56 protein-coding genes and 2 tRNA genes (1 of these 58 running past the window's edge) are annotated in these 57,671 nt (G+C 34.2%); 33 read left to right on the forward strand and 25 right to left on the reverse strand.

Features of this window, described 5'->3' with window-relative positions:
- Positions 1 to 81: the end of an amidohydrolase gene (locus tag QWY90_RS14785; RefSeq protein ID WP_290286841.1), read on the forward strand. The gene continues 684 nt to the left of window position 1, outside the view; only the last 81 of its 765 coding nucleotides appear in the window; its start codon lies off the left edge, out of view; it ends in the stop codon at positions 79 to 81.
- Positions 82 to 89: 8 nt separating this feature from the next.
- Here the strand turns inward: QWY90_RS14785 and QWY90_RS14790 are convergent, their stop codons facing one another.
- On the reverse strand, positions 90 to 1,682 hold the full coding sequence (locus QWY90_RS14790) for an Ig-like domain-containing domain (protein WP_290286842.1): 1,593 nt from the start codon (positions 1,680 to 1,682) through the stop codon (positions 90 to 92).
- A gap of 74 nt (positions 1,683 to 1,756) precedes the next feature.
- Positions 1,757 to 2,440, reverse strand: coding sequence for a ComF family protein (locus QWY90_RS14795; RefSeq protein WP_290286843.1), 684 nt, complete (start codon positions 2,438 to 2,440; stop codon positions 1,757 to 1,759).
- A gap of 97 nt (positions 2,441 to 2,537) precedes the next feature.
- Between QWY90_RS14795 and QWY90_RS14800 the strand changes: the two genes are divergently transcribed.
- From QWY90_RS14800 to QWY90_RS14855, 12 genes are all read left to right on the forward strand, one after another.
- The gene (locus tag QWY90_RS14800; RefSeq protein ID WP_290286844.1) at positions 2,538 to 4,079 is read left to right on the forward strand and encodes a glycine--tRNA ligase; all 1,542 of its coding nucleotides are present in this window, start codon (positions 2,538 to 2,540) and stop codon (positions 4,077 to 4,079) included.
- Between the two features lie 318 nt (positions 4,080 to 4,397).
- On the forward strand, positions 4,398 to 5,300 hold the full coding sequence (locus tag QWY90_RS14805) for a LytR/AlgR family response regulator transcription factor (protein ID WP_290286845.1): 903 nt from the start codon (positions 4,398 to 4,400) through the stop codon (positions 5,298 to 5,300).
- A 31-nt stretch (positions 5,301 to 5,331) separates the two neighbouring features.
- Positions 5,332 to 5,988 (forward strand): response regulator, encoded by a 657-nt coding sequence (locus QWY90_RS14810; protein WP_290286846.1) that lies wholly within the window; start codon positions 5,332 to 5,334, stop codon positions 5,986 to 5,988.
- A 360-nt stretch (positions 5,989 to 6,348) separates the two neighbouring features.
- Positions 6,349 to 6,885 carry a hypothetical protein gene (locus QWY90_RS14815; protein WP_290286847.1) on the forward strand — a complete coding sequence of 179 codons (537 nt, stop codon included), beginning with the start codon at positions 6,349 to 6,351 and terminating at the stop codon, positions 6,883 to 6,885.
- 73 nt (positions 6,886 to 6,958) lie between these two features.
- Positions 6,959 to 7,684, forward strand: a complete 726-nt coding sequence (locus tag QWY90_RS14820) for a hypothetical protein (RefSeq protein ID WP_290286848.1) — start codon at positions 6,959 to 6,961, stop codon at positions 7,682 to 7,684.
- 117 nt (positions 7,685 to 7,801) lie between these two features.
- Complete coding sequence (locus QWY90_RS14825; protein WP_290286849.1) at positions 7,802 to 8,185, forward strand: hypothetical protein; 384 nt, start codon at positions 7,802 to 7,804, stop codon at positions 8,183 to 8,185.
- Between the two features lie 13 nt (positions 8,186 to 8,198).
- Positions 8,199 to 8,597, forward strand: a complete 399-nt coding sequence (locus QWY90_RS14830; RefSeq protein WP_290286850.1) for a hypothetical protein — start codon at positions 8,199 to 8,201, stop codon at positions 8,595 to 8,597.
- A 227-nt stretch (positions 8,598 to 8,824) separates the two neighbouring features.
- Positions 8,825 to 10,855 carry a tetratricopeptide repeat-containing sensor histidine kinase gene (locus QWY90_RS14835; RefSeq protein ID WP_290286851.1) on the forward strand — a complete coding sequence of 677 codons (2,031 nt, stop codon included), beginning with the start codon at positions 8,825 to 8,827 and terminating at the stop codon, positions 10,853 to 10,855.
- Positions 10,856 to 11,157: 302 nt separating this feature from the next.
- Positions 11,158 to 11,859, forward strand: coding sequence for a hypothetical protein (locus QWY90_RS14840; RefSeq protein WP_290286852.1), 702 nt, complete (start codon positions 11,158 to 11,160; stop codon positions 11,857 to 11,859).
- A gap of 389 nt (positions 11,860 to 12,248) precedes the next feature.
- Positions 12,249 to 12,518, forward strand: coding sequence for a hypothetical protein (locus QWY90_RS14845; RefSeq protein ID WP_290286853.1), 270 nt, complete (start codon positions 12,249 to 12,251; stop codon positions 12,516 to 12,518).
- Positions 12,519 to 12,777: 259 nt separating this feature from the next.
- A complete protein-coding gene (locus QWY90_RS14850; RefSeq protein ID WP_290286854.1) occupies positions 12,778 to 14,712 on the forward strand; it encodes a tetratricopeptide repeat-containing sensor histidine kinase in 1,935 nt (644 codons plus the stop codon).
- A gap of 8 nt (positions 14,713 to 14,720) precedes the next feature.
- Positions 14,721 to 15,374, forward strand: a complete 654-nt coding sequence (locus QWY90_RS14855) for a response regulator (RefSeq protein ID WP_290286856.1) — start codon at positions 14,721 to 14,723, stop codon at positions 15,372 to 15,374.
- 159 nt (positions 15,375 to 15,533) lie between these two features.
- Here the strand turns inward: QWY90_RS14855 and thiL are convergent, their stop codons facing one another.
- Positions 15,534 to 16,583 carry a thiamine-phosphate kinase gene (thiL, locus tag QWY90_RS14860; RefSeq protein WP_290286858.1) on the reverse strand — a complete coding sequence of 350 codons (1,050 nt, stop codon included), beginning with the start codon at positions 16,581 to 16,583 and terminating at the stop codon, positions 15,534 to 15,536.
- A gap of 113 nt (positions 16,584 to 16,696) precedes the next feature.
- On the reverse strand, positions 16,697 to 18,493 hold the full coding sequence (lepA, locus tag QWY90_RS14865) for a translation elongation factor 4 (protein ID WP_290286859.1): 1,797 nt from the start codon (positions 18,491 to 18,493) through the stop codon (positions 16,697 to 16,699).
- 145 nt (positions 18,494 to 18,638) lie between these two features.
- Here lepA and dusB point away from each other — a divergent pair, with 145 nt between their 5' ends.
- Positions 18,639 to 19,631, forward strand: coding sequence for a tRNA dihydrouridine synthase DusB (dusB, locus tag QWY90_RS14870; RefSeq protein ID WP_290286860.1), 993 nt, complete (start codon positions 18,639 to 18,641; stop codon positions 19,629 to 19,631).
- On the opposite strand, the gene QWY90_RS14875 is transcribed toward dusB, so the two are convergent.
- Together QWY90_RS14875 and rbfA are read right to left on the reverse strand one after the other, a co-directional pair.
- Positions 19,628 to 20,827 carry an ABC transporter permease gene (locus QWY90_RS14875; protein ID WP_290286861.1) on the reverse strand — a complete coding sequence of 400 codons (1,200 nt, stop codon included), beginning with the start codon at positions 20,825 to 20,827 and terminating at the stop codon, positions 19,628 to 19,630. The two genes, dusB and QWY90_RS14875, sit on opposite strands and share 4 nt — an antisense overlap.
- A 1-nt stretch (position 20,828) precedes the next feature.
- Positions 20,829 to 21,221 carry a 30S ribosome-binding factor RbfA gene (rbfA, locus tag QWY90_RS14880; protein ID WP_290286863.1) on the reverse strand — a complete coding sequence of 131 codons (393 nt, stop codon included), beginning with the start codon at positions 21,219 to 21,221 and terminating at the stop codon, positions 20,829 to 20,831.
- A gap of 226 nt (positions 21,222 to 21,447) precedes the next feature.
- On the opposite strand from rbfA, the gene mce reads away from it, so the two are divergent.
- The 3 genes from mce (at position 21,448) to QWY90_RS16250 (ending at position 22,354) form a co-directional block, all read left to right on the forward strand.
- Positions 21,448 to 21,849, forward strand: a complete 402-nt coding sequence (gene mce, locus QWY90_RS14885; protein WP_290286864.1) for a methylmalonyl-CoA epimerase — start codon at positions 21,448 to 21,450, stop codon at positions 21,847 to 21,849.
- A 52-nt stretch (positions 21,850 to 21,901) separates the two neighbouring features.
- Positions 21,902 to 21,975, forward strand: a tRNA-Ile gene (locus QWY90_RS14890).
- Positions 21,976 to 22,267: 292 nt separating this feature from the next.
- Positions 22,268 to 22,354 carry a hypothetical protein gene (locus QWY90_RS16250; RefSeq protein WP_369281105.1) on the forward strand — a complete coding sequence of 29 codons (87 nt, stop codon included), beginning with the start codon at positions 22,268 to 22,270 and terminating at the stop codon, positions 22,352 to 22,354.
- Positions 22,355 to 22,389: 35 nt separating this feature from the next.
- On the opposite strand, the gene QWY90_RS14895 is transcribed toward QWY90_RS16250, so the two are convergent.
- The gene (locus QWY90_RS14895; protein ID WP_290286865.1) at positions 22,390 to 22,980 is read right to left on the reverse strand and encodes a riboflavin synthase; all 591 of its coding nucleotides are present in this window, start codon (positions 22,978 to 22,980) and stop codon (positions 22,390 to 22,392) included.
- A 60-nt stretch (positions 22,981 to 23,040) separates the two neighbouring features.
- Here QWY90_RS14895 and pdxA point away from each other — a divergent pair, with 60 nt between their 5' ends.
- The 6 genes from pdxA (at position 23,041) to accC (ending at position 28,066) form a co-directional block, all read left to right on the forward strand.
- Complete coding sequence (gene pdxA, locus QWY90_RS14900; protein WP_290286867.1) at positions 23,041 to 24,087, forward strand: 4-hydroxythreonine-4-phosphate dehydrogenase PdxA; 1,047 nt, start codon at positions 23,041 to 23,043, stop codon at positions 24,085 to 24,087.
- An 84-nt stretch (positions 24,088 to 24,171) separates the two neighbouring features.
- Entirely contained in the window at positions 24,172 to 24,711 is a 540-nt protein-coding gene (locus tag QWY90_RS14905) for a YceD family protein (protein WP_290286868.1), read from the forward strand.
- A 9-nt stretch (positions 24,712 to 24,720) separates the two neighbouring features.
- Positions 24,721 to 24,915 (forward strand): 50S ribosomal protein L32, encoded by a 195-nt coding sequence (rpmF, locus tag QWY90_RS14910; protein WP_007137315.1) that lies wholly within the window; start codon positions 24,721 to 24,723, stop codon positions 24,913 to 24,915.
- A gap of 156 nt (positions 24,916 to 25,071) precedes the next feature.
- The gene (locus QWY90_RS14915; RefSeq protein ID WP_290286869.1) at positions 25,072 to 26,070 is read left to right on the forward strand and encodes a beta-ketoacyl-ACP synthase III; all 999 of its coding nucleotides are present in this window, start codon (positions 25,072 to 25,074) and stop codon (positions 26,068 to 26,070) included.
- A gap of 28 nt (positions 26,071 to 26,098) precedes the next feature.
- A complete protein-coding gene (gene accB, locus QWY90_RS14920; RefSeq protein ID WP_290286870.1) occupies positions 26,099 to 26,581 on the forward strand; it encodes an acetyl-CoA carboxylase biotin carboxyl carrier protein in 483 nt (160 codons plus the stop codon).
- Positions 26,582 to 26,719: 138 nt separating this feature from the next.
- The gene (accC, locus tag QWY90_RS14925; RefSeq protein ID WP_290286871.1) at positions 26,720 to 28,066 is read left to right on the forward strand and encodes an acetyl-CoA carboxylase biotin carboxylase subunit; all 1,347 of its coding nucleotides are present in this window, start codon (positions 26,720 to 26,722) and stop codon (positions 28,064 to 28,066) included.
- A gap of 53 nt (positions 28,067 to 28,119) precedes the next feature.
- Here the strand turns inward: accC and QWY90_RS14930 are convergent, their stop codons facing one another.
- Positions 28,120 to 30,030 carry a S9 family peptidase gene (locus tag QWY90_RS14930; RefSeq protein ID WP_290286872.1) on the reverse strand — a complete coding sequence of 637 codons (1,911 nt, stop codon included), beginning with the start codon at positions 30,028 to 30,030 and terminating at the stop codon, positions 28,120 to 28,122.
- A 94-nt stretch (positions 30,031 to 30,124) separates the two neighbouring features.
- A complete protein-coding gene (locus tag QWY90_RS14935) occupies positions 30,125 to 33,586 on the reverse strand; it encodes a reprolysin-like metallopeptidase (protein WP_290286873.1) in 3,462 nt (1,153 codons plus the stop codon).
- A 214-nt stretch (positions 33,587 to 33,800) separates the two neighbouring features.
- On the opposite strand from QWY90_RS14935, the gene QWY90_RS14940 reads away from it, so the two are divergent.
- Together QWY90_RS14940 and mtgA are read left to right on the forward strand one after the other, a co-directional pair.
- Positions 33,801 to 34,916, forward strand: a complete 1,116-nt coding sequence (locus QWY90_RS14940; RefSeq protein WP_290286874.1) for an NAD(P)/FAD-dependent oxidoreductase — start codon at positions 33,801 to 33,803, stop codon at positions 34,914 to 34,916.
- 3 nt (positions 34,917 to 34,919) lie between these two features.
- The gene (gene mtgA / locus QWY90_RS14945; RefSeq protein ID WP_290286875.1) at positions 34,920 to 35,600 is read left to right on the forward strand and encodes a monofunctional biosynthetic peptidoglycan transglycosylase; all 681 of its coding nucleotides are present in this window, start codon (positions 34,920 to 34,922) and stop codon (positions 35,598 to 35,600) included.
- Positions 35,601 to 35,637: 37 nt separating this feature from the next.
- Here the strand turns inward: mtgA and QWY90_RS14950 are convergent, their stop codons facing one another.
- From QWY90_RS14950 to QWY90_RS14975, 6 genes are all read right to left on the reverse strand, one after another.
- The gene (locus QWY90_RS14950; RefSeq protein WP_290286876.1) at positions 35,638 to 37,845 is read right to left on the reverse strand and encodes a TonB-dependent receptor; all 2,208 of its coding nucleotides are present in this window, start codon (positions 37,843 to 37,845) and stop codon (positions 35,638 to 35,640) included.
- Positions 37,846 to 37,904: 59 nt separating this feature from the next.
- Positions 37,905 to 38,258, reverse strand: coding sequence for a hypothetical protein (locus QWY90_RS14955; RefSeq protein WP_290286877.1), 354 nt, complete (start codon positions 38,256 to 38,258; stop codon positions 37,905 to 37,907).
- A 110-nt stretch (positions 38,259 to 38,368) separates the two neighbouring features.
- Complete coding sequence (locus QWY90_RS14960) at positions 38,369 to 39,358, reverse strand: aspartate-semialdehyde dehydrogenase (protein ID WP_290286878.1); 990 nt, start codon at positions 39,356 to 39,358, stop codon at positions 38,369 to 38,371.
- A 270-nt stretch (positions 39,359 to 39,628) separates the two neighbouring features.
- Entirely contained in the window at positions 39,629 to 40,045 is a 417-nt protein-coding gene (mscL, locus tag QWY90_RS14965) for a large conductance mechanosensitive channel protein MscL (RefSeq protein WP_290286880.1), read from the reverse strand.
- Positions 40,046 to 40,118: 73 nt separating this feature from the next.
- Entirely contained in the window at positions 40,119 to 42,563 is a 2,445-nt protein-coding gene (locus tag QWY90_RS14970; RefSeq protein WP_290286882.1) for a bifunctional UDP-N-acetylmuramoyl-tripeptide:D-alanyl-D-alanine ligase/alanine racemase, read from the reverse strand.
- A gap of 9 nt (positions 42,564 to 42,572) precedes the next feature.
- Positions 42,573 to 43,196, reverse strand: a complete 624-nt coding sequence (locus QWY90_RS14975; RefSeq protein WP_290286883.1) for a thymidine kinase — start codon at positions 43,194 to 43,196, stop codon at positions 42,573 to 42,575.
- Between the two features lie 188 nt (positions 43,197 to 43,384).
- On the opposite strand from QWY90_RS14975, the gene QWY90_RS14980 reads away from it, so the two are divergent.
- Both QWY90_RS14980 and rsmI read left to right on the forward strand, forming a co-directional pair.
- Positions 43,385 to 44,302, forward strand: a complete 918-nt coding sequence (locus QWY90_RS14980) for a DUF8457 domain-containing protein (RefSeq protein ID WP_290286884.1) — start codon at positions 43,385 to 43,387, stop codon at positions 44,300 to 44,302.
- Entirely contained in the window at positions 44,303 to 45,013 is a 711-nt protein-coding gene (rsmI, locus tag QWY90_RS14985) for a 16S rRNA (cytidine(1402)-2'-O)-methyltransferase (RefSeq protein ID WP_290286885.1), read from the forward strand.
- Between the two features lie 36 nt (positions 45,014 to 45,049).
- Here the strand turns inward: rsmI and ade are convergent, their stop codons facing one another.
- Positions 45,050 to 46,672, reverse strand: a complete 1,623-nt coding sequence (gene ade / locus QWY90_RS14990; protein WP_290286886.1) for an adenine deaminase — start codon at positions 46,670 to 46,672, stop codon at positions 45,050 to 45,052.
- A gap of 132 nt (positions 46,673 to 46,804) precedes the next feature.
- On the opposite strand from ade, the gene recJ reads away from it, so the two are divergent.
- A complete protein-coding gene (recJ, locus tag QWY90_RS14995) occupies positions 46,805 to 48,493 on the forward strand; it encodes a single-stranded-DNA-specific exonuclease RecJ (RefSeq protein ID WP_290286887.1) in 1,689 nt (562 codons plus the stop codon).
- 59 nt (positions 48,494 to 48,552) lie between these two features.
- On the opposite strand, the gene QWY90_RS15000 is transcribed toward recJ, so the two are convergent.
- From QWY90_RS15000 to QWY90_RS15015, 4 genes are read right to left on the reverse strand one after another with little or no spacing between them, the layout of a single operon-like run.
- The gene (locus QWY90_RS15000; protein WP_290286888.1) at positions 48,553 to 49,308 is read right to left on the reverse strand and encodes a UDP-2,3-diacylglucosamine diphosphatase; all 756 of its coding nucleotides are present in this window, start codon (positions 49,306 to 49,308) and stop codon (positions 48,553 to 48,555) included.
- Positions 49,309 to 49,320: 12 nt separating this feature from the next.
- A complete protein-coding gene (locus QWY90_RS15005) occupies positions 49,321 to 49,773 on the reverse strand; it encodes a 6-pyruvoyl trahydropterin synthase family protein (protein ID WP_290286889.1) in 453 nt (150 codons plus the stop codon).
- Between the two features lie 39 nt (positions 49,774 to 49,812).
- Positions 49,813 to 49,983, reverse strand: a complete 171-nt coding sequence (locus QWY90_RS15010; protein WP_290286890.1) for a hypothetical protein — start codon at positions 49,981 to 49,983, stop codon at positions 49,813 to 49,815.
- Positions 49,984 to 49,989: 6 nt separating this feature from the next.
- Positions 49,990 to 50,754, reverse strand: coding sequence for an enoyl-CoA hydratase/isomerase family protein (locus QWY90_RS15015; protein ID WP_290286891.1), 765 nt, complete (start codon positions 50,752 to 50,754; stop codon positions 49,990 to 49,992).
- Between the two features lie 96 nt (positions 50,755 to 50,850).
- On the opposite strand from QWY90_RS15015, the gene QWY90_RS15020 reads away from it, so the two are divergent.
- Positions 50,851 to 50,924: transfer RNA gene (locus QWY90_RS15020), tRNA-Ala, on the forward strand.
- A 146-nt stretch (positions 50,925 to 51,070) separates the two neighbouring features.
- Here QWY90_RS15020 and QWY90_RS15025 read toward each other — a convergent pair.
- Positions 51,071 to 51,643 carry a DUF3109 family protein gene (locus QWY90_RS15025; RefSeq protein ID WP_290286892.1) on the reverse strand — a complete coding sequence of 191 codons (573 nt, stop codon included), beginning with the start codon at positions 51,641 to 51,643 and terminating at the stop codon, positions 51,071 to 51,073.
- Between the two features lie 86 nt (positions 51,644 to 51,729).
- Here QWY90_RS15025 and QWY90_RS15030 point away from each other — a divergent pair, with 86 nt between their 5' ends.
- From QWY90_RS15030 to QWY90_RS15040, 3 genes are read left to right on the forward strand one after another with little or no spacing between them, the layout of a single operon-like run.
- Positions 51,730 to 52,305, forward strand: coding sequence for a MarC family protein (locus tag QWY90_RS15030; RefSeq protein WP_290286893.1), 576 nt, complete (start codon positions 51,730 to 51,732; stop codon positions 52,303 to 52,305).
- Between the two features lie 38 nt (positions 52,306 to 52,343).
- On the forward strand, positions 52,344 to 52,541 hold the full coding sequence (locus QWY90_RS15035; RefSeq protein WP_290286894.1) for a hypothetical protein: 198 nt from the start codon (positions 52,344 to 52,346) through the stop codon (positions 52,539 to 52,541).
- Positions 52,542 to 52,545: 4 nt separating this feature from the next.
- Positions 52,546 to 53,154: an FAD-dependent oxidoreductase gene (locus QWY90_RS15040; protein WP_290286896.1), complete on the forward strand. Its 609-nt coding sequence runs from the start codon at positions 52,546 to 52,548 to the stop codon at positions 53,152 to 53,154.
- A 1-nt stretch (position 53,155) separates the two neighbouring features.
- Here the strand turns inward: QWY90_RS15040 and QWY90_RS15045 are convergent, their stop codons facing one another.
- From QWY90_RS15045 to QWY90_RS15055, 3 genes are all read right to left on the reverse strand, one after another.
- Positions 53,156 to 54,724 (reverse strand): S41 family peptidase, encoded by a 1,569-nt coding sequence (locus QWY90_RS15045; protein ID WP_290286897.1) that lies wholly within the window; start codon positions 54,722 to 54,724, stop codon positions 53,156 to 53,158.
- A complete protein-coding gene (locus QWY90_RS15050; RefSeq protein WP_290286898.1) occupies positions 54,725 to 55,153 on the reverse strand; it encodes a deoxycytidylate deaminase in 429 nt (142 codons plus the stop codon).
- 147 nt (positions 55,154 to 55,300) lie between these two features.
- Positions 55,301 to 55,894, reverse strand: coding sequence for a HupE/UreJ family protein (locus QWY90_RS15055; RefSeq protein ID WP_290286900.1), 594 nt, complete (start codon positions 55,892 to 55,894; stop codon positions 55,301 to 55,303).
- Between the two features lie 146 nt (positions 55,895 to 56,040).
- On the opposite strand from QWY90_RS15055, the gene QWY90_RS15060 reads away from it, so the two are divergent.
- Positions 56,041 to 56,472, forward strand: coding sequence for a tellurite resistance TerB family protein (locus QWY90_RS15060; RefSeq protein ID WP_290286902.1), 432 nt, complete (start codon positions 56,041 to 56,043; stop codon positions 56,470 to 56,472).
- Positions 56,473 to 56,606: 134 nt separating this feature from the next.
- Here QWY90_RS15060 and fbp read toward each other — a convergent pair whose 3' ends face one another.
- Entirely contained in the window at positions 56,607 to 57,614 is a 1,008-nt protein-coding gene (gene fbp, locus QWY90_RS15065; RefSeq protein ID WP_290286903.1) for a class 1 fructose-bisphosphatase, read from the reverse strand.
- Between the last annotated feature and the right edge of the window lie 57 nt (positions 57,615 to 57,671).

Consider the following 57,671-nt stretch of genomic DNA (forward strand, 5'->3'; position numbering starts at 1 on the left):
GAATTGAATAAAGCAAATCTGTTGGAAGCACGAAACAAATTGGCTTTTCTGGATGATAAAGATAATTTTGAATTACTTTAATTTGAATACTATTTTAAAATAAACGTCTCAATAACATCCCAATTGGCGTTCACATTAAGTATTTCTGGATAATAAATTACTTCTTCGGATTGTCGTTTTTCTGTAAAATTTCCGGAATCCCAAACGCCATTTTTATTTTCATCATAAATAATACGAAGGGTATATTTATTTGGCTCTAAAGCTAAAAACTCAACAACAGGATTGTTTTCTGTATAAGCAGTTGCCAATATTTTACCATCTTTATCGGTTAATTCTAAAATAACAGGAAATGATTTTGCATTTTGTAAAGTGATTTTTAAATTTCCATATTCGGAACTGTTTTTAGTTGCTACCGAATACTTTAATGTGTCATTCTGCTTTTCATAATAATCGGTTAAAGCGCCGGGCAATAGTTGGATTTTATATTTTTCTAGTTCTTCCTTTTTGAAATTTAAATAGAACTTTTGCTCAAATTCATCATAATCTGTAGTGAAATCTACTGCAACGGAATCTTTATTAAAAACTGAAATTTTTGATTTGTCAAACTTCACCAATGGAATGTTGCTATTTAAAGCAAAACGCTCACGTAAAGGAAGTGTGCTGTTGAAATCAGAACTTATATTCAGCGTATCTGTTTTTTGTTTTTTTAACTTTATCATAAAGTCTTTTTTTAAGTTGTCTTTTTCAACTAAAACTTGTAAAGAATCAGTTTTTAAGGGCTTAAACCATACTTGTACCGAATCCTTCTTCTGAAATTTTGTTACTAGATTTGGTATAATTTCAGAACCCTTTTTTAGAGTTACTCTTATATTTTTAGGATTGCCTTCATATCCCATTAGCAATCTTTTTGCAGATACTTGAGTAGGCTTTAAGGCTTTAAAAGGAAGTTTTTCTTTGAATAATTTAAGTTCAAAAATGGTGTCATTAGGGATAGTAATGTATTGTTTTTGAAAACCAATTTTATCCAATTTAGGATTGAATTTATTATTTCCATTGTCTTTCAACGCAACCAAAAGGTATTTTCCGGCTTTAATGTTTTCAATTGAAACTATTTTCAAACTGTCTAAAGTGTTCGTGATGTATGTCGGCGATTCTTTATAAATGGTCGAATCATTGAATTTTTCATTGATTTCATAAAGCATAACCGAAACGAAATTATCCACTTTGTTCTCCAAAGCATCTTTTACTTTGACATTTATTTTCAACGAATCAATGTAAGCTCCGGTCGAGAAAACATATTTGAATTGTGAATACGGATTTCCTTCGTTATTGTCTTCAATACTCTGCCCAAAATTAAGACTATAGGTTGTGTTGGGTTGCAGCGTGTCTTTTATTTTAATAGTCAATATTTTACTCGCTAGCTGAGGTAAGATATCGGGCTGGTTTTTCAAAGGCGGAGAAATGATCAACTGCTTGTTTATGTTTTTCAGCTTGACATATTCATCAAAAACCAATTTGATTTCCTTGCCATTAAAATTAGTTGAGAAATTTTTTGGGAAACTTGCTTTTAAAACAGGTGCAATAGTGTCTTTAGTTCCTCCGGTTATATTACCACGCTTCGCACAACTTGCCATCACGATGATAAAAAGCAAACAAATTAACTTCAGAATAGATTTTGGCATACCACTGTTTTTTCAAAGCACAAAATAACAATTATATTTAGTGTGAAAGAAATGTTTTTGAGGAAACTTAACATTTAACTGTGTGACATTGCCATACAAACAATACTAATTTTTGCGTTCGGAATTTTTAACAAAGCTCGACTACAAGATTCGAGTGTAGAACCCGTTGTAATCACATCGTCAATTAACAAAAAATGTTTATCGATATGATTTTCAGAATAGGAAACTTCAAATACATTATCAATTACATCAATTCTGCCTAAAAGATTCTTTTTGGTTTGCGTTTTGGTGTATAATTTTCGTTGTAAAACATCCGGTTCGTATCGTATTTTTAAATTTTCAGCTAGTGCTTTTCCAAAACCTTCCACCTGATTATAACCGCGTTCGCGTAATCGTTTTTTATGCAACGGAACCGGAATTATAAAATCGATTGCCGCCATTTGATGCAACTCTTTTAATTCTTCAACATACCAATCACCAATGGTCTGGCTGATTTCTTCGTGCCCTTTATATTTTAATTTATGAATCATTTCCTGAACAATTCCTTTTTTATGGAAATAAAATAAAGCCGAGCCATATTCTAACGGAATTCTTCCATAAAACTTTTGAATCACTTCGTTTTCCTGAATTTTATGATGATTTGTCAACGGAATCTCATGTCGGCATTGCGTACAGATCACTTTTTCGTCACTCAATAAAAACGAATGACAACCAGCGCAAGACTTTGGAAAAAATAGATTTACAAGATGTTTCCACATAAAAAGATAATTTTCTTACATAAAAGTATAAAAAATTTGTATTCTAATTGATTTTTAAGTCTTTTTTTATAATCGCTTTTTATATTTTTGCAGCATTATGGCAAAACAAGAAGATTTATTTAAGAACGTAGTTTCGCATGCAAAAGAGTACGGATTTATTTTTCCGTCAAGCGAAATTTACGATGGTTTGAGTGCGGTCTATGATTATGCTCAAAACGGAGTTGAGTTAAAAAAGAATATTAGAGAATATTGGTGGAAAGCCATGGTGCAAATGCATGATAATATTGTTGGTTTAGATGCCGCAATTTTGATGCATCCAACCACATGGAAAGCTTCCGGCCACGTTGATGCGTTTAACGACCCATTGATTGACAACAAAGACTCAAAAAAAAGATACCGTGCCGATGTTTTAATTGAGGATTATGCCGAAAAATTAAACCTGAAAGCCAAAAAAGAAATCGAAAAAGCACGCGAGCGTTTTGGGGATTCTTTTGATGAAGAACAATACAAAACTACCAATCCAAGAGTGATGGAGTACCTTTCGAAAGAAAGAGAAATCCTAGAAAGAATGGGACGTTCGCTTGGCGCTGGTGATTTAGAAGATGTAAAAGCCTTAATCGAAGAATTGGAAATAGCCGACCCAGAAACCGGTTCAAGAAACTGGACAGAAGTGCGTCAATTTAACTTAATGTTCGGAACAAAATTAGGAGCTTCCGCCGAAAATGCGATGGATTTATACTTGCGTCCGGAAACGGCACAAGGAATTTTCGTGAACTTCTTGAATGTACAAAAAACCGGAAGAATGAAGATTCCGTTTGGAATTGCACAAACCGGAAAAGCGTTTAGAAATGAGATTGTTGCCAGACAATTTATTTTCCGTATGCGAGAATTTGAACAAATGGAAATGCAGTTTTTTGTAAAACCAGGTGAAGAAATGAAATGGTACGAATACTGGAAAACAACTCGTTTAAACTGGCATTTATCACTCGGTTTAGGAAAAGAAAATTACCGTTTCCACGACCACGAAAAATTAGCACATTATGCTAATGCAGCGGCTGATATCGAGTTTAATTTCCCTTTTGGGTTCAAAGAACTAGAAGGAATTCACTCAAGAACCGACTTCGATTTAAAAGCACATGAACAATATTCAGGTAAAAAATTGCAATATTTTGATACTGAAACTAATTCGAGTTACGTTCCTTATGTCGTAGAAACTTCTGTTGGTTTGGATAGAATGTTCTTGTCAGTTTTTGCGACATCATTACAAGAAGAAACATTAGAAGATGGTTCAACACGTACAGTTTTACGTTTACCTTCTGTGTTAGCACCAACAAAAGCAGCCGTTTTACCATTAGTAAAAAAAGATGGTTTACCAGAAGTTGCCCAAAAAATCATCGAAGATTTGAAATGGGATTTCAATGTGGCCTATGACGAAAAAGATGCCGTTGGAAGACGTTACCGAAGACAAGATGCATTAGGAACGCCTTTTTGTATTACGGTTGACCACCAAACGCTAGAAGACCAAACGGTAACCATTCGTCACAGAGATTCAATGAAACAAGACAGGGTTAAAATTTCTGAATTACGCGGAATAATTAATGAAGAAGTTTCGGTTAGAAATTGGCTTATGAAAATGTAGCAACAAACGTGTCATTCCCGCGCAGGCTGGAGTCCAAATAAAATTAAAATCCCAAATGCTCAAAAGTGTTTGGGATTTTTATTTTTGTAAGTTTTTATCTTGTTAAAAACTCACATATTAACAGTTTTAGCGTTTCTGTCAACATTTTACACTACTCGAAACCTGAAATCTTATTTTCGTTATAACGAAAAACACATACATTTAGCATAATTTATTTTGTTGTTAAATAGTATTCATTAGCAAATAGTTTCCCCAAAACTACCTGTTATTTTACCGAATCTAATGCTTTCCCTAAATCCAAATAACGGAAAAGCATAGATGAGTCACACATTTATCATTATTGATGACACTCAAGACGATGTCACGAAAACTCAGGCCATTGCTGAGCGTTTTCGCAATTTGTCTTTTCTGGCCTCTGCTAATACCTATGATGATGGTGTAAATTTAATTTTAGAGCACCAACCCCACCTTGTTTTTTTAGAAATAGACCCATCTGATAAAAAAAGTAACCTTTCGCTAAGTTTAATCAATGAGTTGTATCGCTATTTAACGGTTGTTCCCAAAATTATTGTCACCACAAGTAAAAAAGACCTGGCTTATGATGCCTTGCAATATGAAGTGATTGACTATTTATTAAAACCATTGAATATTAACGATTTCAGAAAGGCAATTTTAAAATTTGATCGTGCCATAAAATCGGATTTGCCGCATATGGAAGTCAAAAATCCGGTGGCAACCTATGAAGTTTTAGATGAAGCCGAAGTGGAAACGCTTAAAGAAGATAAGGTAGATGAAAATGTAAACGATATTGAAGTTAAGGCAACTCCGGTTACTATTGAAAAACCAACGGTGGTTCAACAACCAGACCAGTCATTGGTAATTTGTGTAAAATCGTATGGCGATTATCGTTATATTGATTCAAATGATGTGCTTTATTTTGAAGCCGATAACAACTCAACCGACATTCATTTAAACAACGGCGAAATGATTACAGCCTTTAAAACTTTAAAGCATTTTGAAACCGTTTTGCCGCCAACACAATTCCTGCGCATTCATAACAGTTACATTATAAATGTAAACCAAGTATCTAGAATTCATACCGGAAATACCGTTTGTTACATCAAGAATTCGACGACCAAACTTCCTTTCTCAAAATCCTATAAAGAGAATGTTGATTTGATTATCAGCAGAATAGCTGGAGGAAATTATTTGGAGATTTAGAAGAAAATTCATAGGTTTACGAAAAATTCATATGGAAATTCAGGTTTTAATGGTTGATGATCATCCTCCAATTATTGAAGGATATAGATCTATTCTGGCTTATAATTCCTTCGGTTATATATTAAACACAACGGCTGCTCATTCATGTGAAGCGGCTTATAACGAAATTTTTCAGGCAAATCATCCTTTTGATATTGTTTTTTTAGATTTGACTTTGCCTCCTTATTTTGAAAAAAATATAAACACAGGAGATGATTTAATTCCGGTTGTGAGAAAGCAGCATCCCAATGCTAAAATTATCATTCTGACATCTCACAGTGAGTCTATAGTTCTTTTTAAAATTATAAATGAGTATAAACTTGAAGGAGTTTTAGTAAAAAGTGATTTTCAGGCGCAACAATTAATCGATGCATTTGATACTGTTATAAAAGGAGGAACCTATTTTAGTGAAACGGTTATGAATCACCAAAAATCATGGGGAGAAAAGAATAAAGTTATGGACAGTTATAACCGACAAATCCTTTCTTTACTATCACAAGGCGTAAAAACCAAGAGCATTCCCAATTTACTTCATCTTTCGAAAAGTGCTATTGACAAGCGAAAATCTCTTATAAAACAACTTTTAGGAATAGACAAAGGAAATGATGAAGACATACTAAAAGAAGCAAGAAAACAAGGATTGATTTAGTATGCAGTGTGCAAACTTCAAGAAGCACGGATTTATTTTTAAATTTTTTAAAATGTACACTTTTAGTGTACCAAAATGTAAGAATAACAGTTTACTTTTACGATATCAAAATCAAACAATACTAATTTAACTTGATTATTAGGTAGTTAAAAGTGGCTTACCACCATGATTGTGACACAATACAAAGAATGCTTTTCTAGTTTTTTGTAGAGAAAATAAACATAGAAAAAACACTGTTTATTTTAGAGGTTTGTTATTAAACAGCAGAATGACTAAACCAACCAAAAAAAGCAGCCCAACCTTTATAATGTTTTGACGACACAAAGCTGGACTGCAATAATTAAAATTATATACAAATTTATGAAAAATTTATTATTTGGCTTAATCGCCACCGTTTTATTTGCATTCAATGGAAATGCACAAAAAATAACTCAAGAAAGTGTAAGGTTACAATTGGCACAAGGAATGTATGATTTCTCAAGTTCATTAAAACCAGCATTTGAGAAAACAACTAATGTTGAAGATTTTAAGAAAATAATTACCGGAAGTTGGTATACAAAAATAACAAAGGAAGGTAATGATTTATTAAACAAGTCATACAAATTACTAGCTACTAAAGCTACACAAGCAGAAATATTAAAGAGTTACAATGGAAAAGAAATGGCCGCAGCGGCACTATACATAGACAATCTTTCGAATAAAGGAGTAAAAACGGATGGCAGCGAATTATTTGGAGGAACAACCGGAGATGTAAATTCTTATGCGAATACAGTTACTGCTAAATGTAGATGGTATCAGTTGAGTTGCATTCTTAAGGATATTTTTGGAGATGTCGGTGGAGAACTAATTTTAGGTGCCATTATAAAAGCCATTCTTTTAGTAATAGCAACTCTTTAATTATCAAATTTTAATAATATGGTATCAATGGTGTGTATTAAAATATGCACCATTGATTTAATTCGAAACAGTTATGAAGAGAATCAAAATTTTAATTTATTTAACCTTATTTAGTTTATTAAGTTGCACTAGTTTTAAAGTTAATTTAGCATTTAAAATGTTGGGATTATATGATGATAATGTAGAACTATCTAAATTTACTAATGGAGAAAAAGAGGTTGTTTTTTTTCCAATGCATCATTTAGGAACGAAACTTTTTTATGATGATGTTAAAACTAAAATAGATTCTCTTAAAAAGATTGGTTATTTTTTTTATACTGAAGAAGTTAAAGGAATTAAAAATGATTCTACAACTTTAAGGAAATCAATTAAACTTACTGGAATACCATTTAGCAGAAATAATGCTGGTTACAGGCATTACTTTGACTCGATTTATAAGGGGAAAGTGAAGTTTAAAAAGGAAATTTTTGACCAGCCTTCTCCAGGTAAATTAGCGTTAGATGGATCAAACACTAAAACTGTTGATGTTACTTTAAAAGAAATGATTGATTATTATGAAAGTAAGTATGGTGAAATAAAATTAGAACCTTGTGATTTTGAAAAAAGTTTATACGAAAAAACAAACTGTAAATATAAACCAATGGAAAAAAAAGTTAGAGAAGATTTATATATAGGTTTTAGAAATAAAAACATTTTAAAAACCTTTTTTAATGATAGTCATAAAAAGATAGCTTTCATTTATGGTGCTGATCACTTGATAGGAATCCGCGAAGAATTGTTAAAACAAGGATTTAAATAAATCACTATTTGATTAGCCATTAATCAAAAGAAAACTCACTCTTTAAAAAAGCATCCCAACCTTTATAATGTTTTGACGACACAAAGTTGGATTGCAATAATTAAAATTATATACAACATGAAAAATCTAGTATTTGGCTTAATCGCCATTGTCTTCTTTGTATTTAATGGAATTGCACAAGAAAAAAGCGATTTAAATCAAAAAGCGGAATTCAGAAGTGCTTCATTAATAACTACATATGAAAAAGAGGTTACAGAATATAAGTTTCTGTCTCTAGCCGAACTCAATGAAGAAGCGGATCAAATCATTCAAGAATTTGATTTTGACAACTCTCAAAACACCAAGCAAAACACCTGTGAAATAACAATTGAAATCAAAGTTGAAGTAACTATTGGAATTTCAAAAGCATTCGTGTCAGGATTAATAACAAGCTGTTGTAACGACGCTGCATCCTCTGCAAAAAGGCTAAAAGCAATGTTGCTTATGGCAGCAATGGGTTAAAAAAAGAGAAATCATGAAACATAAAATTTTATTTTCGTTACTGTTTACATGTCAATTTTTATTTTCACAAGCCGATCTTAACACCGTTATTAAGGGAGGAGAACTGCTCCTGAGTGGCCTTTCGGTATTTAAAACTAGCAAATCCGAAGTAAAAAAAGACAGTAAATCAATCGAAAGCGTATGCGTAAAAAACAAACTCAATGATAGAATTACTTTTAGGCTTTTAGGTAAAACCGAGGAAGGCGATGATGTTAAAAAAGAACTCGTCATCCCTAAAGAAGGTAAGGAATGTCTATTTGTTTTACCAAAAGGTATTTATACTTATGAAATTGTATTGTCAAATAAAGAAATTTATAAAAAGGGGGAATACAAATTTGAAGATGATGTAGTAATAACTGTCAAAGAGGACTAATTTTTAGTAGTATTTTAAAACTTTCTAAAAATGTACACTTTTAGTGTACCAAAATGTAAAAACAACAATTTATTTTTACAATGTCAAAATCAAGAACGTATTTTTCTTATTGAAAGAAATTTGCAATAACTAACAATACAAGTTTGATGAAGATAAATTAAATTGTGGTAGAATTGGGTTCCGGTTTTTTAAATCGGGACTCAATTCGTTTTTAGTATATTGGCTTTATGAATAAAAGACTCATTTATTGGATAATAGTTTTGCTGGTGTCTTTATACAGTTGTACCCCTAAAACTGTTGATAAAGAAGTTCAAGCGAAGAATGATTCTATAAAGATGTATTTGGATTTGGCGGGGAATGACACTTTAGATTTAAAACTTAGGAATAAGTATAATAGCAAAGCGTTTTCACTAGTAAATTTAAATAAGAATGATACGTTAACTAGGTTTTATATAAACAGTGTTTCTTACAATTATTTAGACACAAATGATTGGGTTGATTTTAAAAAAACAGAAAAAATTCATTTTGAAAAAAGCATAGCAGTAAAAGACACTCTCAATTTAGCAAGATATTACAGGTATAAAGGTGGCTATTTTAGGAAAAACACAATCTATGATAGTGCATATTATTATTACATTAAATCTGAAAAATTTTATAAAAAAACAAGTGATAAATATGGTTTAGCAAAGGTTTATCAATACAAAAGCATTGTCCAGTTCAATAAAGATGATTATTTGGGAGCTGATTTATCTGCAGAAAAAGCTTATGATTATTTTAAAAGAACAAATTCTATAGAAGATCAATTCCAACTTTTAATATGCATCGGTAATTCAGCACACAATCTAAAAAATTACAAAAAGGCAATCAAAACCTTTAATTTAGCAATATTAATAGCAAAAAAGTATAAACTAAAAAAAAGTGGAATTGATCGAATAGCAACTTGTCTAAATAACATAGGGAATGTTTACAGGGAGCAAAAAAAATATAGTAAGGCAATGCAATATTTTAATTTAGCACTTAAAGAAAAGAAATTAATAAAAAAGGATCCGGTTATATATGGTTTTTTACTAAATAATCTATCTTATTGTAAATTGCAGTTAAAAGATTATTCTGGATTTCCTGATTTGTTGTTTAAATCTATTGAATTACTTAATAGTAGAGATGAAGGAATTAGAGAATCCACGGTAAGCTATGTTTATCTATCTAATTATTATTATGCAATTAATAACACTTTGAAAGCACAATTATATGCAGAAAAAGCATTAAAAATTGCCAAAAAGTTTAAATCTCCCTATTACTATCTAACTGCTTTGAGCAATGCTGGGAGTGTTAATGTTAAAAAAGCACCACAGTATATTAAAGAATATCACGAAAAAAATGATAGCTTACTATTTATTGAGCGTAATGCCAGAAATCAGTATTATAAAATACAACTTGAAACCGACGAAATCTCCCAAGAGAAAGAAACAGCAATTAAACAAAAATGGATTATCGGAACTATAGCGGGTGTACTTGTAATCATCATCGCATTACTACTGATAATTAACAAACAACGTGCTAAACAAAAAGAGTTGCAATTCCAACAATCGCAGCAAAAAGCCAATGAAGAAATCTATCATTTAATGTTAACCCAAAAATCAAAAGAAGATAAAGCCAAACAAACCGAAAAGAAACGTATTGCAAGAGAACTTCATGACGGTATTATGAATAGATTATCTAGTACACGACTTAATCTATCCATATTATCAAATAAAACAGATAAAGAGACTATCCAAAAATGTTTAACCTATATAAATGAGATCAACCAAATTGAAACCGAAATCCGAACCATATCGCATGATTTAAACCAAGATGTATTTCAAAAAGAAGATAGTTACATAAAAATGGTAAAAGATTTTGTAAGCGAACAAAATAAAACAAGTAAGACACATTATGAATTAGAAATAGACAATCATATTGATTGGAATTCGGTTTCTAGTGAAATAAAAATGCATTTATACCGAATAATACAGGAAGCTAGCTATAATATTTATAAATATGCTCAAGCAAAAAAAGCAACAATCAGTCTTGTCCTTGATGCTCCAAATATTTGTATGGCAATTACGGATAATGGAATTGGTTTTGACACGACAATTATTTCAAAAGGTATTGGTATACAAAATATGCAAGCTAGGGTTAAATCACTAAATGGGAAATTTAGTATTAGTTCAAAAAAGCTAACCAATACTTCTATAAATATTGCAATTCCAATAAAATAAAACCAACTTTTCAGCATTTACAAGCTCTCCCAGCCCTCAAACGAGCTTCCGTGTCCCTCAAACGTGCTTCCGCATCCCAAAAATTATCCTCCGTAGGTCTCGAAAGGTTTTCTGTATTACTCAAATTATCTTCTGTCTCCCAATTCTTTGCTTCCGCAGGTTTCAGGGATGCTTCCATTACCCTTAAACTGGCTTCCGGCAACTAATATTGTAAATCTTAATACAATCTTAAGAATTTGTAAGTTTTATTGGCACAAAACTTGGTTTTCTCGTGCATTATTAATCATTTAAAAAAATAAATCATGAGAAAACAAGACGTAATTAGAATTTACAAACATTCTGATGGAACCCTAGTAACGAAAGGGTTAGAAAAAGTGGCTTACATGCAAAGAGACAAAACCGAGTTCGGGGAGTATGGGATAACCTCGAATTTGGTAAACGATTTGAAAACACTTATTACTGAATTTTCAGAGCGACTTACCGATGTGGAAGCGCTGGGTGATCAAACCGGAGTTACAGAAAACAAAGATGCCAAAGCAGAAGAAATTCGTACTGTAATTAGAGGTATTATGGGTAGAGTAGTTTTGGTATATCCTTTCGGTTCTCCAAAGTATAAAAAGTTTGGAACAGAGGAATTGGCACGTCAAACCGATGCGGATTTGTTAATCACAGCTAAAAGAGTGGTACGCGTTGGAAATGAATTTATGGGAGAACTAACAGCAAATGGTTTAACACCTGCCATACTCGATTCACTTACTGCGTTAACAGAGGAATTTACCACCTTGATTGTCGATATGAAAATGGAAATCGGTAGACGTGACATTGAACAAGAGGACCGAGTAGAAGCAGGGAATGCCATCTACACTACCTTGGTAAAATACACCAACACGGGGCAGACCATATGGGAGACAACTGACTTGGCTAAGTTTAATGACTATGTATTATATAATACAATTAGCGGCGAAGATGAAACACCTCCGCCACCAGCAACTCCAGAATTATAATATAAATTTTACCAGGAGACTTAAACTCTTTCTAACAACTCATCGTTAGAAAGAGTTTTTTATTTACAATAATTACACAATATAAAAGTTAATGATAAAGTTATCATTTACCCGGATTTTACTTCTACCTGATAAAATCACTTTGCAGCAAAGTCAATAAAGACAAGCTTTTTGGTCAAAATCACAAATTTCACACAAACCATCCACCACGATTTGGCTATCATTCACTATCAAACGGCACCATTCTACCATAAAGGCCACTATTCATAGGCATTAACAAAGACATCCTTTTTAGTTTTACATCGTGAAAGTGTCCCATTGCCTCAAATCAATTAAAAGGCACACACATTAAAACGAGTTAAATAAATAACACATAAAAGTCTCAAATTATGAAAAAATTAGCAACAACATTCGGATTATTAGCTCTAATGCTTATTGTCACGTCATTTACAACTCCTTCTGAAATTGGTGGTAAAAACACACCGGGTGATTTAGGAACAGGAACTGGAGGTTTTAACATTGGAGGTAAAAACACACCTGGCGATTTAGGAACAGGAACTGGAGGTTTTAACATTGGAGGTAAAAACACACCTGGCGATTTAGGAACAGGAACTGGAGGTTTTAATATTGGAGGTAAAAATACAGGAGGGAGTTTATAATAAAGAAGTAAAAAACAAATAAATTTAAAATAAAAGATATTTATTTAAGTAAATAATATCTTTTGACAATATAAAAGCCACTAATTTTTATTAGTGGTTTTTTTATTAGGTTAGTTTATTACTTTTGTTGAAATAATACCATTTCATATTGAAAGTAAAGTACTTTATAATATTAATTTTATTTTTTGGTTGTACAAAAAAGAAAACGGAAGTAGGTTCTGAAAAATCTATTTCAGAAAGTGGGCTCTATTATTTTAATTTGTCAAAACAAGAAAAGTATTCTGACCAGCAAAGAATAAATTTTCTTAATAGAGCCTTCAGTTTAACTTCTAAACTCCAAAATAGTAAAGAAAGCAGAAATTTACTTTCCGATATAGTTTTTCAGTATTATGATTTTGAACTTAGCGATGGATTTAACAGTTCATCAAAAGTATTACTCAAGAATTCACTTGCTGTTTTGGATAGTACAAATCTAGGGAAGGCATATAGAAGTAGAGCAACTTATTATAAAAACACTAATAACCTTGACAGTTCTTTCATTTACTTTTCAAAAGCCGAAAAGTTATATTTTAAATTAGATAAACAAAAAGAAATCTTAGCTAATGTTTATTTAAATAAAGGTGTAGTACAATGTATGGCCAGTGATTTTTTGGGTGCTGAGTTGTCACTTACGAGAGCATATTCAATTTATAAGGATTCAGATAATAAAAATAAACTTTACGGCACTTTAAATCAGTTAGGATTGGTTTATAACGAACTAAAGGAGTATGAAAAAGCTGTCTTTTATCATGAAAAAGCACTTGAAACAGTTAGGAAATATAATTTACAAAATGAACAACATCAAGAAGCAGTTTGCTATAATAATTTAGGATATCTTTATATTAAGCAAAAAAAATATAAGGAAGCAATAACAAATTTCGAAGAAGCATTAAAGGACAAACAAATTCTAAAAGACGATCCAGACTTGTATTCACTTTTAATTGACAATCTAGCATACTCAAGGTTACAATCTTCAAATTACAAAGACCTCCCTAAATTGTTTTTTGACGCACTAGCGATTAGACAAAAATTTAATGATCCAACGGTAATAGTAGGAAGTAGTATTCATATCTCAGAATATTATCAAAAAATTGGGAATAATTTGTTGTCAATAAAATATTCCCAAGATGCTATAAAGGTAGCTAAGAAGTCTAAGATTCCAGGAAACGTAGTTCTAGCATTAAGACAGGCTCAAGTTGTAGACACTAAAAATGCTTCTTTATATTCAAGAGATTATGTTAGAATCAGCGACAGTTTGCAAATTGTAGAAAGACAGTCTAAAGACAGATTTAATCGCATTACCCTAGAAACAGATGAAATCATACAAGAAAATGATATCCTCGAAGACAGAAACAGAAAACTACTCTTAGGATTCACAATCACCTTTATTTTAGTTGGATTGTTATTTGTAGTGAGAGCGCAACGTGCCAGAACTCGTGAGTTATTATTTAAACAAGCCCAACAAAAAGCAAACGAGGAGATTTTTAACCTCATGATGTCGCAACAATCTATCATTGATGAAAGTCGAAACAAGGAAAAGAAGCGTTTGGCACAGGATCTTCACGATGGGGTTTTGGGAAGAATGTTTGGTCTGCGTTTAAACCTTGATAGTTTGAATTCGAGTACGGATCCCGACGCACCTCAAAAAAGGAATGAATTATTAAACGAATTAAAAACGATTGAACAAGATATTCGTGAAATTTCACACGACTTGAATAGAGAGAAATTGGTTTTAATTAATAACTTTGTGTCAATCGTTCATAATTTATTAGAAGAACAAAAATCTTTACACCAAGCTGAGGTTACCTATAATATTGATACATCAATCAACTGGGATAAAATAGGTAATGCTATAAAAATCAACATGTACCGTATTTTACAGGAGGGATTGCAAAACATTAATAAATATGCCAATGCCAAAAATATTTCGGTAGAAATCAGTGGAAATTCAGAAAATGTTTTTCTAAAAATACAAGACGACGGAATTGGTTTTGATGTAAACAAAAAAAGTAAAGGAATCGGAATGCAAAATATGATTTCAAGAACAAACGATTGTCAGGGAATTATTGATATTACCTCAAAAAAAGATAACGGAACCAGCATTGTAATTACCATACCAATAGAAACCAAACAACTAATAGAAGAACAAGCATGACAAAATCAATGAACATATTAATTGTAGACGATCATCCTTTTATAATTCAGGCGTATAAAAATGCATTAGAAAAGTATAGCCAACAAGGATATGAGTTTGAAGTTACTCAGGCAAACAATTGTAAATCGGGATATGAAAATATTGTTGAGTCAAAAAAACCTTTTGATGTAGCTTTTTTCGACATCAGTATGCCCGAATATGCCGAAAAAGGGATTTACTCAGGCGAAGATTTAGCCTCTTTAATGAAAACTGAAATGCCTGGCTGTAAAGTCATACTTTTAACAATGCATACAGAATTACTTAAAATCAATAACATCATTAAAAATATTAATCCAAACGGATTGATTATTAAAAATGACCTAACATTTGACGAATTGATTTTTGCTTTTGATAAAATCATTAACAATGAAAGTTACTATAGCCAAACGGTTATCAAATTAGTGGGTCAAGCCCAATACAATAATATAGAATTAGACGCTTTTGATAAGCAAATTTTGTTTCACTTATCAAAAGGAGTAAAAACTAAAGATTTACCACAATATATTCCGCTTTCTCTTAGTGCCATTGAGAAACGTAAACTTAATATCAGAGAAATATTAGAAGTAAAAGGCGGAAGTGACATCGATTTAATTAATGAAGCGAAGACAAAAGGTGTCATTTAACGATTATGCGGGAAACCGTAACAAGGTTTTTGTTTACTTAGTGTAACTTAGCAATGATTTTAGGGTTACCTGTAGACTAGAGTAGTAAAACTCAAAAAACTACTTAATTTACAATTTAGGGGGAAAGCGATACTGTAAGGTATCGCTTTTTTTAAGAAATTATTCTTCTCTTATGGCATCCCAACCACGAGCTTTTAAAGGGATTTTGGTATTGGCTCTCGTAATTAAATGAATGCCCTCACTTTCTTGAGTTAAATGGCCGATTACAGTAAAATTTGGATTGGCTTTTATTTTATCGAAATCTTCTAAAGCAATAGTAAACAACAATTCGTAATCTTCGCCACCATTAATGGCAACAGTTGTCGAATCTATATTAAATTCTTCGCAAACATTTATAAACTGTGGATCTACCGGAATTTTTTCCTCATATAAATTACAACCTACTTTTGATTGCTTGCAAATATGAATAATTTCCGAAGACAATCCATCCGAAATATCAATCATAGATGTTGGTTTTACTTCTAATTTTGACAATAAATCTCTAATATCATGACGCGCTTCTGGTCTTAATTGACGCTCGATTAAATAAGTATAAGCATCCAAATCGGGCTGGTTATTTGGGTTTACCTGAAACACTTGTTTTTCACGTTCCAAAACTTGTAATCCCATGTAGGCCGAACCTAAATCGCCAGTAACAACCAATAAATCACCATTATTTGCTCCATTTCTATAAATAATATCTTCCTCGTTTGCTTCTCCAATAGCAGTTATAGAAATAATCAAACCTTTTTGTGATGATGTTGTATCGCCACCAATAACGTCAACATTATAAAATTTAGCTGCATGGGCAATTCCGTCAAACAACTCCTCTAAAGCTTCCAGCGGAAAACGATTTGAAACTGCAACTGAAACAGTTATCTGAGTTGGCTTCGCATTCATCGCACAAATATCAGACACATTTACAACAACAGCTTTGTAACCTAAATGACGCAACGGCATATAGGACAAATCAAAATGCACACCTTCAATTAATAAATCGGTAGAAACAATAACTTTCTTGTCCTTAAAATCCAAAACAGCAGCATCATCGCCAATACTTTTTATAGTTGATGGTTGTTTTACATCAAAGTTTTTCGTCAAATGGTCAATCAGTCCAAATTCACCCAATTGTGAAAGCGATGTTCGTTGCGGAGATTTATCTTCAAGCATTTTTTTAAAATTAAGACTGTAAAGTTACTGCTTTAATACTAAACAAAAAACCCAATAACTTTCGATATTGGGTATGTCTATCATCTATTAGTCTCTTATCTTTTCGTCTAATCTTAATCATTCAATTTCAAAACAGCCATAAAAGCTTCCTGCGGAATTTCAACATTTCCTACCAAACGCATTCTTTTCTTTCCTTTTTTCTGTTTTTCCAGCAATTTACGCTTACGTGAAATATCGCCACCATAACATTTGGCGGTAACGTCTTTTCTCAAGGCTTTTATCGTTTCACGTGCAATGATTTTAGCACCAATAGCAGCCTGAATCGGAATATCAAACTGTTGTCTTGGAATTAATTCACGTAATTTTTCGGTCATTTTCTTTCCAATATGATAGGCGTTACTCTCATGAATCAATGCTGAAAGCGCATCCACAGGTTGAGAATTTAGTAAAACATCAAGCTTCACCAATTTAGAAGTTCGCATTCCTATTGGAGAATAATCAAATGATGCATATCCTTTAGAAACGGTCTTTAATCTATCATAAAAATCAAATACAATCTCTGCTAAAGGCATGTCAAAACTCAATTCTACACGTTCTGTGGTCAAATACGTTTGATGGGTTATAACCCCGCGTTTTTCGATACACAAACTCATTACATTTCCAACAAAATCAGACTTAGTAATTATTGTAGCTTTAATAAATGGTTCTTCTACACGATCCAAACGTGATGGTTCTGGCAAATCAGATGGATTGTTAACTACAAACGGAGTTTCAGGATCCTTTTTAGTGTAAGCCAAATACGAAACGTTGGGAACAGTTGTAATTACCGTCATATCATATTCTCGCTCCAAACGCTCTTGTATGATTTCTAAATGCAGCATCCCTAAAAACCCGCAACGAAAACCAAAGCCTAAAGCGGCAGAGCTTTCTGGAGCAAATACCAAAGAAGCATCGTTCAGTTGCAATTTTTCCATCGAAGCACGCAAATCTTCGTAATCTTCTGTGTCAACAGGATAAATTCCGGCGAAAACCATTGGTTTTACATCTTCAAAACCCGTAATCATATTGGTTGTTGGCGTTTTGGCATCCGTTAAGGTATCACCAACTTTTACTTCTTTCGCTTCTTTAATTCCGGAAATCAAATACCCAACATCGCCAGTAGAAATTACGTCTTTAGGGACTTGATTTAACTTTAAAGTTCCTACTTCATCGGCAAAATATTCATTGCCAGTCGCCATAAATTTGATTTTTTGCCCTTTTCTGATTTCTCCATTTTTTACACGGAAAATAACTTCAATGCCACGAAACGGATTGTAATGTGAATCGAAAATCAGTGCCTGTAATGGTTCGTCTTTTATACCTTTTGGTGGCGGAATTTTTTCAATTATAGCAGCCAGAATATTCTCCACACCAAAACCGGTTTTACCCGAAGCATGAATGATATCTTCTAGTTTGCAGCCTAATAAATCAATAATATCGTCGCTAACTTCTTCCGGATTAGCACTTGGTAAATCTACTTTATTCAACACCGGAATAATTTCCAAGTCGTTTTCTAAAGCCAAATATAAATTAGAAATCGTCTGAGCTTGGATACTCTGAGCGGCATCAACAATCAATAAAGCACCTTCACAAGCAGCAATCGAACGCGAAACTTCATAAGAAAAATCAACGTGTCCCGGAGTATCGATAAGATTCAGAATATAATCTTCGCCTTTGTATTTATATTCCATTTGGATGGCGTGACTTTTTATGGTAATTCCACGCTCACGTTCCAAATCCATATTGTCTAGCAGTTGTGCTTTTTCTTCACGAGCGGTAACGGTTTGTGTGGCACCAAGAAGTCTATCGGCAAGTGTGCTCTTTCCGTGATCAATGTGTGCAATTATGCAAAAATTTCTAATATGCTTCATCTTAGTAAATGGGTCAGTTTTGGGTAAAATGCTACCGCACTTAATCGGCAAATATAGCTCAAAGTTTTGGATTTTTAAACCTGACAGGTTTTCAAAACCTGTCAGGTTTAAAAAAAACAGTATTTTTGCAGAAAAATATCCAATCATGCCAAAAATAGGCAACATAGAATTACCTGATTTTCCACTATTACTTGCGCCTATGGAAGACGTGAGTGATCCGCCATTTCGTAGATTGTGCAAATTGCATGGTGCTGATTTGATGTACTCGGAATTTATCTCTTCCGAAGGCTTAATTCGCGATGCGATAAAAAGCCGCATGAAGTTGGATATCTTTGATTACGAGAGACCAGTTGGAATTCAAATTTTTGGTGGTGACGAAGAAGCCATGGAAATGTCATCCAGGATTGTAGATGCTGTTCGTCCTGATTTGGTAGATATTAATTTTGGATGTCCTGTAAAAAAAGTAGTCTGCAAAGGTGCTGGAGCCGGAGTTTTAAAAGATGTCGATTTGATGGTACGTTTGACAAAAGCTGTGATTAAAGGAACCAATCTTCCAGTAACAGTAAAAACGAGATTAGGTTGGGATGAAAGTTCTATCAATATTGATGAAGTTGCTGAAAGATTGCAGGATATTGGTGTGCAAGCTTTAACAGTTCATGCCAGAACACGTGCGCAAATGTATAAAGGAAGTGCTGATTGGTCGCATATTGCCCGAGTGAAAAGCAATCCTCGAATTACAATGCCAATTTTCGGAAATGGCGATATAGATTCTCCCGAAAAAGCATTGGAATACAAAAATAAATACGGCTTAGATGGAATGATGATTGGTCGCGCTGCGATTGGTTATCCGTGGATATTTAACGAAATCAAACATTACTTCAAAACCGGAGAACATTTGGCGCAACCTACAATGGCTGACCGAATCGAAGCTGCCCGAAATCACTTAACCTGGTCAATGGATTGGAAAGGGGAACGCATCGGAATTGTAGAAATGCGTCGTCATTACACCAATTACTTTAAAGGGGTTTCCAACTTCAAAGAACACCGATTAAAATTAGTTACTCTTGAATCAGCTGAAAGTTTGTTCAAAGCTTTGGATGAAATAGAAGAAGTGTTTGCTAATTATCAGTTTGTTTAATCCAATAGTTTTTTTGTCACTCGACTGCTCGCAATCCAACTTGAAATAAAACCAAGCGCGACAATAGTTCCGAAAACAATCAACACATTCTGAATCGTGAAGACCACAGGATAAGCCAAGGTTTCGGTAATCATGACTAATTTGAAATGTTGTTGAATCAGTACTATAATTATCCCCAAAACCAATCCAACAATTCCGCCAATAATTGTAAGCAAACTACCTTGAAGCAGGAATATTTTCTTTAAATCTTTGATTTCAGAACCCAGATTGAAAAGCGTTTTCAGGTTGTTTTTCTTATCCAAAATCATCATGATTAAAGCGCCAATTAAATTGAATAATGCAATAATAATTACAAGTGTGAAGATAAGATAAACCGCAATATTCTCCGTATTCAACATCTTGTATAATGTTGCATTTAGTTGCGCTCTGTTTTTTACGGCTACTTTATTTTGGAAAACAGCATTGATTTTTTCTGTTATTTCAGCTTCGTTAGCATTTGGCATCATTTTAATTTCAACACCCGAAATTTCGTTCGGTTTATATTCTAATAATTCCTGCGCTAGTGTCAAATCTGCAAACACATATTTAGAATCTAAATCTTCACTTATGGCATAAATCCCAACCGGAATCAGAACAGATTTGTTAAATGCTTCAGCTTCACTTTCAATTACCGCTTTGCCTTTTCGAGGCACATAAACTTCAAAAGCATTGTTAAAATCAAAAAGCCCAAGTGATAATTTTTGTGTGATTCCATAACCTACAACCACTTCGGCGGTTTTATATCGAAGCCATTTTCCGTTAAAAAGATTTTTGGAAACAGTATTGATTTTAGTGTAATTGACGTCAACACCTTTTAAATAAGTCACTTGTTCTTTTCCGTCAAAAAAGAATAGCACGCGGTCTTCCACTATTTTACTGAAGGAAGCAACACCTTCAATAGCAGCAATTTCTTTTTCTTGTTTTGGAGAAATAAAGAATGTTTTCCCTTGAATTGGATTAACTTTTAAATCGGGATCAATAGTATTGGAAAAAGATAAACTGAAATCACGCAAGCCACTAAAAACAGAAAGGACAACAAACAAAGCGAGCGTTCCAACAATAATTCCCATCGATGCAATGCCGGTAATAATATTGATAGCATTGTTTTTACTTTTGCTAAAAAGATATCGTTTGGCTATGTATAGCGAGAATTTCAATTTAAAATTTCTTGCGTTTTTCTAAAAGGTCACGGTTTTCAATAGGATTTTCTTTTCCAGACAATGCATTGTCAATCTTTTCGATATAATCCAACGAGTCGTCAATATAAAAAGAAAGATTAGGCACTTTTCGCAATTGCAATTTTACACGTTGCGATAAATCATGCTTAATCAAAGGAGCATTGGTTTTTATAGCTTCAAGTAAATCCTTTGCTTTATCTTGTGGGAAAACGCTCAAGTATACTTTGGCAATAGATAAATCAGTAGTTACGATTACTTTAGAAACCGAAATCACTAAGTTCGAAATTCCATTTTTACGTATCTCACCTTGTAAAATATCTACTAAATCCTTTTGCAATACACTGCCAATTTTCTTTTGTCTATTCGTTTCCATGGCGCAAAAATACACAAAATTTGTCATCCTGAGCGCAGTCGAAGGGAGAAGCGAAAGTTTTGGCATTATCAGTTCTCCATTTTCCCGCTTTCCGTTACAATATCTTTGTCAAAGTCCAAAACTTTGACAAAGATGATTTTCACTACAATCGGGGCTAAAAGAAAAACTATAGCTACTTTGCCAACTTTCAGAAAACTTTCCGAACTTTGTAGTTAAACAACAAATCATGCGTAAAATTGAACACATCGGAATTGCAGTCAACAATCTGCAAACCTCAAATTTACTTTTCGAAAAACTATTTGGCAATCCACCCTATAAACAGGAAGAAGTTGTAAGCCAAGGCGTAAAAACATCCTTTTTCTTAAACGGGCCAAATAAAATAGAGCTATTGGAAGCTACAAATCCGGAAAGTCCGATTGCTAAATTTCTGGAAAAGAAAGGCGAAGGCATTCATCACATCGCCTTTGATGTAGAAAATATAATAGAAGAAATCGAACGTTTAAAAAAAGAAGGCTTTATTGTTTTGAATGAGATACCTAAAAAAGGAGCCGATAATAAACTAGTTGCTTTTTTACATCCAAAAGGAACAAATGGCGTTCTGATTGAACTTTGTCAAGAAATCCGATAGAAATAGTTGCAACGAAAAAAAAATAGTAGTAATATTGCAACCGCTTTAAGCGGGTCCTATAGCTCAGTTGGTTAGAGCACCTGACTCATAATCAGGTGGTCCTTGGTTCGAGCCCAAGTGGGACCACATTAAATCAAGCCTTTACAGAACTGTAGAGGCTTTTGTTTTTTAGAGCATAAGATTTGTATTCTATAACCGTTCTATGCTTACAAAGTTTAAATTTTGATTAACTTTGTCGATTAAACATTTAATTTATTTTGGTAAATAGATTTTTTTTATACTTTTACGCACTATGAAAATTGTCCCGAATAGACTTATTATTATTTTGGTTGTGTTTTTGTTGCAAGGAACAGCTGTTTTTGCAGATCCGGCACCACCACCACCGACAACATTGCCGCCGCCGCCGCCAGGGCTGCCATTGGACGGAGGTATATTATTATTAATACTACTTTCAATCACATACGGAATATACAAATTGAATAAATTAAAAAAAGCTTCAAACTAGTTTGAAGCTTTTTGATTTATAGGGTTTCTCAGTTTTTATTGCTTTAAAGAATGTAAACGGGCAACGTATTTTCCCACAACATCAAATTCCAGATTTACTTTAGTCCCTATTTTAAATGTATTAAAGTTGGTGTGCTCAAAAGTATAAGGTATAATCGCTACACTAAATTCGTTTATTTTAGAGTTTACAACTGTCAAACTCACACCATTAACGGTAATAGAACCTTTTTCAATAGTAATGTTATTTAAATCACGATTGTATTCAAAGGTAAAATACCAACTACCATTAGCTTCTTCAATTGATTTGCAAATGCCAGTTTGGTCAACATGTCCCTGAACAATGTGACCATCTAATCGATCACCTAATTTCATGCCGCGTTCTAAATTGATTAAATCGCCAACTTTCCAATCGGCTAAATTTGTCTTTTCAATGGTTTCTCTTATCGCGGTTACCGTATACTCATCATTGTTGATTGCTACTACGGTAAGACAAACGCCATTATGAGCAACACTTTGATCAACTTTTAATTCATGAGTGATAACAGAAGAAACTGTAATATCTAGATTGTCGTTGTCTTTTTTTAAATCTTTTATTATTCCAAGGGTTTCAATTATTCCTGTAAACATTATGGTTTTATTTTACTAAATTTGCACTTCAAAATTAGCAATAAATAACTAGTACTTCTTATGAAAAAAGCAGAAAATATAATCGTCGGAATTTCAATTGGAGATTTAAACGGTATTGGAAGCGAAGTAGTTCTTAAAACTTTTGATGACTCAAGAATGTTAGAACTTTGCACGCCAGTAATTTTTGCAAACGTTAAAGTTATGTCTTTTATTAAAAAAGTACTAGAATTAGAAACCCCACTTCACGGAATTGACCAAATAGATCAAATAGTTCTAGGAAAAGTAAATGTTCTCAATATATGGCGTGAAGGTGTTGATTTAAATTTTGGAACAAACGACCCAGCTATCGGAAAATATGCTATCAAATCATTAGTTGCAGCTACAAAAGCTTTGAAAGAAAATCAAATAGATGTTCTAGTTACAGCTCCAATTAACAAATACAACATCCAATCAGAAGAATTTAAGTTTCCGGGACATACCGATTATTTAGACAAAGAGTTAGAAGGAAATGCCTTAATGCTGATGGTTCAGGATAATTTAAGGGTTGGTTTACTAACCGATCATATTCCTGTAAATGACGTAGCAAAACATTTAACCGAAAAATTGATAGTTCAAAAAATTGAAACTGTAAAAAAGGCATTGATTCAAGATTTCGGAATCAATAAACCAAAAATTGCCATTCTGGCATTAAATCCTCACGCCGGAGACAATGGTGTAATTGGTAAAGAAGACGATGAGATAGTTAAACCTGCAATAAAAAAACTTTTTGAAAAAGGAACACTTGTTTTTGGGCCTTTTGCCGCGGATGGTTTTTTTGGTAGCAGCCAATATGAAAAATATGATGCTGTTATCGCAACTTATCACGACCAAGGATTAATTCCGTTTAAGACTTTGTCTTTTGGAGGAGGTGTAAATTATACTGCTGGTTTAAATAAAATCAGAACTTCTCCTGATCACGGAACAGCTTATGAAATAGCCGGAAAAGGAATTGCTGATTATAATTCGTTTAAAGAAGCTGTTTATACGGCTATTGATATTTACAATTCGAGAAATCAATACCTGGAAATCAGCAAAAATCCAATGAAAACAAAAGAAAAACAGTTATAAACAAAAAAATGTTTATAACGCTTTTGAAATTGCAATAATTTTATATCTTTGCACTCCCGATTTGGGGTTCAAATTGTTGTTTAGATGAAAAGTACGAATGAATATTTAATTCCTTTTATAGGATTAAAAATAGGAAAGCATCAGTTTGAATATAATATTGAAAAAAAGTTCTTTGACGAATTTAGTTTTGATGAATTTGAAAACTGTGCTGTAAAGGTAAAAGTTGTTTTAGAAAAAAAAGCAACAATGCTGGAAGTCAGTTTTATACACAAAGGAACCGTTAACGTTCCTTGTGATTTAACAGGAGAACAATTTGATTTGCCTATTAAAGGAAAAATTAAATTAGTAGTTCAGTTTGGTGACGAATTCAACAATGATAATGATGAATTGCTAATTTTGCCTCACGGTGAACATCAAATAGATTTGGCACAATATATTTATGAAATGATTGTACTTTCTATTCCTCAAAAAAGAGTCCATCCAGGAGTTAAAGATGGTACTTTGCAGACAGAAGCATTGAAAAAATTAAATGAATTACAAGTTAAAGACGAAGAAGTAATAAAAAAAGAAGAAGAAATTGACCCTCGTTGGGACAAATTAAAACAACTATTAACGGATAAATAATATAGTAAAATGGCACATCCTAAGAGAAAAATCTCGAAAACAAGAAGAGACAAAAGAAGAACTCATTATAAAGCAACTGTTGCTCAAATTGCAACTTGTCCAATAACTGGAGAAGCGCATTTATACCACAGAGCTTACTGGCATGAAGGGAAAATGTATTACAGAGGACAAGTAGTTATTGATAAATCAGTAGCTGTTGCTTAAGTAAAGTTTTTTACAAGACTAACTCTCACTTTGTGGGAGTTTTTTGTTTTTAAGAAATTTTACAAATATACCATCCCAAATATCTTAGGTATAATTATTTTTTGTAATTTCAACAACTTTTCAAATTTAAAAAATGAAAAGAAAAACATCCAATTTATGAATAAAATTACAGCCGCAATAACAGCAGTTGGAGCTTATGTCCCAGAATTTGTACTCTCTAATCAAGTGCTGGAATCAATGGTTGAAACCAATGATGAATGGATTACTTCCCGAACAGGAATCAAAGAAAGAAGACTTTTAAAAGAAAAAGGAAAAGGAACTTCTTTCATGGCAATTAAAGCTGCGCAAGATTTAATTTCAAAATCCAAAATTAACCCCGAAGAAATAGATTTGGTCATTATGGCAACAGCTACCCCTGACATGCCTGTGGCAGCAACCGGAGTCTATGTTGCAACACAAATAGGTGCCGTTAATGCTTTTGCTTACGATTTGCAAGCAGCCTGTTCAAGCTTTTTGTACGGAATGTCAAATGCGGCAGCTTATATTGAATCGGGCAGATATAAAAAAGTACTCTTAATAGGAGCAGATAAAATGTCTTCTATTATTGACTATACTGATAGAGCAACCTGCATAATCTTTGGAGATGGTGCTGGTGCAGTCTTATTTGAACCTAATTTTGAAGGCCTAGGTTTGCAAGACGAAATCCTAAAAAGTGATGGCATCGGTAGAGAATATCTAAAAATTGATGCTGGTGGTTCAATCCTTCCCCCATCTAAAGAAACAGTTGAGAATGGACAACATTTTGTTTTTCAGGATGGGAAAACTGTTTTCAAATATGCTGTCTCAGGAATGGCCGACGTGAGCGAAAAGATTATGGAGCGTAATAATTTAACTAAAGATGATGTGAATTGGTTAATTGCGCATCAGGCTAATAAAAGAATTATTGATGCTACATCAAGTAGAATGGGACTTGATGAAGACAAAGTACTAATAAATATACACCGATACGGAAATACAACTTCAGCAACATTACCCTTGCTTTTAAGTGATTTTGAAGACAAATTTAAAAAGGGAGATAATTTAATTTTTGCTGCATTTGGTGGCGGATTCACTTGGGGTTCTATTTATTTAAAATGGGCATACAACAAACAATAAACTAAACTAATTCTAAAAACAACTAATCATGGATTTAAAAGAAATTCAAAACCTAATCAAATTTGTATCCAATTCTGGAGTTGCAGAAGTAAAGTTAGAAACTGGTGATATAAAAATTACTATTAGGACTACATTAGAAGGAAATTCACCTGATATTACTTATGTACAACAAGCACCAATGCAACAACCAATGGCTGCAGTTGCTCCTCAAGTTCCATTAGCGGTTTCAACTGCTGCACCTGTTGCCGCAGCTACAGATGAAAATTCAAAATATATTACTATAAAATCTCCAATGATTGGAACATTCTACCGCAAACCATCTCCAGACAAACCAATGTTTGTAGAAGTAGGAAGCTCAATTAATAAAGGTGATGTTCTTTGTGTAGTGGAAGCTATGAAGCTATTCAACGAAATCGAAGCCGAAATTTCCGGAAAAATTGTTAAAATTTTAGTTGACGATATGTCACCAGTGGAATTCGATCAACCATTATTTTTAGTTGACCCATCATAATTTAGATTATTAGATTATTAGATTACTGATTATTAGGCTTTTTAAAACTACTAATAATACAATACAAGAGCGTCGACGAACTGGCGAAGCAATCTAACAATCCAACAATCCAATTGTCCAACAATCTAATCTAAAAAGATGTTTAAAAAAATACTAATTGCCAATAGAGGAGAAATTGCACTTCGTGTAATCAGAACCTGTCGTGAAATGGGCATCAAGACGGTAGCGGTTTATTCAACTGCTGACGCCGAAAGTTTACACGTAAAATTTGCAGATGAAGCCGTTTGTATTGGTCCTCCGCCAAGTAATTTATCTTATCTAAAAATGTCCAATATTATTGCAGCTGCAGAAATTACTAATGCTGATGCAATTCACCCAGGATATGGTTTTCTTTCTGAAAACGCTAAATTTTCTAAAATTTGTCAAGAACATGGGATCAAATTTATTGGTGCTTCGCCTGAAATGATTGATAGAATGGGAGATAAAGCTTCGGCAAAAGCGACTATGAAAGCGGCTGGAGTTCCATGTGTTCCTGGTTCTGAAGGATTACTAGAGTCTTATGAACAAGCTTTAGAATTGTCTAAAGGAATGGGATTCCCAGTTATGCTAAAAGCAACTGCCGGTGGTGGTGGAAAAGGAATGCGCGCCGTTTGGAAAGAAGAAGATTTGCTAAAAGCATGGGAAAGTGCCCGTCAGGAATCAGCAGCAGCATTTGGAAATGACGGAATGTATCTAGAGAAATTGATCGAAGAACCAAGACATATCGAAATACAAGTGGTTGGTGATTCCTACGGAAAAGCATGTCATTTATCCGAAAGAGATTGCTCTGTTCAACGTCGTCACCAAAAATTAACAGAAGAAACACCTTCGCCATTTATGACTGACGAATTACGTCATAAAATGGGCGAAGCGGCTGTAAAAGCGGCCGAGTTTATAAAATACGAAGGAGCCGGTACTGTAGAGTTCTTGGTAGACAAGCATAGAAATTTCTATTTTATGGAAATGAATACGCGTATACAAGTAGAGCATCCAATTACAGAACAGGTTATCGATTATGATTTGATTCGGGAACAGATATTAGTCGCTGCAGGTGTGCCAATTTCTGGTAAAAATTATTTACCACAATTGCATGCTATTGAATGCCGAATTAATGCTGAAGATCCGTATAATGATTTTAGACCTTCACCAGGAAAAATCACGGTTTTACATGCTCCGGGTGGACATGGAGTTCGTCTTGATACGCATGTTTATGCAGGTTATACCATTCCGCCAAACTATGATTCGATGATTGCTAAGTTGATTACAACAGCGCAAACCAGAGAAGAAGCTATCAATAAGATGAAACGAGCTTTAGATGAATTTGTTATCGAAGGAATAAAAACAACTATTCCATTTCACAGACAACTAATGGAAGAACCAGATTATGTAGCAGGAAATTATACTACAGCATTTATGGATACTTTTAAAATGAACGATCCGGAATAAATAAAAAACCCAACTTGAAAAAGTTGGGTTTTTGTTTTTTATGTCAATAAGTTTTACAACGTTTCTTTCAACCATTTGTAAAATTCGCGTTGCCAAACGATTCCATTTTGAGGTTTTAAAACCCAGTGGTTTTCTTCTGGTAAATAAAGGAAACGACTTTTTATTCCACGAAGTTGTGCCGCCTGAAATGCTTCTTGTCCTTGACCAATGGGCACACGGTAATCTTTTCCTCCTTGAACGATCAGAATAGGGGTATTCCATTTGTCAACGTAGTTTATAGGGTTGAATTGGTTGTACGCTTTCTGAGCAACCGCATTACTTTTATCCCAATAAGGCCCACCAAAATCCCAGTTGTTGAAGAATACTTCTTCTGTTGTTCCGAACATACTTTGTGTATTGAAAACGCCATCATGAGCTATAAATGTCTTGAAACGGTTGTTGTGAATTCCAGCCAAGTAAAAAACGGAATAACCACCATAACTAGCCCCAACACAGCCTAAACGCGCTTTGTCTACATAACTTTCTTTCGACACATCATCAATAGCTGATAGATAATCATCCATTACTTGTCCGCCCCAATCTTTAGAGATTTGTTCGTTCCATGCTTGGCCGTGACCATACATACCTCTTCTGTTTGGTGCTACGACAACATATCCTTGCGATGCCATTAATGAAAAATTCCAACGGAAAGAATAAAACTGTGTTAATGGAGATTGTGGTCCGCCTTGACAATAAAGTAACGTTGGATATTTTTTAGTCTTATCAAAATTTGGAGGAAGAATTACCCATACCAACATTTTTTTGCCATCAGTTGTTGTTACATATCTTCTTTCATATTTTGGTAAAGCCAATTTTGAATAGGTTTCGTCATTGATTTTGGTCAATTGTGTAAACGTTTTTTTCTTAAGGTTATAAGAATAAATTTCGGCCGCATGGTTCATGTCTTCTCTTGAAACGATGATGCTATCACCGTATAAATCTACAATGCCATGTATATCAAAATCTCCGGTAGTAACTTGTTTTACTGTCACAGCAATTTTGGTCAAACCAGGGAAATTTACTTCAAATAATTGTAAAGTTCCATCAACTGCTGCTGTAAAATAGATTTTTTTACCATCAACATTCCATTTAAAACTCTCAACAGAACCATCCCAATTGGCAGTCAAATTCATGCTCATGCCTTTGAAACTAACAATAATGTCGTTTTTATCTGCTTCGTAACCATCGCGCTTCATTTGCAACCAAGTCAAATCCCCATTTGGAGAAAAGGCCGGATTAGTATCATAACCAAGATTGTTTTCAGTTAAATTTTTGGTGGTTTTTGTTTCAATATTGAATTCATACAAATCCGTATTGGTAGACATTGCATACTCGGTTCCGAATTTCTTTTTGGAAACATAGATAATGCTCTTACTATCTGGTGTCCAAATATAATCTTCGTCTCCACCAAAAGGTTTTTGCGGCGAATCATAGGGTTCCCCTTTCATGATGTCAAACGGAGTTACTTTGCTTCCTTTATTTAGAGCAAAAAACACATGATTGTGGGTTCCGTTATTCCAAGTATCCCAATGACGATAATCCAATCCGTCATAAATTTGTGCTTCTGATTTGTCTAATTCTGGATAAAAATCTTTCCCTAAAACATTTTCAGTTTTAACTTCTTGTGTTGATAAAATATATTTTCCATCTGGAGAAACATTTTTGTCTGTTAGTAACTCTTTTGTTTGCTCTTCTTGAACTTCCACAGAATTACCACCAGTAACTGGGATAGTATAAAATTTAGAATTGGATTTGTTTTCCGCTACTACTGGTGTAGATACTTTATAGACAATTGACTTTTTGTCTTTAGAAATTCCAAGGGCTGAAACTCGGCCTAATTTCCATAAAGTTTCGGGAGATAGAAGTTGTTGCGCTGATGCGGAAAGGCTCATAATGCTAACGATTAAAAAAAGGATTCTGTTCATTTTATAGCTAATTTTTTGAAAGGCTAAAAGTAGCAAAATTAATTCAAAAAAAAAGCCACACTTTTCAGTATGGCTTTGTCTTTTTTATAAAAAATTATTCTTTGATAAAACGTTTTGTTGAAGTTGAAGTTCCGTTTGAAACTTCAATTAAGAATGTTCCTGCTTTTAAAGAACCAACATAGATACTTTCGTTTTCAATTTTACCATTTCCTAATTCTTGTCCCATCATGTTATAGATTCTATAAGTCGATGTAGATTCAAGATTTGAAATGTTTAGAATATCACCTTTTACAGGATTTGGATACAAGTTGAAAGAAACTCTTGTATTAGCATCGTTAATTCTTGCTGTAGCAGTAATATTAACAGTATAATCTTCTACTTGACCATAAGTAAATGACTGACAAGAAGAAGTTGGAGTAGCATTGTAATTCATTTGCACTCTCATTCTTGTTGCTCCTAAAGTAGCAGTAGCTGGAATTGTAAACGTACCAGTTACTGGTGTCGTTGTTGAAGCTGCTTTTGTCCATACTTTTTCTCCTGCATCTGTGAAAACACCATTTCCGTTGTAATCAATCCAAACAGCATAACCTTCTTTGTAAACAGTACTTGTCCAAGCTGGTGTAATTGTAATAGTGTATGCAGTTCCTCTAACAGCATTTGTTGAAAGTGCTGTAAAATTTTCATATCCAGCAGTTCCTGTTGAAGTGTTGCTAATGGTTCCGAAAACTACTTTTCCAATTCTCTCATCAGTAGTAATACTTGATGTAGAGGCACAATATGTTACTGTGTTAACTAATGTTGTAACACTTACTGTATTACTATCTAAAGAAGCATTTCCAGCAGCATCTTTAGCTTTAACTGTGAAAGTATATGCAGTAGAAGCAGTTAAACCAGTTACGGCATATGTAGTTGCTGTAGTTGAAGCTAAGAAAACCCCACCTTTATAAACATCATATCCTGTTACTGCCACGTTATCTGTAGCACCTGTCCAAGATAAATTAGTAGTCGTTGCAGTAGTTCCAGAAGCTGATAATGTTGGAGCGGTTGGTGCTGTTGTATCAGGAGTTAGAGTTGTTACTGTAACAGTATTACTTGCTAAAGAAATATTATTAGCGGCATCTTTAGCTTGAACATAAAATGCATAAGCTGTAGAAGATGATAAACCTGTAACCGTTAGTGTAGTTGATGAAGTAGAAGTTTTTAAAACTCCATCTTGGTATACATCATATCCAGTTACAGCTACGTTATCAGTAGAACCAACCCAAGATAATACGGTAGATGTTAATGTAGTTCCTGAAGCTGATAACGTTGGCGCAGTTGGTGCAGTTGTATCAGGAGCAGGAGATAATGTTGTTACACTAACTGCATTACTAGTAATAGAAGCGTTTCCAGCGGCATCTTTAGCTTTAACAGTGAAAACATAAGTAGTTGTATTTACTAAACCAGAAACAGTATAAGTTGTTGAAGCAGTTGAGCCTAATAAAACCCCATCTTTATAAATATCATAACTAGTAACTGCTACGTTATCAGTAGCACCAGACCAAGATAAATTTGTTGTGGTTTGAGTAGTTCCAGAAGCCGATAAAGTTGGTGCAGTTGGCGCAACAGTATCCGTTGAACCTGCAGTAATAGTAAAGTTAGTATTAGAAACATCAAAGAAAATATGATTTGTCCCTTTTACCATAATTCTATTGGTTGTTCCAGGAGTATTTGGAATAGTAACAGCTTCTGTTCCGTCATTTGGCGTAGCTGATAATAAAGTAGACCAAGTTGCGCCAGCATCAGTAGACAAAAGGACATCCACATTAGCACAGTTTACTCCGTTTGCAGTTGTACCCGCTACAGCCCAAGTTACCGTTTGAGAACTTCCGCCTACATAAGACACAGCAGTATTTGGAGAACTTACAGTAAATGGTCCGGCAGTTGCATTTACAGTAACAATCATATCGTCACTATTATTTGCTGGTCCGCCAGCTCTATTGTCACGAACAGTTACTCTAAAATTCATTGTTCTGGCTACAGATGATAAAGCTTCAACAGTAAGTTCTGTTCCAGCAGTTGTAGTTGCACCAGTTAAAACAGAAGCCATTCTTGGGAAATATCTTGTTGGAGAAGCAGTTGAATTATAAGATCTGAAATTTACTCCAGTAGTTTTAGTAGCACTTGGCGCTGCTGATGTAGTTTGATTATCCATTTCTTCCCAGTTATAGGTAAGCGCATCACCATTGGCGTCTGTACCTGCACCTGTTAACATAAAAGGAGTACTTTTCGGAATCGTATAATCCAATCCAGCACTAGCCGTTGGAATAGCATTTCCTGTTGCAATATTTACAGAGCAAGTTTTAGCCTTGATATTATTGGTTACTTGTTGGATACTTACAGCATGGAAAAAGGCATCAGAATGGGGTTGAACATCAAGTGCTGTAATTCCAGCATAACCCATGATAGTTGAACCTGAACCTGGCTCCATTTGAACGCCTGATCCTTCATTACTATGTGTAAAAGTATGGTTTGCACCCATTTGGTGTCCAATTTCATGAGCAACATAATCAATATCAAAATTATCTCCAGACGGAATTCCGTCAGCCGGAGAAGTGATACCACTTCCTTTAGAACCGTTTGTGCATATACATCCAATACAACCTGCGTTTCCACCACCACCAGTGGCGCCAAATAAATGACCTAAATCATAATTAGCTTCTCCAATTACAGATGTTAATGTTGATTGTAGTTGTGCATTCCATTGTGACATACTTGCAGCAGCTGAATAAGGGTCAGTTGATGCACTAGTGTAAATTACTAAGTCTGTATTTGCAATAATAATAAAACGGGCACCAAAATCTTTTTCGAAAACACCATTACATCTGGTAATCGAGTTATTGATAGCAGCCAAAGCCAACGCTTTTGTACCACCAAAATAAGCAGTATATTCTCCCGTACATGACATAGCCAAACGGAAAGTTCTCAAAACGGCGTCGTCAGCATTTGGTCTTAAAGTGCTTCCGGCAGTTTGCGCAGCGGCAGCATCAATAACACTACATTCAAAACGAGTAAGCGATTGCGCCTTGTCTGATTTTCTGTAAACAGTGTAAGTTTCTAAATCAGCAGAAATAGGTTCGATAAAAACGGCAGATTTATCAGCAGCAAGCACCATAGATTTAAAACCTAAAGGGGATACGCTGAAATAAGCTGTTGCTGTAGGATTATCAATTCCAATTCCGATGTATGATTTAATTTCTGGATATTTTGCTGCTAAAGCAGGATCCATTGTTGAATTTTCGTAAACACTATATTTTTCTAAAACGCCTTCTGCATTTGGAATAGACAGTATGGCATTAGATTTTGAGGTTGCCATTCTTTCAGGCACATTACTTAAACTTGATTTTAAACTTAAAAGATTTAAGTTAAAAAGGTTTCTTTCCGGAAGTTGCATTCTGGCTTCCAAAGGAACCATGTTGCTTTTTTTTGTGGTGGCACTCCACATTGAACTTTTGTTTTGAGCAAAAGACACACTCGAAGCTACCACTAAGGCAACAATAAGTAGTTTACATTTCATAATTTAATAGTTTGGTTAAAATAGTGCACCAAAAATAAAATTATTTTTATCATATTACTTACTTATTTACTAAAATCAGTATCAAATTGATAAACATCACTGTTTTCTGTTGAAATATTATTAAAAACTAAATACAATTCGTATAAAAAAATAAATTTTTAAAATTTTACTTTAAGTTTTATCTGAAAAAAGTATTTTTAAAGAAAAATAACAAATGAATTTTAGCTATTGGGAACTCAAAAATTGGTTTACAGCTATTGATTTTACAATTGTTGGTAGTGGGATTGTCGGTCTACATTGTGCTTTAGCTTTGCGTGAAAAATTCCCAGAAAGTAAAATACTGATTTTAGAAAAGGGGATTTTACCTCAAGGAGCCAGTACAAAAAATGCCGGTTTTGCATGCTTTGGAAGTCTTTCAGAAATCATAGATGATTTAAAATCGCATAGTGAAGAAGCAGTTTTTCAATTGATTCAAAAACGGTGGAAAGGGTTGCAATTGTTGCGTAAAAACCTAGGCGATGAAACAATAGATTTTAAACCTTACGGAGGATATGAATTGTTTCTCAAAGATGAAGAAAGTACATACACAGAATGTTTGCAAAAACTCTCTTTTATCAATGACTTATTAAAACCACTTCTTAGGAATGATGTTTTTGCTAAAGAAGTTGACCGTTTTGCTTTTCAAGGCATACAAGAACATGTTATTTTTAATCCGTTTGAAGCACAAATTGATACAGGGAAAATGATGAATGCCTTATTGAAAAAAGCAATTGCAAACAATATTTTAATTTTAAATCAAGTTGAAGTCAAGTCTTTTCAAGAAAAAACGAATAGTGTTGAAGTTACTTTAGACGAATTTAGTTTCCCTACCAAAAAGTTACTATTTGCAACGAATGGTTTTGCATCGGAACTGACAAACAATAAAGTAAAACCAGCAAGAGCTCAGGTTTTAATAACAGAGCCGATTCCAAATTTGGATATTAAAGGAACGTTTCACTTAGATAAAGGCTATTATTATTTTAGAAATATTGACAACAGAATTTTACTTGGTGGAGGAAGAAATTTAGCTTTTGAAGAAGAAACCACAACCGAACTTGGCCAAACAGAATTAATTCAAAATCGCTTGGAGAGATTATTAAAAGAAGTAATTTTACCAAACACTGATTATAAGATTGAACATCGTTGGAGTGGTATTATGGGATTAGGGGCGACAAAAAACCCAATCGTTGAGCAATTGTCTGAACATGTTTATTGTGGTGTAAGATTAGGCGGAATGGGAGTTGCAATTGGAAGTTTGATAGGACAAGAATTAGCAGATTTAGTAATATAAAATATGATAAGAAAAATTTCACGTTGGATATGGAAAGCTATGCTTTGGTTTTTTGGACTTTCCATTTTATCTGTAATTATATTTAAATGGGTTCCAATTCCGTTTACACCTTTGATGATTACAAGAATAATTGAATTTAAATTAGATGGGAATGATGCGATTTACAGCCATAAATGGGTTCCGTTAGAAGCCATTTCTCCAAATCTTCCCAAAGCAGTTATCGCTAGCGAAGATGGGAATTTTTTAAAGCATAGCGGTTTTGATTTTAAAGCGATGCAGAAAGCCTTTAAAAACAATAACAAAGGAAGAAGGTTAAAAGGAGGAAGCACGATTTCACAGCAAACAGCCAAAAATGTTTTCCTTTGGCAAGGCAGAAGTTATATCCGCAAAGGACTCGAAGCTTATTTTACGGTTCTAATTGAACTGATTTGGGGCAAAGAACGTATTATGGAAGTTTACCTAAATAGCATAGAAATGGGCAATGGGGTTTATGGCGCTCAAGAAGCAGCAAGGATTTGGTACAGAAAAGAAGCAATAAATTTGAATCCAAGAGAATCAGCCGGAATTGCAGCAATTTTACCTAACCCCAGAAAGTACAAAGCATCAAATTCTTCTTCTTATATTGAAAAGAGAAAGGATAAAATCATGAGAGTGATGCGACATATTGGAAAAATTGAGTATTAAAAAACGTCCCAAGTTAATGGGACGTTTTTTAATTTACCTAAATAATAAAATTGACACCTAAAATAATATTCCTTCCAATATTCGGAATTCCATCCGTTTTTAATCGGGACAAATGCGAAATGTAAGTCTTGTCAAATACATTGTTTGCATTTAAATTGAAGTTAAAAATAGCTTTACTAATAATAATCTTTCCTCCTAAACCTAAATTTAGTAAGGTATAATCATTAGTTCTGGTTTCAAATTCATTGTTGTTATTTTGCGCAAAAGTGCTTTCAATATTTAAAGTAGCAAAACCTTCTTTAAACCAATTTTTCAATTCAAATTCTCCTTTAAAAGTATTGTTCCATTTGTTGGCGGGAATTAAAGGCAAATTGCTTCCCTCATCTTTTTTTCCGATTACAGTTTCAAAACTACTGGTGAAGTGCAACCAATCTAGAGGATGCGGATGAAAATGAATTCCGGCTTCACCACCATATAATTTGGCATTTGCCTGCACATAATCGTAAACATTGTTTCCAGCAATTACATTTCCATTTGGAGAAATAAATATGTAATTATTGATGTGATTGTAAAATCCGTTGGCAAAGATTTCAAAATGAGAACTTTTATATTCCAGATTTAAATCGGTTTGTAAATTTTGTTCGTTTAATAAATTAGCGTTACCAATTTCATAACGATTGCTGCCTTCATGAACTCCATTCGAAGTTAATTCGGCTAAATTCGGAGCACGAAAACCAGAAGCAATGTTTAGCCGAAGGGTAAAATCATCAGCCAAATTGGTTTTGAAACCTAGTGACGCATTGAAGCTGTCAAAACTTTTATCAATCGCTTCAAAGTAACCTTCATTTCCTATGATTCCGTGGGTTTCGCTGCTTACTTGTCTATTGTCAAAACGAAGTCCGGCTTGTAAAACATTCTTTCCAAATTCGTAGTTCGCCGTACCAAAAACGCCAAAATCATTCGTCGCCGCATCCGGAATCAATAATTCTTCTCCCGAATTTTTATTGGTTTGATGCATTCCCTGAAGTCCAACAATGGTTTCTACTTTTCCCAATTTTGGTAAATAATATTTCAAATCATAATTCAGCGTTCGCAGTTTCATGTGCAAAGAAGCCACATTGCTATCTGTAAACTCGCTTCGATCATTAAAAATATAACCCAAATCGGCATCAAGTTTTGAGTTCTTGAAATAGAAATTATTGTGCAAACTCAAAATATGATTGTCAACCGCTTGTTTAGGATAAATAGTAGAATGACTAGTTGATTGTTCACCTATTCCTTCTTCTGGGATTCCCAAATCCAGCTTATTGAAATTATATCTAAGCACACTTGAAAACTTCGAATTGCTGTAACCAATTCCAGCTTTCAAATCACTTTCGTTATAACGCGTATTTGTTATTCTGTTACCATCGGGAATTTGATAATCGGCATGCGTATTGAAACTTCCTCGTGCTAAAAATTTCCAGTTTTCGGTGGATGTTTTTATGCCTAAAGAAGTATTGCTTCCCAAAGTATTTGAAAACACACGTTGACTAAAATCTGCTTTAAATTCTTTTGAATTAGCAAATTTTTCAGGATTAAAATACAAAACGCCACCCAATGCGTCAGAACCATAAAGTAATGAAGCTGGACCTTTGATGACTTCCATACTTTCAACTCCGGCATCATTCAAACCCAAACCGTGTTCTTCGCCAAATTGTTGATTTTCCAATCTAACGCCTTGTGAATATACCAAAACCCGATTACCACTTAATCCCCGAATTACCGGCTTTCCAATCGAAGTTCCAGTAGAAACTTGAGAAACTCCTGGGATTTTTGCCAAACCTTCAATGAGTGTTGTGGCTCCTTTTTGTTGTAATGATTTTACGCTTTCGTGTTCCACTTTCATCACGTTTTGCGATTGTAATTTGTTGAATGCTGTTGAAACAATGACTTCATCCATGTGGATTATATTGTCTTCCAAAGCTATATTTTGAGTGATTTCTTTTCCTAAAAAAGAAATAGAAAGTGTTTGTGTACTATAACCAACAGCCGAAAATAAAATTTTAAAAGTGCCGTTTGGCAAATTGACTAAAGTGTACTTCCCATCAGTATCAGAAATAGTTTCTTTATGAATTTCAGGCAAGGAAACAATGACGTTGGACAACGGTTTATTTTCTTTATCGGAAGTAATTCCTGAAATTTTGTTTTGTGCTGAGCCAACTAAAGAGAACCCTAATAATAAGGTTACATAAAATAGTTTCATGTTTTAGATTTTTAATTATTGTAAATGATTTTTGTGCCAAATAATTTTGGCTAAACCGATTAAACAATAACAGTCGGCGGAGCCCGAAGTCCAAATAACGCTCCTCTAAAAAATTGAGTGATTTCTTTGGAATAACAAAAAGTATAGGAAGAAAGAACTTCTGTTTTTTTGAAATCAAAAGAGTAAAAATGCGTTGGAGTATAATTACTTAATGCAAATTCGCAAACAAAACAATGGTCAAATTCGTGATGTTGATGATTGATTTCAGTTTTGTTAATAGCGTATTTGTGATGGCAATGTTTTTCAGCAATAAATTTTTCTAAGTGATGAAATGAATGCAAGGATTGCAACAAAATGGCTCCCATTACCATGAAAGTAAAAGATAGGCTTAGTATGGAAATTTTGTTTTTCATCGGCTACAAATGTAAGTTATCACCAAAGAAAAACCGTTTGATTTTAACAAATTTTATGATTTGCAAAATCAAACGGTTACCTATATCTGTCATTTCCACGAAATTGGGAACTACACTAATTTATGCGCCACTAAATATTCAGCAATTTGTATCGTATTGGTAGCAGCACCTTTTCTCAAATTGTCAGACACAATCCACATGTTTAATGAGTTTGCCTGGCTTTCATCACGACGTATTCTACCCACAAAAACATCATCTTTTCCTTGTGCATACAATGGCATTGGATAGGTGTAAGTATCATTATTGTCTTGAACGGTAACACCATCAGTATGATGCAAAATGTTGCGTACTTCATTCACATCAAAATCATTCGAAAATTCTACATTCACAGCTTCACTATGACCACCTACTACAGGAATTCTGATAGCTGTTGCTGTAACTGCAATTGATTTATCTCCGATTATTTTTTGGGTTTCGCGCACCAATTTCATTTCTTCTTTGGTGTATCCGTTATCCTCAAAACTGTCGCATTGTGGAATAGCATTTCGGTGAATTTGGTATTTGTACGCCATTTCACCTTGTATCCCTGCGTATTCATTTTCTAATTGTCTTACAGCTTTTACACCAGTGCCGGTGATAGATTGGTAAGTAGAAACTACAACACGTTTGATATTATATTTTTTATGCAATGGTGCTAAAACCATAACCATTTGAATAGTTGAACAGTTTGGGTTAGCAATGATTTTATCATCTTTAGTTAATTCAGAAGCGTTGATTTCTGGAACCACTAGTTTTTTTGTTGGATCCATTCTCCATGCTGACGAATTATCTATTACGGTTGTTCCGGCTGCAGCAAATTTTGGTGCCCAAGCTAAAGAAGTTTCTCCGCCAGCAGAAAACAAAGCAATATCCGCTTTCATATCAACGGCACTTTGTAAACCAACTACTTTGTATTTTTTCCCTTTGAATTCAATTTCTTTTCCAACAGATTTTTCAGAAGCAACAGGAATCAATTCGGTTACCGGAAAATTCCTTTCGGCTAAAACTTTAAGCATTACTTCACCAACCATTCCGGTTGCGCCAACAACAGCAACTTTCATATTTTTATTTTTATCGATTTATAAATTTTGAAGTACAAAAGTATGTAGAAAATAGAAAAAAGATGAAAGAAGAAAGAAAAAAGATGAGAGAAAGCAGAAAGTAATATCCTGAAAACTAGGAAACGTGAATTCTAGCCCCGATTGCAGCAACTACCGCGTAGTGCGGAAAGCGGGTGTGAATGTCCTGAATACGACAAATGGTGTGCTCCTAAAACAGAAAAACCGCCTCAATTAAGAAGCGGTTTAGTTAGAATATATAATGTAGCGGTATTATTTTTTCAACAAATCTCTAATTTGTGTTAGCAATTCTTCTTGAGTTGGTCCGGCTGGAGCAGCAGGTGCAGCTTCCTCTTTCTTTTTAGCTTTTTCAGCCGCTCTTAAAACCACAAAAATGAAGAAAGCAATAATGATGAAATTAATCACAGCCTGAACAAAATTTCCGTACGTCATTACCGAAGCACCTGCTTTTTTGGCAGCTTCTAAGTTTTCGTAACTTTGACCGTTTAATGCAATAAATTTTGTTGTAAAATCAATTCCGCCAGTAATTAAACCAACTAGAGGCATAATAAGATCATCAACAGCAGAACCTACAATTTTTCCGAAAGCACCACCGATTACTACCGCGGTTGCTAAACTTAATACATCGCCTTTCATTAAAGACGCTTTGAAATCGCTAAAAAATCCCATAATTATTTTTGTTTTATTGGTTAATTGAAAACTAAATTAAATAAAATTTTAACAGTTTTAAATAATTTTTTAATTATTCTCTGAAAAATACCCGTTTAACGCGTTGCGAAATGCTGGTAAGAATTTCATAGGGAATCGTATTCAATTGTTTTGCCATAAAGTTCACCGTTGGATTTTCGCCAAAAATGATAACGGTATTTCCTTCCTTACAATCAATACCGGTGACATTTACCATAAGCATGTCCATACAAATGCTGCCAACTATTTTGGCTGGTTTGTTATTAATTAAAACGTAACCAACACCGTGTCCCCAACTTCTGCTAATACCATCAGCGTAACCTATTGGAATTGTAGCAATTTTTGTGGTTTCTGTGGCGATAAATCTTCTGCCATAACCTACACTTTCATCAGCCTCGATTGTTCTGATTTGAGAAATGACCGATTTTAATGTGCCAACTATTTCAAGTTCTTTTTGCTCTTCCGAATCATTCGAAATGCCATACAAACCAATGCCTAAGCGAACCATGTCGAATTGTGCCTCGGGGTAATTTGTAATTCCGGAAGTGTTTAAAATATGGCGGATTGGTTTTATATTGAGTTCGGAAATCAATCTTGAAGACAATTTTTCAAACAAGGCAATTTGTGATTTTGAAAACGCATCGTGATTTAAATCATCACTGGTTGCCATGTGCGACAAAATGCTTTTGATTTGGACCGATTCGTTTCCTTTTAAAATTTGGATTAAATCTTCTAAATTTTCTTCTTGAAAACCTAGGCGGTGCATTCCTGTATCAATTTTGATATGTATTGGGAAATGCTTTAATTTTTTTTGTTCGGCAATTTTTAAAAATGCTTTTAATCCTTTTATAGAATAGATTTCGGGTTCTAAATGATGCTGAATTATGGCTGTAAAACTAGTAGATTCAGGATTTAAGACCATAATTGGTACCGTAATTCCGGCATTTTTCAATGCAATTCCTTCATCGGCGAAAGCTACACCAAGGTAATCCACTTTGTGATGTTCCAATAATCTGGCAATTTCAAAGCCACCATTTCCATAGCCAAAAGCTTTTACCATTACCATCATTTTGGTTTTTGGGGCCAACTTCGATTTGAAAAAATTAAGGTTGTGAGTTATGGCATTGAGGTTGATTTCTAAAACAGTTTCATGCGTTTTTTCCTCAAGCATTGATACGATTTCCTCAAAATGAAAATCGCGTGCGCCTTTGATTAAGATAGTTTCGTTTTCAAAATTCAAATTGTCAAAAGCATTAATAAATTCAGTCACATCTTTAAACGTGACACAGTTGATAAACTTATTTTTGAATTGTGATATGGTTTCACCAATGCCAATGACACGCGATATTTTATTAGAAATTATCAGTTGAGAAACCTGAGAATACAACTCGTCATTACTCAAACCGCTTTGAAAAATATCGGAAAGAATTAGTGTTTTCTTTTTGTGTTGCTTTTGATTTTCTAAAAAGTCTAAAGCAATTTTTAGTGATTGAAAATCAGAACTATAACTGTCATCGATTACCGTACAGTTGTAAATTCCGTTTTTCACTTTCAAACGCATTTCTACAGGATACAATTGCGCCATTCGGGTTTGAATCACTTTATGGTTGTATCCAAAATAGAGCATCACCATCATACAATGAATCGCATTTTCAACCGATGCTTGGTCTTGAAACGGAATAGTAATTGGAAAAGTATCTTCTCTATAAGTTACTTGCAATTCGGTTAATTCTCCTATGTTTTTTTTAGTGATAAAAACATCAGCGCTTTTATCATCCGAACACCAACTAAAGAGTTTTATTTTTGGATTAACAAAAGCACAAATAGTTTTATTTTTATTCAAAATCAACACGTTAACCGATATAAAAAGCTTTAATTTTTCTTTAATTTTTTCGGCAACACTTGGAAATCCTTCATCATGAGCCGAACCAATATTAGATAAAATTCCGATTGTTGGTCGAATGATTTTCTGCAGTTTTTCCATTTCGTTTATTGTGGAAATACCAGCTTCAAAAATGCCAAGATTGTGTTTTTCATTGATGCCCAAAACAGAAAGTGGCACACCAACTTGTGAATTATAACTTTTTGGACTCCGAATAATGTTATAATCTGGACTTAAAAGAAAATTTAACCATTCTTTGATGATGGTTTTTCCATTACTTCCAGTGATTCCGATAACGGGAAATTCAAATTGACTTCTATAAAAAGCGGCAAATTTTTGTAAAGCGTCTAAAGTATCTTCAACGACTAAAAAGTTAGCTTTTCCGGCAACATTTTCTGGGATTTTTGAAACAACAAAATGTCGAACGCCTTTCAGAATAAGTTCTTCAATATATATATGACCATCATGATTTGGTCCTGTAATCGCAAAAAATAAAGTGTTTTGATCGTTTTGTAACGAACGACTATCAATAGAAATATAATCGATTACTGCCGTTTCATTTTGCCCAACCCAATTGGCTTTGATGATGGGAATAATATTTCGGATGGTTAGAGTCACGATTTGGGTTTATTTCCCGTCTTTCGACAGATGTTGGGCGTCTTTAACTTCTATGTTTTGGCGCATTGCGTTGAAATAAGCAGCACGACTCAACGGTTCATATTCTTCAGTTTCGCCAAGCATAACCAATTTGTCATTGTCATTTTTTCTAAAACTGTAATGCGCTAAATTTCCTGTTCGTGTACAAACCGCATGCACTTTGGTTACATATTCGGCGGTTGCCATTAAAGCTGGCATTGGACCAAAAGGATTTCCTTTAAAATCCATGTCTAATCCGGCTACAATAACCCGAATTCCTGAGTTTGCTAGGTCGTTACAAACAGCCACAATTTCATCATCAAAAAATTGTGCTTCATCAATACCAACAACATCACAGCCTTGAGCCAAAATTCTGATATTAGCGGCAGCAGGAACAGGCGTTGAACGAATTTCGTTTTTGTTGTGAGAAACTACCATTTCTTCATCATAACGCGTGTCGATAGAAGGTTTAAAAATTTCTACCTTTTGTTTGGCAAATTGCGCTCTTTTTAATCTTCGGATGAGTTCTTCAGTTTTACCCGAAAACATCGAACCGCAGACGACTTCAATCCAACCAAATTGTTCTTTATGATTTACTGTATTTTCGAGAAACATTTTGTATTTTTCTTGCGCTAAAAATGAATAGTTTTTATTACTTTGTCACGGAAACAAATCGACTTAAAATTTTCTTATTTTTACGTCGATTCAAATGTAGAAAAATTTTAATTAAGGTAACTTCTTCCCAACACTAAATAAATGGATAAGAAGAAAATTAACTAAAGCACCAGCAATTTCAAAACAAAATGAAAAAAAGATTAGAATCCGAATTAATCAGCATTGCGCACCGAATTTTAAAGCTAAAAAACAAGTCGGAAGTCGACCAGTTGTATAAAGAAACGCAAAAATTATACGAAACGTTAGCTGTATTAAAGTTTTATCAGGACAATTTTGAATCGGTAAAATCAGATGTAACGCCAGCTGTTTTGGAAGAAAAATTGGAGCAATCTCTTGAAGTTGAAACAATATCTGAACCAGTAGTAGAAGTTAAAGAGGACTCCAGCGATAGCGAACAGGCCAAGCAAATCGTCGAACCAATTGCTGAAATTGTAACCGAAACAGAAGTAATATCTGAACCAGAAGAAGAAATTATTGTTTCAGAAGAACCGGAAGAAGTTTTAGAAGAAGAGGAATCAATAGAAGAAGCACCCGTTATTGAAGAAGCATTATCTTTTCAACCTATTTTTGAATTAGAAGCAGAAGAGGAAGAAGACTCGAGCGATAGTGAACTGGCGGAGCAAATTGAACCTGCAGAAACGGCTTCTGAAGTAAAGCCTGAAGAAAAACTGGAAGATCATATAGGAAAGTATTCAGATCCGGTTTTTGTAAAACCAAATGAAGTTTCCTTATTTGAATCAGACTCGAGTAACAGCGAACTGGAGAAGCAAAGGGAAGAAGAAGCGCCAAAAACAACCTCTATAAATGAATCTCAATCAAAATCAATCGCGATTGGATTGAACGACCGAATTGGTTTTGTGCAACATCTTTTTAACGACAGTAATGAAGATTTTAATCGTGTGATTTCGCAATTGAACACGTTTGACACGTTTGAAGAAGCCAAAAATTTCATTAACGAAATGGTGATTCCTGACTATGATTATTGGGTTGGAGAAGAAGATTATATCGAACGTTTTATGGCAATTGTTGAGAAAAAATTCCAGTAAATGGGCAAACTGTTCATAGTTCCAACACCAATTGGCAATCTTGAGGACATGACTTTCAGAGCGATTAGAGTTTTGAAAGAAGTCGATTTGATTTTGGCAGAAGACACACGAACTAGCGGTAAACTCCTAAAGCATTTCGAAATTTCGACACACATGCACAGTCATCACATGCACAACGAGCACAAAACCATTGCCAATCTGATTACCCGTTTGCAGTCAGGCGAAACTATTGCGTTGATTTCTGATGCGGGAACTCCGGCGATTTCTGATCCTGGATTTTTGCTAACACGTACTTGTGTAGAAAATAATATTGAAGTCGATTGTTTACCCGGTGCTACTGCATTTGTTCCAGCTTTAGTGAACAGCGGTTTGCCCAATGATAAATTTGTCTTCGAAGGATTTTTGCCCGAAAAGAAAGGAAGACAGACCAGATATTTGGCTTTGGCCGAAGAAACCAGAACGATGATTTTTTACGTTTCGCCACATAAATTAGTAAAAACCTTAGCGGAATTTGTACAGTATTTTGGAGCAGACAGAGCCGTTTCTGTTTCAAGAGAATTATCAAAACTACACGAAGAAACCATACGCGGAACAGCGGAAGAAGTACTAAAACATTTCGAAGCCAAACCGCCAAAAGGTGAAATTGTAGCTGTGGTTGGGGGAATGTTAGCAGAAACAAAAAGCAAGAGGCAAGAAGCAAGAGAAGTATAACAAAACATCTTTTTTCTTTGCTCTATCTTATATTTTCTACTCCATTTTCAAATCCACAAACGAGAACGAATTCCCACTAAATAAGCCTTTGTCAGATAATTTCAAATCCGGAATTACCAATAACGCCATAAACGAAAGCGTCATAAACGGAGCTTTCAGATTGCTTCCCAATTGTTTAGACATAGCATCAATTTCCTGATATAATTTTCCGGTTTCCCAACCATCTTTGTCACTCATGATTCCGGCGACCGGAAGTGCTAATGATTTGGTTTCGGCACCATTCACGGCGCAAATTCCACCTTTATTTTCAATTAAGATATTTACTGCTTTGCAAATTTCTTCATCTGAAGTTCCGACAACAACAATATTATGACAATCGTGTGCTACAGAACTTGCAATCGCACCACTTTTCAAGCCAAAGTTTTTGATAAAAGCAACAGCTGGAATAGCATTTTCATAGCGATTGACAACCGCCATTTTCAATATATCGTTTTCAACATCTGAAACTAATTTGCCGTTAGCCAATAAAGTCTTATGGTGAATTTCATTGGTAATTAACTGTCCTTCCAAAGCTTCGATAACTCTAATTTTTGAAGCGGAACTGTTGATTTCGAAATCGGCAACTTCTTTTTTGGAAGTATTGAAATTATTTGGTTTTTTAAAGTCAATATGTTTCACAAATGATTGCCCGTTTTTGGCAACCAATTCGCCATTGATGTAGGTTTGTAATACTTTGAAATCGATTAAATCTTCCACCATAATAAAATCGGCATCATCATTTTTTTGCAATAAACCAACATCCATTTTATAGTGTTTTACCGGATTGACGCAAGCCATTTGTAATATTTTAAAAACATCAAAACCTTTAGCAACGGCACGAGCACAAAGCAAATTAATGTGACCCACAATCAAATCATCAGGATGTTTATCATCGGAACAGAACATCATGTTTGCATAATTCTGTGGAAGCAAATCGATTAAAGCCTCAAAGTTCTTCGCGGCACTTCCTTCTCGGATAAGCACTTTCATACCCAATGATAATTTTTCAGCAGCTTCATCATAAGTAAAACATTCATGGTCGGTAGAAATTCCGGCAGCAATATATTTTTCGATTGGCGCTCCTCGTAATCCTGGCGCATGACCGTCAACAGGTTTATTGAAATGTTTTGCCCAAGCAATCTTTTTTAAAACTTCTTCATCATCAAACAAAACGCCGGGATAATTCATCATTTCCGATAAATAATAAATATCAGGAGAGGCCATTAATTCTTTTATTTGTTCTGAATCAATTACAGCACCAGCCGTTTCAAAAAAAGTTGCCGGAACACAGGAAGGCGCGCCAAAATGAAATTTCAACGGCACTTTTTTGCCGTTTTCAATCATATAATGTACGCCGTCTTTTCCCAACACATTAGCAATTTCATGCGGATCAGAAATCGTTCCGACGGTTCCGTGTAAAACTGCAATCTTCGCAAATTCAGAAGGAACCAACATCGAACTTTCAATATGAATGTGTGCATCTATAAAACCAGGAAGGATATAGGTTTTAACGTTGTGTTCTTTTTCTGTTATTGATTTGATTTTGCCGTTTTCAACAGTAATTTCACCTGAATAAATTCGTTTGTTTTCGATATCGACAATCTGACCTTGAATTTGCATTTTGAATTTCTTTAATAGTTCAAAAGTAACAAATATTATTTTGAGATTTGTTTATAAATTTTGCCCTTAAGATACTAATCATTTTGTAGTATTTTTTATATATTTGTGTGATTGTAATATAACCTCGTAATTATGCGCTGGACACTCAAACCAAAACCAAATTCCGAAAAAGTAGCAGCTTTAGCAACTCAATTAAAAGTAGATGAGCTAATCGCAACACTTTTGGTGCAACGTGGTATCGAAACGTTTGACCAGGCGCGCCAGTTTTTCCGCCCAAGTTTAGCTGATTTGCACAATCCGTATCTGATGAAAGACATGGATAAAGCGGTTTCTCGAATTGAAACAGCCATCGCCAACGAAGAAAACATTCTGGTTTTTGGCGATTATGATGTGGACGGAACAACCGCAGTTTCATTGGTTTCGTCTTATCTCAAAAGTTATTATCCAAATGTCGCCACATACATTCCGGACCGTTATGACGAAGGTTACGGCATTTCTTATAAAGGAATTGATTTTGCCGATGACAATGGTTTTTCACTAATTATTGCTCTGGATTGTGGTATAAAATCTATTGATCATATTGCTTACGCGAATGAGAAAAACATCGATTTTATTATTTGTGACCACCATCGTCCGGGTGATATTTTGCCAGATGCTGTCGCCGTTCTAGACCCAAAACGACAAGATTGTCCGTATCCTTATGATGAGTTATGTGGATGCGGCATTGGTTTCAAATTGATACAAGCTTTGGGAGAAAACAGAAATCAAAGTATAGATGATTTACGGATTTATCTCGATTTGGTAGCCACAGCAATAGCGGCCGATATTGTTCCGATGACGGGAGAAAACAGAATCTTGGCTAAGTTTGGATTGGAAGTAATTAATACAAATCCACGTCCCGGAATCAAAGCTTTAATTCAAAACGTAAAGAAAAAAGTACTTACGATTACTGATGTTGTTTTCATTATTGCACCACGAATCAATGCTGCCGGAAGAATAAAACACGGCAACGAAGCAGTAGCATTATTAACAGAATACGACTTAGACCAAGCTGAAAAATTTGCTTCTGAAATTGAACAATACAACTCCGACCGAAAAGATTTAGACAAGCAAATCACGATTGAAGCCTTAGATCAGATAGAAATAAATGAGGAAACGGATAAATTTACAACTGTAGTTTATAACCCAAACTGGCACAAAGGCGTAATCGGTATTGTAGCCTCACGACTGACGGAAACCTATTATCGCCCGACAATTGTCTTTACCAAAAGCGGAGATAAATTAGCAGCTTCTGCACGTTCTGTTAAGGATTTTGATATCTACAATGCCTTGGAAGCGAGTGCTGAACATCTTGAGCAATTTGGCGGACACATGTACGCTGCCGGAATGACTTTGAAAGAAGAAAATTATCAGAATTTTAAAGATGCCTTTGAAAAAGTAGTTTCGGAGACCATTCATCCTGATTTGCTAATTCCTGAAATTTCAATTGATGCAGAAATAAATCTAATCGATATCAATGAAAGATTGGTAAGACTGCTAAATCAGTTTGAACCTTTTGGACCTCAAAATATGACACCTTCTTTTATGACCAAAAAACTTAAAGATACAGGTTATGCCAAGCAATTAGGTAAAGACGAAGAACATCTGAAATTGTTCGTAAAACAACCTAACTCAGAAGGCTTTAGTGTAATTGGTTTCGGATTAGGGAACAAATTAGAATTGGTTAAAAATCAAAACCCTTTTGATGCAGTTTATTGTATTGATGAAAATGAATTTAACGGAAATGTAACGGTGCAATTGCGGTTGAAGGATTTGAGGTGATTTTCAAAACAAAGATTTCACAGCTTAGATTTTTTTTAAATCTGGGAAATTTATTGAATTTATTTAAATTCTTTCAGTTCAAATTTTTCACCATCAAAAACACCATAAGTAAAATAGCCAATCCAATCACCCAGATTAACGTACTCGGAGTTTTCGCCAACCTTCAAAACCATCGGTAAATGACGATGACCAAAAATAAGATAATTGTAATGTTTGGTTTCAAGTTTGCGTTTGGCATATAAAACCAACCATTCGTTTTCTTCACCAAGAAATTTCACATCAGCATCACCCGAAATTAATTTGTTTTTTACTGAAAGATATTGAGCTAATTTTACCCCCAAATCAGGGTGAAGCCAACGATATAACCATTTAGAAAACGGACTCGTAAACACTTTCTTCATCCGTTTGTATCCTTTGTCTCCAGGACCTTTACCATCGCCGTGACCAATTAAGAAGGTCTTACCATTAAATTCATATTCCTGATTATCTCGATAAACCGGAATGTTCAATTCTTTTTGAAAGTAATCGTTCATCCATAAATCGTGGTTACCAACAAAGAAATAGATTGGAATTCCACTGTCGCGTATTTCCGCCAATTTGCCTAGAACTCTAACGAAACCTTTAGGAACAACAGTTTTATATTCAAACCAAAAATCAAACAAATCACCCAAAAGGAAAATACATTCGGCATCTTTTTTTACTTCGTCAAGCCAAGCAACAAACTTTTGTTCACGAGGGAAACTAGCTTCGGGTGTTGGCGCACCAAAGTGTTGGTCGGAAGCAAAATATATTTTTTTGTTGGGAGAAATAGTCATCAATGTTTGTGGTTATTCATTATCTGAGGCATACCATTCGGCAAAAGACGTTTCCGTTTCCTGCAATTTTAACGAATGTAATTTGATGTCATCTGGCAAACGATTTATAATTTTTTGGGCAAAATCAGTTACCATATTTTCACTGGTTGGTTGGTAATCTACCAAAATAACATGATGTCCGCGATTTTTTAATTCGGCTGCTAATTCAACGTGTGGCGTATTTTTATTAAAAACTGTAGCATGATCAAAAGCATCAACGATTTCTTCTTTTACAATTTTTTTCAAATCAGAAAAGTCAATCACCATTCCAAATTTCACATTGGAGTTGTCTGAAATAGGTTTGCCTATAACTGTCACCGAGAGTTTGTAACTGTGCCCGTGAACATTTTTGCATTTGCCATCATAACCATAAAGAGCATGTCCGGTTTCGAAAGAAAATTGTTTGGTAATTCTGATGTTACTCATTTAGTAAATTTTATGCTGCAAATTTAGTAAATAAATCTACTATTCGTTTTGTCTTTTTTTAGCGCGATAATACATCCAATAGGCAGCTCCAACAATAATAGCAAATGGCAAAATATTACCAATCCATACGCCAATTAAATAACCACTATCTGGAGCATTTTTAATCTTTTCGTTAACATCTATTTGCTGAATGAGAAAAATAAATTTCATGTTTTTTTACTTTTTAAATTCGCTTAAAGCATTTTTGGTAAAATCAGAAAGTACTAATTTCCCAGAAATTGCAGCTCTTTCGTATAAAAGTTCGTCCCAATTTTCTGAGCCTTGCCAAAATACTTTTTTCATTTCGGTTAATGCTTCGGGATTATAAGACGCTAATTTTTTGGCAAGTTTCATTGAGGCTTCAGTTACTTCATCTTGGCTGTCAAAAATGTCTGCATACAATCCTTTTTCCTTTGCCCAATCGGCAGATTGCCATGTGTTGGGTTGTAATGTCATTTCGGTCATAGCAATTTTGCCAATTTTTCGAGAAACTGCAGGTTCAATAACAAACGGTCCAATTCCGATTGCTATTTCAGATAATTTAATGGCCGCATCCTGATACGCAAAAACAAAATCACAAGCCGAAATCAAGCCAACACCCCCACCAACAGCTTTTCCCTGAACTTTCCCAATAATGATTTTAGAACATTTTCGCATCGCATTAATTACATTAGCAAAACCTGAAAAGAATTTTACTCCAGTTTCAATATCGGTTATAGCAAGTAGTTCGTCAAAAGAAGCGCCAGCACAAAAAGAAGTGCCTTCGCTTTGCAAAATAACTACATTCACTTCGGAATTGACAGAAATTTGATTTAACTGATGAGTAAGTTTTTGCAATAAGTTACTAGGAAACGAGTTGCTTGCGGGATGACTAAAGGTAATTGTCGCAATAGTATCTTCGATTTGGATTTCTATAAATCCGTTTGAATTTTCAGCAGACATAAATTTTAATATTTAATGTAAATTTATAACAAATCTGAAAAAGATGGGTTTTGAATTGCTATTTGTTTCTATAAAATATATATTTGTCGAGAGTTTGGGGGATTAGCTCATTTGGCTAGAGCGCTTGCCTGGCAGGCAAGAGGTGGTCGGTTCGAATCCGATATTCTCCACGAATAAATAGAAAGCAGGCTAAAATAAAATAGCTTGCTTTTTTATTTTAGTTGGATTTCTATTTTCAAAGCGTAGCTTTGAGGAAAAACGTAGTTAATCCGATATTCTCCACAAAAAAGCCGAAGTAATTAAACTTCGGCTTTTTTTATTTCTCTTTTTTCAAATCTTCAGCAACTTTTTCCAATTCAGCATACCAATCTTCACCAAATTTTCGAATCAAAGCTTCTTTTACAAATTTATAGACAGGAACTTCAAGTTCTTTTCCTAAGGAACAAGCCGGATTACAAATGTCCCAACGGTCATAATTGACAGCCGAAAATTCGGTAAAATCTTTTACACGAATAGGATATAAATGGCAAGAAACCGGTTTTTTCCAATCGATTATTCCTTGATTATAGGCTTGTTCAATGCCACAAAGTGCTGTTTTTCCATCAAAAATAACATAGGCACAATCTTTATTATCAATTAATGGTGTTTCCAAATCTTGGTCGGTTCCTACTACCCAAGTGCCCAATCTTTCGATAGCTGCGATGCCTTCTTTGCGCAAAAACGGTTTTACTTTCGGATAAATTTCTTCCAAAATTTTGGTTTCATCTTTAGTTAAAGGTGCTCCGGCATCACCATCTACACAGCAAGCACCATGGCAAGCAGAAAGATTACAAACAAAATCTTTTTCGAGTATATCTTCAGAAACTATGGTTTTGCCTAATTGAAACATGGTATATTTATTATTTGCAGCCGCAAAGGTAAAATCTAAAGTTATTATAAACGATTAAAAACCTAATTTTGTAAAAAAATAAAAGGATGAATATTGATTTTAGAGAAATAGCCACAGCCACCATGGTCCTTTTTGCAGTGATTGATATTGTAGGAAGCATTCCTGTGATTATTAGTTTGCGAGCAAAATTTGGGCATATTCAATCGGAAAAAGCATCGTTAGTATCAGCTGCAATAATGATTGCCTTTCTTTTTGTTGGTGAAGAAATTTTGAAATTAGTTGGTATAGATGCCAATTCATTTGCCGTTGCAGGTTCTTTTGTCCTGTTCTTTTTAGCGCTAGAAATGATACTCGGCATCAGATTGTATAAAGAGGATAAAGCGACATCAGCATCTATAGTCCCTATTGCGTTTCCATTGGTAGCTGGTGCTGGAACCATGACAACCTTACTTTCGCTTCGAGCAGAGTTTTATTCTATAAACATTATTATTGCAATACTTCTGAATATTATTTTGGTTTATTTGGTATTGAAATCTTCAGCCAAAATCGAAAAAGCGCTTGGTGAGAATGGTTTGAATATTATCAGAAAAGTATTTGGAATTGTACTTTTAGCTATAGCTGTTAAATTATTTGCTGCTAATGTTAAAGGATTATTTGCGTAATGTCAATTTTTAGTATTTTTGTCCTCTAAATGTTAATCATGAAAATTTTCACCAACATTCTTCTCTTTATTGCTATTGCTTTGATAATAGTAAATGTTTTTCTACTCGATTTCAAAAAACCAATGGAAGGTAACAGCATGATTGCTTTAATAGGTATTGTAGCTTCTTTTTGTGCAGTTTTTATTCTTCTGATTTTTAAAATGTCAAAAAAAATAGAAGAAAAACTTAAACACTAAACTCATGTTTGATGTTCTAATAATTGGTGGTGGCGTTTCCGGAATGTCATGTGCTTTAGTGTTGGGTTCTGCTCATAAAAAATCATTTGTTCAGGATAAAAAAATCGGAATTGTTGCTCACCAAAAAACATCATCACTACAAGAAGCTATATTTTATAATGCTTATGGCGTTCCTTCCGGAAAATTGGGTTCAGAAATATTGACTGAAAGTATCGAACAGCTACAACAATTATATCCTCATGTAACTCAAATAGAAGGTGAAAAAGTAATTAAAGTTGTAGGTGATTTTCCAAATTTCACGGTTATTACCAATAAGAATTCCTATCAAACTAAAAGTATAGTAGTTGCTATAGGTTACTCTAATACTTTTTATATTGAAGGTTTGATGAGCTTTGTAGAACCACACAAAAAAGCTCTAGCCGAAAAACAACGTGTCCAACTTAAAAATGAAGACCATAAGGTTGCTGAAGGTATTTATGTAGTTGGAACGCTAGCGGGATGGCGCAGTCAGTTAGCTATTGCCGCAGGAAGTGGCGCAGCAGTTGCAACCGATATTTTGACTTTGTGGAATAATGGGATTTCTTCTCAAAGCCACGATTCGATAAAAAAGTAGTCTATTTTAAAACGGCATTGAGCATTGTATCATCTTTGAGAATGATATTGTAGTACTGGCTTTCGCCAAATAACTGTCGGGCAAATTCAGCGCTTATATATTTTTTGACTAAAGTTTTATTACTGTCCAATTTCATTTCCAATCCAGCATCTTTTAGATAACTTTCTAATTTTGGAACATAGCTATCATCATTTTGCATTTTGGTTAAAAATTGCTCAAATTTCAATCCTTTGTATGTGTTTCTGTTTTTGTCTAATTGCTCAAAAACAAAATGACCCACAACTCCGGAATTTAAAATATAAGCCAAATTTTCTTCTCCTTTTTTTACTTCCAAAGGCACAAATATATCCGGAACAATTCCGCCACCGCCATAAACCGTTCGCCCTTTTTTGGTTTTAAATTTTAAAGAATCAGCAATTTTCATTTTGTCTTTTTCATAAAGTTCACCGCTTGCAAAACGAGTTTCAGCATCTTTACTGTATTTTTCGCCTTCACCTTTTGTATAAGGTTTTTGAATAGAACGTCCGCTTGGAGTGTAATATCTTGAAGTTGTCAAACGAACAGCAGAGCCATCATCAAAACCCATTTCACGTTGTACCAATCCTTTTCCAAAAGAACGGCGACCTACTATGGTTCCTCTATCATTATCCTGTATAGCACCAGCCAAAATTTCACTCGCAGAAGCTGAGTTTTCATCAATTAAAACAAATACTTTTCCGTTTTCAAAAATCCCACCGGTGGTTGCAAAAGTCTTGTCGATTATTCCTTTTCTGTTTTTGGTAAAAACGATTAGCTCTTTATCTTTCAAAAGTTCATCAATAATTTCTACCGCTTTTTCTAAATAACCGCCACCATTATCACGTAAGTCAATGACTAAAGTGGTCATTCCTTGTTTTTTCAATTGCGCTAATCCTACTCGAAATTCGTCATAAGTATTTTCAGCAAAACGATTGATTTTAATGTAACCCGAAGTTTTATTAAGCATCAGATAAGTATCGACACTTTTTATCGGAACTACTTCGCGCTCTACAGTAAGTTTCAGTTTTTTATTGGTGCTTTTTCTGAAAATTGTAAGTAAAACTTTTGAACCTTCTTCGCCTTTTAGCTTGTTGTATAAACTATCTGTTGGTAATTTTCGTCCAAATAGTTTGGTTTTATCAGCATATAAAATTCGGTCACCTGAGAGAATTCCAGCTTTTGCAGCCGGACCATTTTCCAATGGTTTAACAACGGTAACAGTATCATTATACATATAAAAATTAACGCCAATACCAACAAAATCACCTTTCATTATTTCGGCTTCAGACGATTGTTCGCTTGGCGGAAGATAAACCGAATGTGGATCAAGATTTGACAAAATGTTATTCATAGTTAAATCTACAATAGAATCGGAATTAACATCGTCAACATATTCGTCATTGATAAAATCAATCAATCGTTCAATTTTTACTTTTCGGGCATTTTGTTTTGAAATAGTTCGTTGCGGAAAATTAAGCATACCACCAATGACAATGCCCAAAGCAACGCATGAAAATAACAATAGTGGTAAATAGTTTTCCTTTGCTTTCATTTAGTCTAAATCTTCAATTTGATTGACAACAATTCCGGCTTTTTCTAAAAACTCCAAACCTGTTGTGTCGCGATAACCATGCTGAAACACTACGCGTTTTATTCCCGATTGATGGATGAGTTTGCTGCATTCTTTGCAGGGTGAAAGGGTAATGTATAAGGTTGCATTTTCGCAAGTTTGTGTTGAACGCGCTACTTTTGAAATGGCATTTGCTTCGGCATGAAGAACAAACCATTGTGTTAATCCTTCTTCGTCTTCACAACAGTTTTCAAAACCTGTTGGAGTTCCGTTATAGCCATCGGAAATAATCATTCTATCTCGAACAATTATTGCACCCACCTGTTTGCGCTTGCAATAGGAAAGTTTGCTCCATTCGGCCGCAATTCTTAGGTAAGCAATATCGTATTTGAGTTGTTTTTGTTCTTTCATTACAATCTTTACAAGTTTCAGAATTTTTTGCAAGATTCTGTAAAATCAAAAAGTTTTTCATTTAGCCCTGATGGAAGGAAACGCCATGCGTGACGAACAGCAGGAAAATAGATAGCAAATATACCCAAACCTTTCGCTTCTGAACAATTATTTAACCCAAATTTCACTTCTGATAATCATCGGAATTACTATGCCAACGACAAATGCAGAAATGATTAAAAGCCAATCGCGTTTAGTAAATTTGAGCAAGGTTTGAACAACATAAGCCAGTAACAAGGCTAAGAGAACAACAATAAGTAGTGACACTCCAAAACCAAGAGCTGATTCAAAAAGCGGTAATAATTTGTCTGTTGGTTTATTTGGAACAATAGTATTGAAATAATTAGAAAAGCCCAAACCGTGAAAAAGTCCGAATAAAGATGCTACAATTGCAATAAAAATAAGGCTGTCTTTTTTACCCGATTTTCCTACGGAAATAATATTGTAAAGAGCTGTTATTAGAATTAGAATCGGAATTATAAAAGCAATAATACTCGCTTTAATTGTAACGATATTGAAAACAGAAAGCAGTACTGCTAATGTGTGTGCTGCAGTAAACAAGGAGATTAGAATCAGAATTCTTTTCCATGCTTTGAACTCGTATGGAACTGTGAGAGCGAGGAGGAATAAAACATCAGTATAAGCATTTATATTGCACAGATGTTGTAATCCTGAAGAGAAGTAAATCCAGAAATCTGACATAGCATTAGGTTGTTTGGTATCGTAAACTTACAATTTATTTTGTTTTGCCATAAAAAATTACCACTAAAATCGATTAAAAACATTTTGATTTCCGTTTCCGGAAAAGAGTAATTTGAATTATATTTGCATTACATAAACAAAACAACATGTCATTTTCAGATCTATTTGATAGCGAATTTAAAAGTAGAAATAAAGCGCACTTTTCGGCCATTGTCAGAGTTGCTCTCTCAGATGGTGCATTAAGCAAAGAAGAAAAAGAATTCTTAGATAAACTTGCGGTTCGGTTAGAAATTTCTGCTTCAGAATATGTAGAGATTTTAGAAAATCCTTTAAAATATCCAATTAATCCGCCATACTTGCATTCGCAACGGTTAGAACGTTTGTATGATTTGTCAAGAATGGTTTATGTAGATCACGTTTTGGGACCAAAACAAAAACAAGTTTTAACCAAGTTTGCTTTGGCACTCGGATTTACACCAGGAAACGTATCTTTTATTGTTGATAAAGCAATGTCATTATTGATTTTGGGTGTTGATTTAGATACGTTTGTTTACGAAATGGCACATATGAATAAATAGAAAAAGACCACTGCGCTGCAAGAAACAAGATCGCTGCGCTGCAAGATTTTATAATAGAAAAGGCAGAAAGTTTTTAATTTTCTGCCTTTTTTCTTTCTTCTTGTCTCTTTCTTCTTGTCTCTTTCTTCTTTTAATTAACAATATTTTGCCATAAAAGTCTCAGCTTTTTCCACCATATTGTAACTCCCGCAAAAGAATGGTACACGTTGATGTAATTCTGTTGGTTGGATTTCCATAATTCTTCCGAAACCGTCTGAAGCTTTTCCACCAGCTTGTTCGGCTATAAAAGCCATTGGGTTGCATTCGTATAGTAAACGCAATTTTCCTTTCGGCGATTTTGAACTTGTCGGATAAATATAAATTCCACCTTTTATCATATTTCGGTGAATATCGGAAACCAAACTCCCAATATAGCGCGATGTATAAGGTCTGTCGCCTTCTTCGAGCTGACAATATTTTAAATAATCTTTTACGCCTTGCGGGAAATGCACATAGTTTCCTTCATTGATAGAATAAATGATGCCGTCTTTTGAGAATTGCATGTTTGGATGTGATAAATAAAATGTTCCAATGGCGGGATTCAAAGTAAAGCCATTTACACCATGACCTGTTGTATAAACCAACATCGTCGAAGTGCCATAAATTACATAACCTGCAGCTACTTGATTAGTACCAGGCTGCAAAAAATCTTCTAAAGTTACCGGACTTCCAACCGGAGTTACTCGTCTGTAAACCGAAAAAATAGTTCCAACCGAAACATTCACATCAATATTAGAAGAACCATCCAATGGATCCATCAATACAACGTATTTGTTATTGTGACTTTTATCAGAGCCTGCAACTGTTATAAAATCGTCGCTTTCTTCTGAGGCAATTCCGCAAACAATTTCACGATTGATTAGCGTTTGAATAAAAATTTCATTGGCATACACATCTAGTTTTTGCTGATCTTCTCCTTGAATGTTTTGTTCACCTGCAGCCCCAACAATATCAACTAAACCGGCTTTATTTACTTTGTAGTTTACAACTTTGGCCGCAAGCCTAATTGAATTGATAATTCTTGATAATTCTCCGGAAGAATATTGAAATTCTTCTTGTTTTTCGATGATAAATTCACCTAATGTTTTGTTGCGTTCTTCCATTACGAAATCGTTGTAGTTGTTCGTGCAAATATCGATAAATTTGGGAAAGAAAAAATC

It is taken from the genome of Flavobacterium paronense (assembly GCF_030409795.1).
In the GTDB taxonomy this organism is placed as follows: Bacteria; Bacteroidota; Bacteroidia; order Flavobacteriales; family Flavobacteriaceae; genus Flavobacterium; species Flavobacterium paronense.

Coding starts and splice junctions, on each gene's coding strand:
- QWY90_RS15030 (WP_290286893.1), top strand. CDS start 51,730: ATGAATATTGATTTTAGAGAAATAGCCACAGCCACCATGGTCCTTTTT.
- rpmF (WP_007137315.1), top strand. CDS start 24,721: ATGGCACATCCTAAGAGAAAAATCTCGAAAACAAGAAGAGACAAAAGA.
- QWY90_RS15040 (WP_290286896.1), top strand. CDS start 52,546: ATGTTTGATGTTCTAATAATTGGTGGTGGCGTTTCCGGAATGTCATGT.
- pdxA (WP_290286867.1), top strand. CDS start 23,041: ATGAAAAAAGCAGAAAATATAATCGTCGGAATTTCAATTGGAGATTTA.
- QWY90_RS14960 (WP_290286878.1), bottom strand. CDS start 39,358: ATGAAAGTTGCTGTTGTTGGCGCAACCGGAATGGTTGGTGAAGTAATG.
- accC (WP_290286871.1), top strand. CDS start 26,720: ATGTTTAAAAAAATACTAATTGCCAATAGAGGAGAAATTGCACTTCGT.
- QWY90_RS15060 (WP_290286902.1), top strand. CDS start 56,041: ATGTCATTTTCAGATCTATTTGATAGCGAATTTAAAAGTAGAAATAAA.
- QWY90_RS15055 (WP_290286900.1), bottom strand. CDS start 55,894: ATGTCAGATTTCTGGATTTACTTCTCTTCAGGATTACAACATCTGTGC.
- QWY90_RS14935 (WP_290286873.1), bottom strand. CDS start 33,586: ATGAAATGTAAACTACTTATTGTTGCCTTAGTGGTAGCTTCGAGTGTG.
- QWY90_RS15005 (WP_290286889.1), bottom strand. CDS start 49,773: ATGAGTAACATCAGAATTACCAAACAATTTTCTTTCGAAACCGGACAT.
- recJ (WP_290286887.1), top strand. CDS start 46,805: ATGCGCTGGACACTCAAACCAAAACCAAATTCCGAAAAAGTAGCAGCT.
- QWY90_RS14895 (WP_290286865.1), bottom strand. CDS start 22,980: ATGTTTACAGGAATAATTGAAACCCTTGGAATAATAAAAGATTTAAAA.
- QWY90_RS14855 (WP_290286856.1), top strand. CDS start 14,721: ATGAACATATTAATTGTAGACGATCATCCTTTTATAATTCAGGCGTAT.
- QWY90_RS14980 (WP_290286884.1), top strand. CDS start 43,385: ATGAAAAAAAGATTAGAATCCGAATTAATCAGCATTGCGCACCGAATT.
- fbp (WP_290286903.1), bottom strand. CDS start 57,614: ATGGAAGAACGCAACAAAACATTAGGTGAATTTATCATCGAAAAACAA.
- QWY90_RS15050 (WP_290286898.1), bottom strand. CDS start 55,153: ATGAAAGAACAAAAACAACTCAAATACGATATTGCTTACCTAAGAATT.
- QWY90_RS14845 (WP_290286853.1), top strand. CDS start 12,249: ATGAAAAAATTAGCAACAACATTCGGATTATTAGCTCTAATGCTTATT.
- QWY90_RS14830 (WP_290286850.1), top strand. CDS start 8,199: ATGAAACATAAAATTTTATTTTCGTTACTGTTTACATGTCAATTTTTA.
- QWY90_RS15035 (WP_290286894.1), top strand. CDS start 52,344: ATGAAAATTTTCACCAACATTCTTCTCTTTATTGCTATTGCTTTGATA.
- QWY90_RS14805 (WP_290286845.1), top strand. CDS start 4,398: ATGAGTCACACATTTATCATTATTGATGACACTCAAGACGATGTCACG.
- QWY90_RS14930 (WP_290286872.1), bottom strand. CDS start 30,030: ATGAACAGAATCCTTTTTTTAATCGTTAGCATTATGAGCCTTTCCGCA.
- QWY90_RS14915 (WP_290286869.1), top strand. CDS start 25,072: ATGAATAAAATTACAGCCGCAATAACAGCAGTTGGAGCTTATGTCCCA.
- QWY90_RS14810 (WP_290286846.1), top strand. CDS start 5,332: ATGGAAATTCAGGTTTTAATGGTTGATGATCATCCTCCAATTATTGAA.
- mce (WP_290286864.1), top strand. CDS start 21,448: ATGCGTAAAATTGAACACATCGGAATTGCAGTCAACAATCTGCAAACC.
- QWY90_RS14905 (WP_290286868.1), top strand. CDS start 24,172: ATGAAAAGTACGAATGAATATTTAATTCCTTTTATAGGATTAAAAATA.
- QWY90_RS14840 (WP_290286852.1), top strand. CDS start 11,158: ATGAGAAAACAAGACGTAATTAGAATTTACAAACATTCTGATGGAACC.
- QWY90_RS14790 (WP_290286842.1), bottom strand. CDS start 1,682: ATGCCAAAATCTATTCTGAAGTTAATTTGTTTGCTTTTTATCATCGTG.
- QWY90_RS14825 (WP_290286849.1), top strand. CDS start 7,802: ATGAAAAATCTAGTATTTGGCTTAATCGCCATTGTCTTCTTTGTATTT.
- QWY90_RS14975 (WP_290286883.1), bottom strand. CDS start 43,196: ATGTTTCTCGAAAATACAGTAAATCATAAAGAACAATTTGGTTGGATT.
- accB (WP_290286870.1), top strand. CDS start 26,099: ATGGATTTAAAAGAAATTCAAAACCTAATCAAATTTGTATCCAATTCT.
- mtgA (WP_290286875.1), top strand. CDS start 34,920: ATGATAAGAAAAATTTCACGTTGGATATGGAAAGCTATGCTTTGGTTT.
- QWY90_RS14950 (WP_290286876.1), bottom strand. CDS start 37,845: ATGAAACTATTTTATGTAACCTTATTATTAGGGTTCTCTTTAGTTGGC.
- thiL (WP_290286858.1), bottom strand. CDS start 16,583: ATGCTTGAAGATAAATCTCCGCAACGAACATCGCTTTCACAATTGGGT.
- dusB (WP_290286860.1), top strand. CDS start 18,639: ATGCCAAAAATAGGCAACATAGAATTACCTGATTTTCCACTATTACTT.
- rsmI (WP_290286885.1), top strand. CDS start 44,303: ATGGGCAAACTGTTCATAGTTCCAACACCAATTGGCAATCTTGAGGAC.
- QWY90_RS14795 (WP_290286843.1), bottom strand. CDS start 2,440: ATGTGGAAACATCTTGTAAATCTATTTTTTCCAAAGTCTTGCGCTGGT.
- QWY90_RS14835 (WP_290286851.1), top strand. CDS start 8,825: ATGAATAAAAGACTCATTTATTGGATAATAGTTTTGCTGGTGTCTTTA.
- QWY90_RS15000 (WP_290286888.1), bottom strand. CDS start 49,308: ATGACTATTTCTCCCAACAAAAAAATATATTTTGCTTCCGACCAACAC.
- QWY90_RS14955 (WP_290286877.1), bottom strand. CDS start 38,258: ATGAAAAACAAAATTTCCATACTAAGCCTATCTTTTACTTTCATGGTA.
- QWY90_RS15015 (WP_290286891.1), bottom strand. CDS start 50,754: ATGTCTGCTGAAAATTCAAACGGATTTATAGAAATCCAAATCGAAGAT.
- QWY90_RS15010 (WP_290286890.1), bottom strand. CDS start 49,983: ATGAAATTTATTTTTCTCATTCAGCAAATAGATGTTAACGAAAAGATT.
- QWY90_RS14940 (WP_290286874.1), top strand. CDS start 33,801: ATGAATTTTAGCTATTGGGAACTCAAAAATTGGTTTACAGCTATTGAT.
- QWY90_RS15045 (WP_290286897.1), bottom strand. CDS start 54,724: ATGAAAGCAAAGGAAAACTATTTACCACTATTGTTATTTTCATGCGTT.
- rbfA (WP_290286863.1), bottom strand. CDS start 21,221: ATGGAAACGAATAGACAAAAGAAAATTGGCAGTGTATTGCAAAAGGAT.
- QWY90_RS14820 (WP_290286848.1), top strand. CDS start 6,959: ATGAAGAGAATCAAAATTTTAATTTATTTAACCTTATTTAGTTTATTA.
- mscL (WP_290286880.1), bottom strand. CDS start 40,045: ATGGGATTTTTTAGCGATTTCAAAGCGTCTTTAATGAAAGGCGATGTA.
- QWY90_RS15025 (WP_290286892.1), bottom strand. CDS start 51,643: ATGTTTCAATTAGGCAAAACCATAGTTTCTGAAGATATACTCGAAAAA.
- QWY90_RS14800 (WP_290286844.1), top strand. CDS start 2,538: ATGGCAAAACAAGAAGATTTATTTAAGAACGTAGTTTCGCATGCAAAA.
- lepA (WP_290286859.1), bottom strand. CDS start 18,493: ATGAAGCATATTAGAAATTTTTGCATAATTGCACACATTGATCACGGA.
- ade (WP_290286886.1), bottom strand. CDS start 46,672: ATGCAAATTCAAGGTCAGATTGTCGATATCGAAAACAAACGAATTTAT.
- QWY90_RS14815 (WP_290286847.1), top strand. CDS start 6,349: ATGAAAAATTTATTATTTGGCTTAATCGCCACCGTTTTATTTGCATTC.